This window comes from Methylophilus aquaticus, assembly GCF_030769565.1.
Lineage (GTDB): Bacteria > Pseudomonadota > Gammaproteobacteria > Burkholderiales > Methylophilaceae > Methylophilus > Methylophilus aquaticus.
Window position 1 is genome coordinate 1 of record NZ_JAVCAP010000016.1, and the last position, 57,671, is coordinate 57,671.

The following is a 57,671-nucleotide window of genomic DNA, read 5'->3' on the forward strand; positions in this document are numbered from 1 at the left end:
CGTGGGTTCTTCGGGTACGTTTCATTGCTTTCTTTCTCTGCTTTCTGCCGCCTATCGGCTGCAAGGTTAAGCAAGAATATCACTTAAAACACTGTCCAGTTTTCCGGGTCCACCTCTAACTGGGTATCGATGACTAAACTAATCAAACCTTGACTTGTTGACTGCGCCACACTGGAAATGAGCTGTATTTCTGTGCATCAATGTTACTGACGAAAAAGACTTGCGCCAAACGTGAGTCTTTTAACGTTTGACCAAAAAAGTTATTTGCCGCATGAAAATGGCGGCCTTCATACAAAATTAACGTGTTATAGACATTATTAATACGCACAATTTCATCAAACATACTGTGATAAGCCGTATTCATTTTTACAGTACCCTCGGCAAAACGCTTATCGTTTTGTTTTAAAGCTTTTTCATAAGCGTCCGGATCAAAGCTTTTGTTTGGTTTGAACAATGAGGTGCCGGAATCCAAAGGCGCATCCGGGCTTAAATACAACACTGCTGCAAACACTGCATTGCCGTCGGTATGAATCACACCGCGACCATAGTCTTCACTCACGCTTTGAAAGTTAGTCGAAATAGCCCAGCGCATGCGCTCATGTTCAGAGTTATGAAACAGAGAAATAATTTTGGAACTGACTTTTTCAAATAAAGGCTTGTTAATCACGGATAAATCTTTGGTCCTCGCACCAGGAAAAACGTACGGAACATCTTTTAATTGGTGTCGGTATTGGTATTTTTGATTCAAGGCAAACGTGCGCACCGCATCTGGATCTTCGTAGAAGTTTTCAACAATGGTCACGGGATATAAATTCATCATGGATAAGCAGTAATAGTTAAATGAGGACAAACACATCAAGAATACTAAAAAAAACGGCAACCGAAGTTGCCGTTTTTTCTGTTTTTAATTTATTGCAGGTTAACCTGCCACTAAATTAGAAGAACAGGATAGCACCCAATGAAATGGTTTTTGCTTTCAGATCTGTATCAGCTGCAGCACGAACGTTTGTTTCGTCTTTAGCTTGTGAGTATTCAGCAACCAAGTTCAAGTGTTTGGTCAATGGGTGGTAAGCACCAACTACCCACATGTTGTTTTTGATTTCGCTGAATGAATCAACGCCATTGCCGTCCAGTGTTGACTCACCGTAAGAGGCTGCCAATTTAGTACCTGCACCTGGAACAGTGTAAGAACCTTGAACATACCATTGGTCAGAGTCACGACGTTTGCCGGTAGAGTCGAAACCGTTCAACAGTTGCACAGTTTGGCCGATACCTTTGCCTTTACCGTAGTAACCAACTAAACCGAAATCAGCAATTTTCAGTGCTGTACCGATATCAAATGCAGTTGCGCGCTCATCAGTATTGGTTAAAGTGTTAGCTGTTGCAGCTACTAACGCTGTACCTGCTGTGTTAATGCCTGCAGCTGTTGCATTTGTCAAACCTTCAACTTTTTGTGTGATTGCAGAAACCCACACTTTACCAGCAACATCACCTGTCCACTCGTAAGAAGCTTTACCTTCAAATGCTGGAGCAGAACCTGAACGCTCTGTAGAGCCAACGCTGCCAGTACCTGTAGAAGCCAATGCGTTCCAGCCTTGTGTTACACCAGCTGTGAATTGGAAGCCATTCCAGTTTGGTGAAGTGTAAGCAACTTGTGCTTTCCAGTCAGCATACATAAAACCGCGACCGATACGACCCAAAGTTGTTGTGTTGCCAGCCAAAGAACCAGCAGCAGAACCAACGCCCAACAGAGTTTGGTCATTCAAGATAGCGTCTGAAGCGTAGATGCCCAGATCTTTACCCAGTTTGATAGAACCCCATGAAGCATCACCGAAAGTCAGGAATGCTTGACGGTTTTCTTGTTGTGAGCCTTGTACACCTGCGTTTTTAGTAGAAGCACCTGGGTTGATGCTGATTGTGAAACCAACATCCAGATCGTTCTGACGTGTTTTACCAGATACGCTCAGATAGTTAGGCAGCAAACCAGTAGTGATGTTGCTTACGCTGTCACCATTGCCACGTTCACCTGCAGTTGCGTCATCGCCGCTGAAGCTAGTGTGTGTGTAGTAAGCGTTAACCACGCCACCGATGTCCAGAGTCCAGTCACCAGCCGGGATTGTGATACCAGCTTGTGCGCTAGAAGCGGCAGCAAACAGAGCTGCTGCAACTGCTACGTTTAATTTTGTGTTCATACGAATCTCCAAAAATGTTGTTTTCACAACTTGTGTAAGGATATTGCTTTGTAAGCGAGCCTTTAAAAAGGCCACTATTAAGAACTCCCTCAGAATCGCTCAGAGCATTTCCAAGAAGGTCAGTGCAATTCTGACAAAATGGCTTAAGGTGGCGCAAGTGAATACGTCAAATTGCTTAGGCCAACTTAAAATTGTTGTAAATCTACAACAGGTTATTGCTGTTTGTTGGAGTAAAGTTTAAATCTGTACCGTTTTTTGTGTTTTTTTATACTTTGTGGCCAATGTGGCTTCTGTTAGCATAAGTCTTACTTTTGGCACTTTTATTGACAAGCGTGATCAATATAAATAGAGACTTTATGCACGAACAAAAAAGAGACAATAAATAGTTAACAAAAGAATCAATCGCCTGTCATTCCCGCTTTTGCGGGGATGATGAAGTGATACGTTTTTAGGATTTACTATGATTCGTGCAAAAGTTTCGAATAGTTATTTAGGAGAATGATGATGGTATCCGACATTCAATTACGCTCACGCTTTATGGACACGTTAGATTGGTTGTGCCAAGTGATGATCAGGCATTCAAATGGTTTTGATGTGGCATTGGTGCGCATTGCGTATGGCGACGACAACAGTTTAGGCGAAGCTTACGGCGCACCAGAAGCATTGAGACAATTATCTTTGTTAACACATGATTTGCAAAAGGCATTTAGAAAATCTGACCTGGTGGGGCGTGACGGGACAGATTTTTGGATTTTATTTCCTTATACCCGAATGACCGAAAATATTTATGAAAAGTTGCTGGATGTTTTACAAGCATCCAGCCATGAGAATCTGAATATTGTGAATAGAGAAGTGACTATTTTTGAATTGCCACTGATTTACCGGGATAATCAATTGCCGGAACAAGCATTGGAGTTGTTGCATTATTTGAAACTGCATCAGCCACAGCTTGCCAGCCATGTGTTTAGATTGGCATCTACGATTTAAATGGGTGATTTAAATCAGTGGTGGAGTTGACTTCAGGTTTTTAAGCAGTGTTCTTACCGGCGCAGGAATGGCCGCTGTGATGGCGTCGTCAATCGATAGCCAGCACGTCGTTGCTATTTCAGGCTGACGCACTCCGGTGAGCTGTAATGGTTGTGGCGTAATCTCGAGCTTGAAATGGGTAAAGGTATGCCATAACACGGGCAATGTTTCTAAAGGCTCTGTCGCGAGACGATATTTTTCATAAGCAGCCTGACAGGGTATTTCTTCCTGCTGCACTTCAGGCAAACTCCATAAGCCGCCCCAGATGCCATGGTTCGGGCGCTTCTCGAGCAAGATCTCACCGGCATCCATAATCATCATCATCGTGATACGTTTTTCCGGCATTGCCTTGCGTGGTTTGGGCGAGGGTAGCTTGGATACCCTTTGCTGCTGATAAGCCTGACAGTCGTTTTGTAGCGGGCAAGATAGACAACGTGGTTTGCTACGGGTGCACAGGGTTGCACCAAAATCCATCAGGCCCTGAATATAGGCTGGTAGATTCAGTTGAGGCAGCAAACTTTCGGCAAGGCTCCAGCATTGCTTTTCAATCAGTGGCAGGCCTGGCCAGCCTTCGATGCCAAACACACGTGCAAGTACCCGCTTTACATTGCCATCCAGAATGGTTTGACGCTGATTGAAAGAAAATACACTGATGGCGGCTGCCGTAGAACGGCCTATGCCTTTGAGTGACTGGATACTTTGAAAGTCTTGCGGAAACTGGCCAGAAAATTCACGCATGATGGTTTGTGCGGCATGATGCAGATTACGTGCGCGGGAGTAATAGCCCAACCCGCTCCAATACTGCATCACTTCGTCCTGACTCGCCGCTGCCAGGCTGGCAATGGTGGGAAAGCGTTCCATAAATCGGCCATAATAGCCAATGACAGCGCTGACTTGTGTCTGTTGCAACATGATTTCCGACACCCACACGGCATAAGGATCTTTACTTTGTTGCCATGGCAGATCATGGCGGCCATGCGTACGCTGCCAGGTGATAATTTTTTCAGCAAACGCACTCACTAGAAATTCAACAGCTTTTTAAGCGCCTTTTGTTTCAGTTGGTCGGCAGGTTTGGTTTCTTCTGCCGGTTTTTCTTCTGTTGGGTTTGCGTCGCTGGGTTTTTCAGTGCCAGTGTTTGTGCTTTCACTGGATGACTTTTTGTTTAACAGGCCTTTGAGGGCATCAGTTTTATTGCTGCCATTGATCAGTGACTTGACCGCATCTGCTTTGTCACCCCCCAATTGATTGGTTAAAGCATCTAAAGCTGCTGATTTAGCCAATGCTTGTCCGAGTGCGGCCATATCAATACTAAATTTAGGCGCAGCAAAGGCGCCTGTAACCTTGATGGGAATGCCCACACTACCGAGATCGCCTGCTTCTTTGCCACCTTGACCCTTGAGCGAATTGACTAATGTAGGTTTTGCAAGGTAATTGATTTGTTCTTTGCCGATATCGATATCGCCTTTGCTTTCACCCTTGGTCAGGCGAAAAATGGGTGCCTTCATCGCCAGATCGTCATTGCGCGCCACACCGTTTTTAATGTTGAAGCTGGCGGTGAGTTCGCTAAAGTCAGTTTGTTTGGTGTTGTCAGTTGCGGTGGTGGTTTGACCCTTAAGCACATTCAGTTTGCTTTTGGCATCGCGAATGGTCCCGGCAATATCAATCCCTTTTACAGTGCCATCCGCCATGCGTAAATCAGCCGTGCCGGACAGCGACTTTTTTAAAGCAGTCACCGTGGCTCCCTGTGCCGCAACATCCAGGCTCACATTGCCCGTCCCAGACAGCATGTCATTATTAATGGTTTCTGCAAGCAGTGAACCTACGGATATGTTTTGCAGGGTTTGCTGAATATTGATGGCCGGTGTTGCGCGCGCATCCAGTTTGACTGCGCCACGTACCGTTCCCTGATAGACATCTACATTCAGTGGATTCAGGCTGGCTACTCCGTCTTGTGCTTTCAACCCGATATTCAAGTTTTTGGCCTCGGTTTTGCCATATTTGAGTTGACCGATGCGGATGCTGCCCTGTGCATTGAATGCCTTGAGTGCAGACAAATCAAGAGGCTGCTCCGGATTGGCATTCGCTGATTTTTCAGGCGTTTTCTCATTGCTTGCGGTTGAACTGTTAGCCGTTTGTTGTGGCATATAGCGATTAAGATCCAGCTTGTCGATATTCACATCAAAGGTGTACAACGGTTTGCTGAATTGGCTGATGGCCAGATTGCCCTGAATGCGCGAGTCATCCAGCTTGACATCCAACCCTTGCAGGGCAAGCTTTTGACCATCTGCTTTGATGCCCACATTAAGTCCGGTCAAGGTATATGGGGTGTAGAGAATTTTCCCGATATTGATGCTGCCATCAAGAAACAGGGTTTTCAATACGCTAAAATCTGCTGGTTTATCGGTTTTGCTCGTACCGGATGCTGTTTTTTGTGCAGTGACCTCGGCCTTTTTACTGCCAGTGTTCCCCAGCAGGGCATTCAGGTTGAGTGTATCTGCGTGTATTTTGAAGCCAATATGCGGCGTTTTGAAACCGGCAACATTCACATCCCCGTTCAGTTTTGTCTCTGCCAGCAGCAGATTAAACACGGTTTTCACCTGCTCCTGCTTGATATTGGCGTTAAGCGCCAATTTAAACTCGCCATCCATTGCGCCTTTGGGCACTGCCGGATCCTGAATGTGAAACTGGCCTGCCAGCGCCGGGATATCGAACACCATGTCAGCCAGATTGGCTTTTACGGGAGATGCAAAGTGGCCTTCAACTTTGCGCGTACCTGCATTCACCTGTACATCGGCAGTAATGCCTTTGCTCTCGGCGGCTTGCTGATTGCCTTTGAGCTCAGCCAGTGCCACTTCCAGTTTCAAATCGCCCTGGGCATCTTGCTGTTTTAGCGCCAGCAACACTTTTTCGCTGGAAATCAGCTTGGGGTTGACTGCCATGGCCGGCGCTTGCAAGCTCACCTCACGTGTGATGCCGTTAAAATCACCTTGCATTGCCAGCTTGAGCTCCGTCACACTCAGCGCCGCTTGCGCAGCATCGACATCCACAGCACCTTGTGCGGTCACCACCACATCTTTGCCATCCAGCAACGCCCCTTTAATCTGCGCATCCAGGCCTTTTACCACAAAGTGTTTGGCCTCAGGGTCGGCCATGATATTGGCTTTAATCACGGCATCGGCATTGACCTGTGGCTGGTTGGCGGTCACATGAAAGTCCGCAGCGATATCGAATGGTGTTTTCAGGGCGACCTGGCCGGTCGTGACATTCAAATGCTCGACGCCATATTTTGCGCCGGACCCTTCATTGATATAGCTGGCTTGTGTATTGGTGATTTTGATACCCTGCACATCAAAATTAATTGGCTGGGAGGGGTCGTCTTCTTCCTTGCTCAGCAAGTCATCAAAGTTAAAACTGCCATCCGCATGCTGGATGATATTGATTTGTGCGCCATTGAGATACACGGTATCAACGACGATTTCTTTTTTTAGCAAAGGCAGTATAGCCAATGCCACCTTTGCACTTTTGATGGCAGCAAATTGCTGGCGCGCATGATGTTCAGACAGGCTTATTTCGCCGAGATCTGCGCCAATCTTTGGCCAGAAACTGAGTTTGATGTCACCCTTGATCTCTAAAGTACGCTGTTTTTTATCCTTGACCAGCTGAATGACGGTGGATTTGTAATCATTCGGATTAAACGTAACGGCCAAATAGACGACGAGCAAAATCAATACAGCTAACAGGCCGCCAAAGCCGATCATTATTTTTTTCAGAATGGAAGACTTCATTACAATCCCTTATTTTGATTGCACATTTACGACGATTAATGGGCAAAAAAGACCAAAATCAAGGTGCCAAATATAATCCGGTACCATGCAAATACTGCAAATGAATGCTGGCCGACAAACTTGATCAGTGCACGGATCACCACCAGTGCAGATAAAAATGCGGTGACAAACCCGGCCATAAAAATCAGTGCATCATCGAGTGATAACAAATCGCGGGCCTTGAGCAAATCGTAACCGGTGGCAGCGAACATGATAGGCAAGGCCAAAAAGAACGAAAATTCAGTAGCCGTCTGACGGTTGAGGCCAAAACACATGCCACCCAGAATGGTTGCGCCAGAACGCGAGACACCGGGAATCAGCGCCAGCGATTGCGCAAAACCGATCTGCAGAGACTGCTTGAGGCTGATGTTATCAATGCTGGCCACTTTACCCTGTGGCACATATTTTTCAATGATCAGAATCAGTACGCCGCCCACAATCAGTGCAATGCCCACCGTAAAGGAGGAAAACAGAAATTCTTTGATTTGGTGATGGAAAGCAAGGCCCAGAATGGCTGCAGGTAGAAAAGCCACCATCAGGTTACGCACCAGATGCTGCGCATTGGGGTCGGTCTGAATGCGTTGCACAGTTTGTAACAAGCGTTGCCTGAACTCGACGCATACCGCCAGAATTGCGCCTAGCTGTATCATGATTTCAAACACATCGCGTTTTTCTTTATCGAGAAAATCCAGCCACTCGCCTGCAATAATCAAGTGCCCGGTGCTACTGACGGGAATAAATTCGGTCGCGCCTTCGACCAGGCCCATAATGACGGCCTTCAGCATAAGTATCATATCCATGGCTGTATTCTAGCAGACCACGGCAAAGATGATGATTCATGATTTACATAAAAAAACAGGACCCTGCTTGCACAAGGTACCTGTCTGGATTAAAACAGCATTACTTCAAATCAAAGCGGTCAGCATTCATCACTTTGACCCATGCTTTTACAAAGTCGTGTACAAACTTTTGCTTGGCATCGTCCTGCGCATAGACTTCAGCGTAGGAACGGAGCACGGAGTTGGAGCCAAACACCAGATCAACGCGGGTCGCTGTCCATTTCACCGCACCTGATGTGCGATCACGCACTTCGTACAGGTTTTTTCCTGTGGGCTGCCATGTATAGCGCATATCGGTCAGGTTGACGAAAAAGTCATTGCTGAGCACGCCGGGTTTGTCAGTAAACACGCCATGTCTGGTACCGCCATAATTGGTGTCCAGCACACGCATCCCGCCAATTAACACCATCATTTCTGGCGCAGTCAGGCCCATCAGCTGGGTTCGATCCAGCAACATTTCTTCTGGTGTGGGTACATAATCCGCTTTCAGCCAGTTGCGGTAGCCGTCGTGCAGTGGTTCCAGCACGGCAAATGAATCTTCGTCAGTCAATTCAGCACTGGCATCGCCACGACCTGGCGCAAACGGTACGCTGATCGCAACACCTGCCGCTTTGGCCGCCTGTTCCACGGCTGCTGATCCGCCCAGTACAATCAGATCGGCTATGCTGACTGGCTTGGCAAACCCTGCCTGGATATTTTCAAGCGCGGCAAGTACCTTTTGCAGTCTGGCGGGTTCGTTGCCTACCCAGTCTTTTTGCGGCGCCAGACGAATGCGCGCACCATTGGCCCCGCCGCGATAATCAGAGGCACGGAATGTACGGGCACTGTCCCAAGCCGTCGCTACCAGTTCACCGGTGGTCAGTCCGCTGGCCAGAATCTGCGACTTGAGCGTAGCAACATCGGCATCATTCAAATCGGCATTACCTGCGGGGACCGGGTCTTGCCAAATCAAGTTTTCTTTTGGTACATCCGGCCCCAGATAGCGTGCTTTGGGTCCCAGGTCACGATGTGTCAGCTTGAACCAGGCACGGGCAAATACTTCAGAGAAATAAGCCTGGTCCTGATAAAAACGCTCCGAAATTTTGCGGTACTCCGGATCCTTGATCATCGCCATATCGGCATCGGTCATGATCGGGTTGTAGCGTATGCTCGGATCTTCTACATCTACCGGCTTATCTTCTTCTTTGATATGCACAGGTTCCCATTGCCACGCGCCTGCGGGGCTCTTTCTCAATTCCCATTCGTGCTTAAACAGCATTTCAAAGTAGCCGTTATCCCATTGGGTCGGATGTGTTGTCCACGCACCTTCTATGCCGCTGGTCACGGTATCGCGACCTACGCCACGGCTGGTGTGGTTGTTCCAGCCCATGCCTTGTTCGTGCACATCTGCGCTTTCCGGGTCGGCGCCCAGGTTGCTGGCACTGCCATTGCCATGAGCTTTGCCTACAGTATGCCCCCCCGCAGTTAAGGCGACGGTTTCTTCGTCGTTCATCGCCATCCTGGCAAAGGTTTCGCGGATATCTCTGGCTGTACGTAATGGATCAGGATTGCCATCCACGCCTTCTGGGTTCACGTAAATCAGCCCCATCATCACAGCGGCCAATGGGTTTGCCAGTGCGCGGTCACCACTATAACGGCTGCCCTCAGCGCCCGTTTTGGCTAACCATTCTTTTTCATTGCCCCAGTAAATATCTTTTTCCGGGTGCCAGATATCAGCGCGTCCTCCCGCAAAGCCGAATACTTTCAGCCCCATCGACTCATAGGCCATGGTCCCGGCCAGCACAATCAAATCTGCCCATGATAATTGATTGCCGTATTTCCTCTTGATCGGCCAGAGCAGGCGGCGGGCTTTATCAAGGTTGACGTTATCCGGCCAACTGTTCAAAGGCGCAAAACGCTGGTTACCGGTCCCGGCACCGCCGCGGCCATCCGCCACGCGATAGGTCCCGGCGGCGTGCCATGCCATGCGGATCATCAGGCCGCCATAATGGCCCCAGTCAGCTGGCCACCAAGCCTGGCTATCGGCCATCAGTGCTTTCAGATCATTTTTGACCGCTTGTAAATCCAGCTTTTTAAATTCATCTGCATAATTGAAATGCTCGCCCAGCGGATTGGTTTTGCTGTCGTGCTGATGCAAGATATCCAGATTTAATGCATTTGGCCACCAGTGGGTATTTGAAGCGCTTACAGTGCTATTTGCGCCATGTGCAAAAGGGCATTTACCCGCGGTATTTGTCTGATTGTCCATCATAAATCTCCTGTTTTGATTTCAATCCATTAAAGACTGAATTGGTTGTAATTGCATCAATTAATTTCCGCAATAATTATTTCATCACAAGTGAAAGAAATAATTCAAGCATTTGCATCACGATTTAGTGACTAGCGGCGTAAGCCGCCAATAGTTCTAAACATACGTGTGACGCATGTTGCATCCATAACTGCATGGTTTCTCCTTTGTTTATTGTTACTGGTGATGACTTGAAGCTGATTTTAAATAGACTCTTTGCATTTGTATAATTGTAAGTTTTGATTTTGTTGATTAATAAAATTAATCAATTTAAACTTAAGTTCTGGATGGAAGATTGGAGAAACACCCGCATGACACTGATAGAACTGAAGTTTGTATTGGCCGTGGCACAAGAACGTAACTTCCGGCGTGCTGCCGAAAAATGCTTTGTGACCCAGCCCGCACTGAGTTTGGGCATTAAAAAGCTTGAAGAAGAGCTTGGAGTGACTCTTTTTGAGCGTAACCGTAACGAAGTCACTCCAACAGAAATTGGCCAGCAAATTATTGTACAAGCCAACACCGTGTTGGAGCAGGCAGCCAAAATCAAGGCGCTTGCAAAGCAAGGCAATGATCCCCTGAATGGGCCGTTCAAGTTGGGTATGATTCACTCCGTAGGGCCTTATCTGTTACCAGAAATGATTCCACCGTTGGTGGTTACTGCACCGCTTATGCCTCTTGAGGTGGAAGAAAATATTACGACCACTTTGGAGCAGCAGCTTAAAAACGGGGTGATTGATGCAGCGGTGGTGGCGCTTCCGTTTGATATTGCGGGCATCGAAACCATGCCGCTGTATGACGAGGATTTTAATGTGGTGGTTCCGGTACATCATCCGTGGGCGACACGCACAGCGATTGACCCTGAAGAGCTCGGTCATGAAAAGGTATTGTTATTGAATGCTGGCCACTGCTTTAGCAATCAGGTCACACAAGCTTGTCCGGAGCTGAGCCGCAAAGGAGAAGTGTTGCAGGGTAATTCACTGGAAACCATCCGTAACATGGTAGCTTCGAATTTGGGGATTACTGTGTTACCCGCAATGGCCACTGCCACCCGTTACCAAAATGCACTGATTCGTGTGATCCCTTTTACAAGGCCTGCACCTAGCCGACGTATTGCACTGGCATGGCGTAAAAGCTTTGTCAGGCTGGCTGCCATTGAGGTGTTGGGTAAAGTGATTGCTGATATTGGCAAACAGATTGTTCAGACTGAATATCCAGGGAGTGACATCCAACAGCAGGCAAGCGGTCTGCAAACAATCAAAGCGTTGCGTTAGTAGGCGATGGCTACTCTAAAACCTGCCACCTCTTGGTCCGGCACCCCTAAAAGGCTGTTGATGCGGATTTCTTGTTGAGCTGCAAGGCCTTCATCTTTGTTTAGGGCGGTGGGTAGGTATTCCTGAGGTTTGAGTATACGTCGCAATACTGGCTCATCGCTGGTATTGGTCAGGGTAAGCTCAATCAAAGGATAAGCCTGCGCCACTTGTGCATGATTCATCAATACGCTTGAAAACACCAACACGCCATCGCGCTCACGGTGCTCCTGTATATCGGCATCGTCAATGGTGAATTGCGCAATATCTTGTGGCAAGCTGAGCTCGCAATGGAGCACGCGACAAAAGCTCTGCAGCAAGGGTTTTGTTTGCGGATAATGCGCAATCAGGTGCGCGCGCGAGAAATACAGCAACTGAATTAATACTGCAAGTGTACACAGAACCATAAGCCCAAAATACGCGGACTGTTTGGTCGATGACGGGGCTGGCTGAGGCGGACGTTCATCAGAGAGTGAGACATTGCGCAAAAATTCCGGCACTGAGGGCTCTGCTATTGCGGTATCGGCGGCGATTGCCCCACTTGCCAGCAGATCGTCCACATGCAATGCAGGATGCTGAGTCAATGTAATTTCTTGCAGTGGTGCATCTTGCGTCTCAACGATCTCTTGACGCGCATCTATAGCGTCTGTAAGTGTTTCATGCTCAGGCTGTGTGAGTTGCTTATCTGCGCTATCGGCCGCAGGGATAAATGCATCATACTGCTGAGGCTCTGGTGAGAAAATCCCATCTGACTCGGATGTATCCAGTACATGTGCAGGTGATGTATAAATTTCATTCGGTTCTGCAGAGGCTGTTTCGGAGATAGATGCCGGGATTTTTGAGGTGGTAACCGATGGATTAACTTCTGAATAAACATCAATAAGCGGTGATTGTGGTGTGCCCGCATCTTCTGAATTCAGTAGGTGTGCTGCAGCATCAAACACATGCTCACATTCGCCGCAGCGTACTTTGCCCCGATAGGCATGCAGCTCGGCTTCTGTGACTTCAAATTGTGTTTGGCAGGCTGGGCATGCCGTGATTAGAGACATTTCTTGGTTCCCGTCAGCAAGACCCATCCTTCTTGCTGGATGGGGGCATCCATTTCAAACCACTCGGCATAGTGTGTCAGCAACATGGTCTGCTGACTTTCCAATATGCCGGATAATGCAACTTTACCGCCATTTTTGCAAGATTGCGCAATCACTGGCGCCAATACCATCAGGGCGCTGGACAGGATATTGGCGACCACGATATCAAACTGGCCATGCAAATAATCCGCAGAATCGTAAAACACGGCATTCACCTGATTATTGGTCGCATTGTCGCGACTGGAAATCACTGCTTGCGGGTCGATATCGACACCCGTAGCTGTGGCTGCCCCCAGTTTTTTGGCGGCAATGGCCAGAATGCCTGAGCCGCAGCCATAATCCAGAACGTTGGCATTGCCTACTAAGTCGGCCGGTAACTGTGCCAGCCAACTTAAACACAAATGTGTGGTTGGGTGGCTGCCTGTGCCAAAAGCTAACCCAGGATCAAGCACAATATTGATGGCATCAGCATTGGGTGCCTGATGCCAGGAAGGTACAATCCAGAGCGTATCGGTGACCCGGATCGGATCAAACTGGGCCTGTGTTGCACGCACCCAGTCTTGCTCTTCAATCTGTTCGAGTTGATATTTCAGGCCATCCAGCTGTAATTCCGCCTGCACTGCTGCCAGTAAGGCAGGCACATCGGCATCGGATGCCAGCATGGCGGTGACAATATTTTGTTGCCAGATGCCCGGCGGCGGATCACCCGGTTCGCCGAAAATGGCCTGCTCGGCCAACGTGTCCGCGTGCGCGTCTTCGATACTGACAGAAAGCGCACCCAGGTCCATCAGGGCATCACTGAGCTGATCGGCCTGTTGCTCGGTCGATTGAATTTTAAGGAGTAGCCAATGCAACATTATTTCGAGCTGATACCCAGCTTTTGCTCCAGATAATGAATGCTGGTACCGCCTTGCTGGAAAGCGAGGTCAGCCATCAGGTCAGCATGTAATGCTGTGTTGGTTTTAATCCCTTCCACATACATCTCTGACAGCGCTACGCGCATTCTGGCAATTGCCTGCTCACGCGTTGCACCGTGGGTAATCAACTTACCGATCATCGAGTCATAATGCGGAGGCACGGTATACCCGCCATAGACATGGGTATCCATGCGCACGCCAGGCCCGCCAGGCATATGAAAGCGATTGATAAAGCCGGGTGAAGGCACAAAGGTGTAAGGATCTTCGGCGTTAATCCGGCACTCAATGGCATGGCCATTCAGGTGTATATCGCGTTGACGGAATGGCAGTTTTTCACCAGCTGCAATGAAAATCTGCTGTTGCACCAGATCAATACCGGTAATCATTTCAGTTACCGTGTGCTCGACCTGTAAACGGGTGTTCATTTCAATAAAATAGAACTCACCGTTTTCATACAGAAATTCAAACGTGCCAGCACCACGGTATTTGATCTTGCGGCAAGCCTCGGCACAACGTTCGCCAATTTTTTCACGCAATTTTTCAGGCATCAGTGGAGAAGGTGCTTCTTCAATAATCTTTTGATGACGGCGCTGCATAGAGCAATCGCGATCACCCAGATAGACCGCATTGCCATGTTGGTCTGCCAAAATCTGGATTTCGATATGGCGCGGATTTTCCAGGAATTTCTCCATGTAAACCATGGGGTTGCCAAAAGCAGCTTGCGCTTCGGCACGGGTCATGTTGACTGCGTTGATGAGTGCGGCTTCTGTATGCACCACGCGCATGCCGCGACCTCCCCCCCCCCCCGCTGCTTTAATAATGACCGGGTAACCTACGCGCTTGGCTGTTTTGATGATTTCTGCCGGATCTTCTGGCAACGCACCTTCAGAACCAGGCACGCATGGCACGCCAGCTTTTTTCATCGCATCCTTGGCCGAGACCTTGTCACCCATCAGGCGAATGGTTTCAGCGCGAGGGCCAATAAATACAAATCCGCTTTGTTCTACACGTTCAGCAAAGTCTGCATTTTCTGACAGAAATCCATAGCCCGGGTGAATGGCTTGGGCATCAGTGACTTCAGCTGCACTGATAACTGCTGGAACATTCAGATAGCTTTTAGCGGAGGGTGCAGGACCAATACATACAGACTCATCTGCCAGTTTGACGTATTTAGCTTCTTTGTCAGCTTCGGAGTGAACAGCAACCGTTTTAATCCCCAGCTCGCGACACGCACGTTGTACGCGCAAGGCTATTTCGCCGCGGTTGGCAATGAGTATTTTCTCAAACATATTCACTCCGCGTCTCAATAGCCGTGTGGCTTTCAGCCACAACGCAATTTAACTTCGTTGCTGCACTACCTAACGGTAGCTGGTCGCCGTGGTTGGCAATCAGAATTTTTTCAAACATAGTGTTTTAACCAATCAGGAACAAGGGTTCGCCGTATTCCACAGGCTGACCGTTTTCAACAAAAATCTTCTTAACCACACCAGCGTATTCGCTTTCGATTTCGTTGAGCAGCTTCATGGCTTCGATAATACATAATGTATCACCGACATTTACACTGCTACCTACATCGACAAACGATTTGGCATCAGGTGAAGAGGCTCTATAAAAGGTCCCAACCATCGGTGATTTAACAATTTGGCCTTCTGCTTCAGGGGCCGCTACCGGAGCAGGCGCTGCGGGTGCTGCAGCGCTAGCAGGTGCAGAGGCGGCTGCGACATATTGGGTTACAGGCATTGCACTGGGGGCCATTGCGCGACTGATGCGTACTTTTTCTTCGCCCTCAGTGAGCTCCAGTTCGGAAATGCCTGATTCTTCGACCAGATCAATCAATTTTTTGAGTTTGCGTAAATCCATAAAAACCTCGATTTAGTATATTTAGAGTATTAGTTTAATTGCTGGATGTAGCGATATGCGGCGTAATAACCCTCGGCCCCGAGACCGCAAATTACGGCCGTAGCCATATCACTGAAATACGAATGGTGTCTGAACGGCTCGCGCGTATGTACATTGGATAAGTGCACCTCAATAAAAGGGACCTTTACCGCGGCAATCGCATCACGAATCGCGACAGAAGTGTGGGTAAACGCGGCAGGATTAATGATGATGTAATCCATACGATTAACCGACAATGCATGAATTTTCTCGATAATCTCGGCTTCAGCATTGCTCTGGAATGTTTCAAGTCTGGTTTGATCCGCATGCGCCAATGCTTGCAGATGTTGATTGATATCCGCCAGTGTCTGGTTGCCATAATGCTGCGGCTCACGTGTGCCGAGCATATTTAAATTGGGTCCGTGAATCACCAGGATAGATTTGGTGCCCATTTCAAATGCCTCTTATGGAGAAAAATACAACTTTCATGACGTTGAAGTTTGCCGAAGTTATTGCATTTTGTCCAGAAGAATTCGCAGTTTAACGAAAATCGGAAGCCGCCAATACGGTTGAGATTTGGCTGCTTTGTGCTTGTATCATGCGGCGACCAGGCTTTGCTCTGGCTAAAAAAGCCGCCAAAGCAGAATGGCTAATTGAGTGCGTTTAGCAGCATTTTCTGGTTAATACGGCCAAAGAATGTATGCGTGATCTGACCTTGCGCAGAAATAATCACCGTGTAGGGAAGCACGCCCTTGTCATTGCCCAAGGCTTCCGCCAGCGACATGTCTTCTTCAGCAATCAACAACGGATATTTAACCGGCGTTGTCTGCATGAACTCATGGACGGCTGCTGCTTCATCTATGGCGAGTCCCAGTACAACGATCTCGGAATGTGCCTGGGCAAACGTTGAAATCTCTGGCATTTCCTCGCGACATGGCTCGCACCAGGTTGCCCAGAAATTGATAATCATTGGCTTGCCCTGATACTGCTTTAAGGGATAAAGCCTGCCTGCACTGTCATGCAAGCTGGTTGCCCATAACAGAGTGACGGCTTCTTTCCCGGGTAATTTGGAAGCAGATGGCGAGATTTCAGCCCAATTTAGATAAATCCAGCGGATGCCGCTGCCAAGGACTACCATCAACAGCAAGGTCATGACCAGGCGGGCAACACTACGCATTAGCGCCTCCTGTGTGCAGATTTTTCAAGCTTTCCAGAAAGCGTCCGGCAGGTTGATAGCCTTTGATGATCGGGGTCAGCTGCTGACCCTGCCCGTCGAAAAAGATGATCCCAGGCGGGCCAAACAATTGGAACCGCTTTAACAAAGCTACATCATTCGGGCTGTTTGCGGTTACATCCGCTTGTAACAACACCATGTGCTGCAAGCGTTGATGGACGGATGGCTCGTTAAATACAAACTGCTCATATTCTTTACATGACACACACCAGTCGGCATAAAAATCCAGCATCACTGGTTTGCCCTGCGCGGCTTTGATCGCAGCGTCCAGCTCGGCCACCGTGCGTACGCGCCTGAAATCCAGCGCAGGCACGCTGCCTGCTTGTGCGGCCATCAGGCCTTGCAGCGGCTGGAGGGGTGAGCGTGCGCCAGACCATGCGCCAATCAGTAATGCGACGCCATAGAGTAACAACATCAGGGCAAGCCCTTTAATCACGCGCTGAGCGGTGGCCGCGGCTTCTGGTAGCGGGTCAATCGCACGCATGTAAATAGCGGGCACAATACACAGCGCTGCCCACAGTAATAACTGCACGGCCACTGGCAGCAGCGGGCTGATCACCCACACCGCCACCGCCAGCATCAGTACCCCAAATAATGACCGTACGGTATTCATCCATGCGCCAGCTTTTGGCAGCACCGACCCGGCAGAAGCGCCTATCAGCAGTAGTGGCAAGCCCATCCCCAGCGAGAGTGAAAATAAAGCCATTGCGCCAAGCGCTACATCATTAGTCTGGCTGATATAGAGCAAGGCGCCTGCCAGGGGGGCGGCTACACAGGGGCTGATGATCAGAGCCGAGATGGCACCCATCAGAAAATCACTGAATAAGTGGCCACCTTTGAAGCGGTTGCTCCAGTTAAAGAACATGTTTTCTACTGCACTCGGCAGCTTGAGTTCATAAAAACCAAACATTGAGAAAGATAGCACTGCAAATACCAGTGCTCCGCCAATCAATGCCAGTGGTGTTTGCAAGGCGTTGCTCAGCAATTGACCTGAAAGGCCTGCGGCTACGCCTGCCAGGGTGTACGTCAGGCTCATACCCAGGGTATAGGCCAGTGACAAGGTAAGCGCTTTTGTCCGGGAAGTATGTGCATTTTTACCGACTATGATGCCAGACAAAATAGGAATCATCGGGAACACGCATGGCGTGAATGCCAGCAATAAACCGGCACCAAAAAAACCTGCTACGATTTGCCACCAGTGACCTGTACGCAATAATGTGGAAGACAATTCATCGTCAGAAGCAGTGGTATCCGCCAGTGGCAGCGCTGGTGGGAGGGTGGATTTTGCAAGCCCGGTATCTGCGGTCAGACGAAGCTGTGCGGTTTGTGGCGGGTAACACAAGCCCTTTTCACTGCAACCCTGATAGCGCACTTGCAGCACTGCAGGTGCCGCGCCAGTGAATGTGACAGTGGCTGTGGTGTCATGATGAAACACCTGTTGTTTGCCAAAGTTCGGGTCGTTTTTTTCATCGCCCTGCGGCAATGCCAGCGCGGCAATGTTGCCTGCCTCGTCTTCCGGGACTGTGACTTGAATCCGTTCGCGATACAAATAATGTCCCGGGGCCACCACAAACGTGACTTGTGCACGCGTGTCGTCCTGCAAGCTTGCCATGACTTGAAACGCTTTTTCAACGGGCAAAAAATCCTGTGATTCATCATCCACCAGTAATCGGCTAAAGCCTATATCTGCCAGCGATGACGTGCTGATGACCATTAACAGGGTCAAGGCTACCAGCCGCTGTATCCATCTATTCATTAAGTATTACTCCTTGGGGCCGGTTTCTGCCATCATCCATTGTAAATATTCTGGCAAACCCTCGTTAACATGGATAGCTACAATCTCGGGAAGTTCATAAGGATGCAGCGCCTTAAGCTTGGTCGCCAGTGCCGGGTAAACCTTACGGCTTGTTTTGATGGTCAGGCCGATTTCCTGTGCCTGCTCCACTTGGCCCTGCCAGCGATAAACAGAAGTGACCGGGCTTGAAATATTCACACATGCCGCCAACTTAGCATTAACCAGTGTTTGCGCGATGGTCTCTGCACATGCCATGTGCGGTACATGCGTAAACACGATTATAATTTCATCTTGTTGCGTCACAGTGGCGCACTCCACCACAGGACGACTGACATGCGTTTTCTCATCTTTGCTATTCTACTGGCTTTTCCGTTTCTGGAGATAGCCGTCCTGATTGAGCTTAGCCAGCGCTATGGCTGGTGGGTACTGGTCTATCTGCTGACCATTGCTTATCTCGGCCTGAAATTGATTCGCAACGAAAAAGACCTTATTGCCGCGCGCATGTTTCAGCAAATGGGCGCGGGTGGTAACCCACTGGCAGCCATGTTCTCAACCGCACGCAATATGTTTGCTGGCGTACTGTTGTTAATTCCTGGGGTCATCAGTGATGTGATTGCTGTGATTTTGCTGTTGCTGCCGGCAGGCGTCACGCCCGCTACGGGCGCACAAAGCGGGCCTTTTACCGGCCGCCCCAGTGCAAACGACGAAGTGATTGAAGGCGAATTTACCGAGGTGAGAGAGCATAGCGCCCGTGAGCCCGCGAATGGCAATGTCGTCCAATTGCCACCACGCAAAGATTCTTAATATTTTTATGAACGGACCGTTTTAGCCATGCACCGTGTACTGATTGAAAACAGCGGCCACACCTTTGATGTCCGCCCCAGCCAAACTGTGCTTGAAGCAGCGATTCAGGCAGGCATCAACTTGCCCTACGGCTGCCGCAATGGCGCCTGCGGCGCCTGCAAAGGCAAAATACTCACTGGCAAAGTCGTGCACGACGACTATCAGGGCAATGCGCTCAGTGACGCCGAACTGGCGACAGGCATGGCTTTGTTTTGTTGTGCGCGTCCGCTCGAGGACCTGGTGATTGAATGCCGTCAAATCGAGGCCATTCAGGGCATTAAACCACGCATTTTGCCGGTGCGGATACAAAGCAAGGAACAACTCACCGACGATGTCATGGTGCTGCAGCTACAATTGCCTGCGACTGAAAGCTTCAGCTTTATGGCCGGACAATATATTGAATTCCTGCTCAAGGATGGCCGCCGCCGCGCTTTTTCGATTGCCAATGCACCACACGAAAGTGGTTTTATCGAGTTACACATTCGCTTGATTGAAGGTGGGCACTTTACCGCACAAGTCTTTAATGAATTGCCGGTCAAAACCATACTGCGTATTGAAGCGCCGTTAGGCAGTTTTTATTTACGCGAACAAAGCGATAAACCCATCATCATGGTGGCTGGAGGTACGGGTTTTGCCCCGGTCAAAGGCATGATAGAGCATATGATTTTTAACCAGAGCCAACGTCCGGTGATGCTCTACCGTGGAGTACGTCATGTCAATGATTTGTATATGGATGCACTCTGCCAGCGCTGGACGCAATTTATGCCCAATATTCAATATATTCCAGTGATTTCAAACGGCAGTGATCAGGATGGCTGGCAAGGCAGGCGTGGCCTGGTGCATCAGGCTGTGCTGGACGATTACGCCGATTTAAGCGGGTTTGAAGTTTATGCCTGTGGCGCACCGGGGATGGTGGACACTGCCAAAGAAACGTTTACCAAGCAAGGCTTGCCTGACGAAGCATTTTACAGTGACGCGTTTACGTTTGCGCCTCAGTAAGTCAGCGTACACAAACAGAAAATGGGTTAAAACTGCTGTGTAGCCAGTCAGGAGTAACGCAGTTGCACCTGAAAAATCAATAAAAATTCAGTAATTATTTAAGGGAACATAATGGGATTATTTGATAACGTGGCTGGTGCCATGATGAACAAAATGATGGGCGAAAAAGCGCCCCTGGCGAAACTGGCCATGGAGCTGTTTCAGCAATACGGGGGCTTACCCGGTATTTTGCAAACGCTTAAACATGGCGGATTGGATGCACAAGTCGACTCATGGGTGGGCTCAGGCGCAAACCTCAAGGTAGATGCGCAACAAATCGGTGCCGCCTTAGGCAGTTCGGTGCTGGCTGGCATTGCAGGCAAGCTGGATATGACTACCGAACAATTAAGCCAGAAAATTGCCGAATATCTACCTGATGTGGTGAATCAGCTCACACCCAATGGGGTCGTGGAAAATAACCCGGCGTTAATCATGTCCCGTTTAATGGGCATGCTGAAGTAAATCAAACGCGTATCTACCCGCTTGATTGAATGGGTTTAGCGCCTTAACGCACGCAATATTGTGCGCGGTAGGCTTCAATTGCCGGAAAGTATTGCGCCAGCTTGTCGTTGCCTTGCAGATAGGCAAACAGATCTGCCAGTTTGGCAATGCTGACCACAGGCATCTGGTTGGTTTGCTCGACTTCCTGCACGGCTGATAACTCGCCCAGACCTTTTTCCTGTCGGTCCAGCGCAATACTGACTGCGCAAGGTATCGCGCCAGCATGGCGGATCAGCTCGACTGATTCGCGGATGGAAGTTCCTGCAGAAATCACATCATCTATAATCAGTACGCGGCCTTTCAATGCAGCACCTACCAGCGTGCCGCCCTCGCCGTGGTCTTTGGCTTCTTTGCGGTTATACGCGTAAGGGTAGTTTTTCCCCAGGCGCACAAAGGCAATGCTGATGGCGGTGACCAGAGGAATACCTTTATAGGCCGGGCCAAACAGCATGTCGAATTGCAAGCCAGACTGTAGAATGCTGTTGGCGTAGAATTCACCCAGTTTGAGCATGCTTTCGCCATCATCAAACAGGCCCGCATTGAAAAAATAAGGGCTCAAACGCCCCGCTTTGGTTTTAAATTCACCAAAGCGCAGTACCTGTTTCTGGATGGAAAAAGCAATAAAGTCGGCACTTAATGTGTGGTCAGTCATTTTTAAAAGCAGAAAGTATGTAAACAATGCGTATTATAACCTTGAACCTGAATGGCATACGGTCAGCCTGTAACAAAGGCTTTTTACCCTGGTTGGCCAAGAGCGGCGGTGACATTGTGTGCTTGCAGGAATTGAAAGCACAAGCCGGTGATATGCAGCCAGAAATGTTGCAACCCCTTGGCTACCACGGCTATTTTCACTATGCCGAGAAAAAAGGCTACAGCGGCGTAGGCATTTACAGCAAACAGCCTGCAGACAAGGTCATCATAGGCCTGGGCCATGCGCCAATTGATGCAGAAGGTCGTTACCTGGAATGCCAGTATGGCAACCTGAGCGTGGTGTCTTTATATCTGCCCAGTGGTTCCAGCGGTGAAGAGCGGCAGCAATTCAAGTTTCAGGTGATGGAAGTGTTTTTGCCGCATCTGGAACAATTGATTGCGAGTGGGCGCGAGGTTGTGATTTGTGGTGACTGGAATATTGCCCACCAGGAAATTGATCTCAAGAACTTCAAAGGTAACCGCAAGAACTCCGGTTTTTTGCCAGAAGAGCGTGCGTGGATGACGGATGTGCTGGAGCGTGTGGGTTGGGTGGATACCTATCGAGCCTTGTACCCGGATACCACGGATGACTGTTACACATGGTGGAGTAACCGTGGTCAGGCTTGGGCGAAGAATGTGGGCTGGCGGATTGATTATCAGCTGGCGACGCCAGTGTTGGGTGCAAAGGTGAAGGCGGCGAGTGTGTATAAGGCGGAGCGGTTTAGTGACCATGCACCGTTGATTGTGGATTATGTGGATTGAGTAAGGAAGGTTGTTCTTTTTAGATTGCTGGGATAGTGCGTTCCGGTATTTTAGCTGAGGTGTAGCAGGCTTTTGGCAAAGCACGCTCTTTGCGTGCGCTTCACCGATACTTAGCTGGCTCTCTAGGGCTGTCATTCCGGGGTTGGCCGGAATCCAGGCGGGGTCAACACTTCAACTTGGACGCAATCGAAGGGCGTGTACTTAACCTACTGCGAGTACTTGTAGATATCTCTTCTGAGGTCCATCTTTCTGTTTCGCCTCTCGGCGAGTAACTTTTCTTTGCTTGCACAAAGATAAAGTCACCAAAAGAAAGTGCACCCCAGCTTCCGCTTGTTTCCTGCGTTGCTCTGCTAAGGACTTTCGTCCGTTGCTTTGCCAGACTTAGGCATAAGCGCTCACGAAACTCATCCTAGCGGCCTGCACAAATCGCAGGCCGCCGCGGGATTCGGACAGCCGCTCGTTTGATCTTATTTTGCCTGCGCTACTCGGCGCGGCAGATGGGGACCCCTAACACCAGGTGAGCGCCACCCTTTGTGGATTAAAGAAAAGAATTTGAGTTTTTGAACGGTCCAAATTTCAACAGTGTGAGTTTGGCGAGATAAATCCCATCCCATCACGCTGAGTAGCGGAAACAAAGTAAGGAAGAAGGGAGCGACTGTCTGAGCTCCGCGGCAGCTTGCGTAGTGTAGTATGGGGGGTGTGGAATCTGGACAGTCACAACCGGGCGGAATTGGCCGACTCGCCGCGTAAACACTAGATTCTGTGGATAAACATAAAATCATTGATTTCTGGACAGTTGCGGTAAATATTCGGGATAAAAATACGGGGTAATAGAGATTAATTAAAATTTAATTAGGGTATAAATCCCCATTAAATAGCTTTTAATTAATTTTTAAACACGATTTAATACAGCTAATAAATAGTCATTGGCTACATCTTCAACGAGTCTTTGATCGCTCTCTGGATATCCGCCCAATTGACGCGCAGGTTTTAAGACTTATTTTTTAAGCACATCTAGCAAATAATCATTAAATGTATCGGCAATTGCAGAGGTTGCATCAGCGGATAACTCAACATTGCTGCCATCGGAAACAAAAGGTAAATAAGGTCTAGCTGGAATTTTAACTTTCCGTCCACGGCCAGCCATGCCACCAAATTGGTGTATCGCCGCGTATGCTTCTGATCCGCCACTGCCAGCTTGTATGGTTACACTTGAGTCTTCCACTGTGTAAAGCACACTTCTGGCCAAAGAGCCGTCAATTTGAAGTTTTTTACCAGGCCATTGACCTTTTTTCTCGCGACTATTTATTGTTGCTTCTGCAAGAGATTGCCATTCGCCAGCTGGGCCTGATTCATCTGCAAAATTGCGCTCTGTTATATCAACAACTTCGGCGCCAATACCATGTAGCAAAGCGGAAGGATGCTCAAGTGCATTGGTTAAAGCATTTAATACGTGTAACAAGTGCCTATTATCTAGATTGACTTCAAATTGCATTTGGTATTATCCTAAATGTAGGTGAATGATGTGAGGGTGCGGACTCCAGGGGAGTCGCCACATTAATTAATGTGATTCTCCCGTTCGAGTCGGGTAAGCATCATCGCCTATTCTTTAATATATCTTGGATTATCGCCAAGACTGTATTTCTCAAAGTTATCATTTATGTCATAAAAAACCGTTGATACAACAGCTTTGCCATGTTTATCTTGAATGGCCATCAATATTTTTTTGCCAGATTTACCTACGACTTTGTAAATAAGCGCATTGTCTTCGGTGTCGATACGAAAGTCTTGTGCATTACTGATTAATATCGGCAGAACCATGAAGTCATCTACAGTCAACTGCATATTAAAATCTGAATGACGTTGTGCTTTTTTACCAATTATAAGATTGTCCTGAAACTCTGCCACCGCGTTAAACTGGTCATTAATGTATTTTTGGGCTAGAGCTAGTGCTTTACCTTTAACAACAGTAGCGGTGATAGATTGATTTTGTGTAAAACCATAGTCAATTACGTTTTTTACAAAACCACGCCAAGCGTCCATTCTTGGTTTGCTCAGTAAAATATCCTGCACCTGATTTAAATAGTTAGGTGTGAGCTGCTTGGCTTGCCTCACCAATAACTTATCCATGATTGGTGAGGCAATTGGCGATGAATTAAAGCCTACATCTGGCCCTACCCATATAGATTTGCCGTTAGGCTGCTGGAGCATAAACCCTGTGCGCTGTGCAAATCTCACCTCACCAGTACGCTTATCCACACCCGCTTTGACTGTTTCAGTTTTCAAAATACCAGAGGTATCTGTGGGCGTGATGCCTTCGCGCTTTAGCGCCGCCCGAGACATAGCCACTGCACGACAGCGGCAATTGTAACCATTGGGCGGGTAGCCAACATTTGTAAACTCATCATCTATACTAAAAACAACGCCATCTAGTGCGCGATGCGTTGGGCGGGTGCGGCTATCCAAAATAGCCACATAGCGCCAATAGGGGTGAGTGGCTTTGGCTTCCATCATGGCTTTATAGCGGCCAGCCATGTAGGCCGATTGCATATTAGTCTCACGAATGGTCTTTAACCTACGCGGGCTACCGAGTTGCACCATTTGTGCATTTCCCGCAGGGTCAACGATGACTTGTTTACCCCACCACCCCTGTTGTTGAAGTATGGGTGTCAGGTTGTCAATAAACTGTTTTTGAGTACCGCCATTGACCAATTGATTTTTAAGCTCAGATTTAAGAGACTGCAAAATGTCTATCCGCGCTGCCTTGGCAACCGTAAAGCTACGCGCGTTTACTGAATCTAAAGTTTCGTGCCAATCCCATGACAAACGCATGCCTTTTTTCTCAAGGTATGCAATCGCATCAGCGGGTTTCATACCAAACATCAGCTTAATATCAGACTCATTCAGCTGCATTATTAACCCAGCATGTCTTTTTGTGCTTCAAGTTTTCCAAGCACCTCAGCCACAAACATAATTTGTGTCAGTCTGTCTTGCAAAGCTGATTCGTCAGCATTCGGCCAGCTTTCTGCGAGTTTTTCCAAAATCTGCGAATCATCCGCACCATTTTTAATGTCATTGATTAAACCAGCTAACCAAGCCGAGGCTATCTCCTGAAAATCCAAGCCCTTTAATGCCCTATCAAGTAGAGGTTGAAGCCCTGCATCTACTGCTTGTGCGCCCTGAGTTTTTGCCAATGCAGCCAAACGGCTAAGTGCGCCGGTGACAGGGTTAGCATTCAGGGCCGTAGCTGGTTTATTTTTATTATCGACAGGGTTAAGAGGTGTGGCCTCAGCAGGCTTGCCAAGCAGCGCCGCGCCTTCTTTGGCACGTGGGATTTGCATAACTTCGTGTGCATATTCGACCTCGATTTCCATGCCAAGCGCCACGCCTTTTTCAAGCACGGTCACCATCTTTTGTTGGTCTACACTCTCTTGCGTGAGATATTTGAATTTAGGCATGCGGCTTGGCTCAAACATGCCGTTGTACATATTGATTGGGGCCAGCAGCTGCTGGTTGATGGTCGGCTCCATGTTGCCAACATCGTGAAGCAGGATCTCGCGACGCACTTTGTCATAAACCATAATGCGCGCTTCAGTGGTGGTTTTACCGTCCAGGTCACCGCCTAAAATGGCTTTGCTTTGCTTTTCTTCCCAATAGTGGACTGCATCCAAAAAGTCATTAATTTTTCCCGCTGCTGTGGCCTGAATAAATTCAATACTCATATTGCCTGGCACAACACCGGCACCATCGTTACCGATAGAACGCACTGCGCGCAGCAGCTCATCGCGTGATTTTTTGTCGATACCAGCGGGATATTTACCCAAGCGCAACGGCAAGCCATACAACTCTAAAAAGCGCTGCATGTCTTGCACGTTGTAGGCTTTATAGGCGTAGGTCCAGGCCAATACGCGGAATAAGGCTGCGTTTTCAATATAGCCAGATTTGGCTTTATGGATATGCTTGATCCAGCCATACGGGCGCAACTCTTCCGGCATGCCTGTGCCGTTATATTTGAGTTCTCCGGTGTCTTGGTCAGTGACAAACATTTGCTGCGGCACGTAGTGGTAGCACTCTGGCAACCACACGTCACCTTTTTTCCACTCCATCTCGACCATGGAGAAGACCTTGCCAGTCGCATCGGCCAGGTCATACTGCATTTGCTCAAAGCCATTGTTTTCGCGCAGCATTTGCTCAAGTTCTGTTGTGCGTTTGAGTTCGCTATCATTGGCATCATCTGGTGCCTTAAGCTGCCAACCTAACGAGGTGATTGCACGCTTGCGTTTTGCCATATCACCAAAAATATGCGCGTCGTGCTCTTCAATCAGATTAAACAGTTTGCTTTGCTCGGTGATCTGGCCCTGGTCTGCCATTGCAAAAGCATTTGCCAGCCGTGCAGGCGGGATAGTGATCACGCTCATATAGTTGAGCGTGTGGCCCAGGCTTGAGCGTGGCCCGGTCTGCATGTCTGTTTCTGGTGTTGGGCGGCTGGCAGTTTGTTTTGCCAGTGCTGCGCGGCGGTGTCTGTTTTTTGCCATGTTTAATCGTCCTGGTAATCGTCGTCACTTGATCGACTTGTGCTGCGTCTATGGTGACGCGAGGAATCAGCTGAGGTGTAAGTCCACTCGCCACCGTATTCAAAGGCAATACTCTTGAGCATTTCCAGTGCATCGGGGCCATCGTCATGGTCTGCCTCTGGGTAAAACTGCAACTGCTCATTAAATGTTGTGTGATTTGCATGTGTCCTGATTTGCCCATTTGTGACATAGGGCTGCAGGCTCATAATGCGCAGGTCTTTATCTGTGTGCGGTGTTACCGCAACAGCAGGGAAAGCAATGCCAGCTAAAGCGGCACGCTTGATGATTTCTGTGTATAAAAATGCCTGAAACTGCACTGTTTCAATTGCCCATGCAATACAGTTGTACTCTTTGTGGCAATCAATCAAATCGCTAATAATCAAATCAGGCACCAGGCGCGAAACTCTAGCCTCAACCACATCAAGCACCATGGTTGAGCGGTTTAAGCCACCCACTAAACGTGCAGAAGGATCGCGGCCTGTCCCTTTCTTGCCAAGTGATGGATCGAGCGCACCAAAAAACAACCAGTCAGCCAAGCGGTTAACCCAAAAGTGCAGTGTTTTAAATGGTGCGCTTTCGTCGTTTCCAGCTTCGTTTTGCTGCTCCTGGTTAAATGCGGTGTGATTGACCGCACGCATGCACATCAGGCGATATAAAGGCCTTACCTCCGGCCAGCTAACCACGGCACCCTTGTTCATTGCCAGTTCATTGGCTTTATAAAATGCCATGGCTTCAATCTTTGCCATTGCACGGTCTTCATCCGTACTGCCGCTTTTGTAAATAGCCTCCCACTGCTCCCATAAATCCATGTGATCCGGCCACTTGGTGATCGCTTTGAACACTTTGCGGGTCCAGCCAGGCGCACGTGAGACACGATTGATAGCCGCATCGTAGTGCAGGCTCGTTCCAACCCAAAAAACGTCCATGCCTCCAGCTGGGCCAGCCAAACCAAGTACGGCTGACAATACAAACTTTTCCACTTTATCGCGCTGGGCTTTGTTGCGTACCTCTTCGTCATTCTCCAGGTCATCCAGAAAAATCAGGTCTGGACGGTGTGGCCCATGTTTCATACCACGGATTTTTTTACCTGTGCCGCCAATACGGATTTTGATATTGTTAGCGGTGACGATAGTTGTTGCCTGCCATACGCGGCCACGGCCTGTAGCTTCGGGAAAGTCCATCGCTAGACGGGGATTGGTATCCAGTTCGGCTTTAATACTTTCAAGCATCTCTGCAGATTGCTCTTCGGTATTCATGATGATGCCGATCATGTGCTTGCGTGCTTTTTTGGGCAGCTGCAATGCCTTAATCAAAGCATCAATATAAGTCGCCCGGCAAATACACCACAATGAACCGAGCTGTGTCTCATAAGTTGATTTAGCCTCACCACGTGGCGCTTCATCAACGTTTCTGGCATCCTCAAAACTATCAATGGCTTTGGGGAATGCCTCAAAAATATATTGATGAAACAAGCTAAAGTGCGGCGTTGGCACATAGTGCGGAAAATAGGTCTGGCAGAAAAACTGGTAATCGAACAAAGCACGCTCGCGGCGCTCTTTACTGGCAACTGGATCAACATCAAACGCCTCGCACTCCAGCTCGATTTGCTCGCGCAGGTCTTCGCCAAGCTGGGCGAGTTCGGCCTCGAACTCTTGCCAGCTTTTGATGGCTTTGATATTGAGATCGTCGATATCGGTCACTTGCAACGCTCGCCTTTAATCAATTTGATGCATTCATAAAACCAATCTTGTGCACTTTCCTGAAACTCAAGAAAAACCGTTTTAATGTTGAAGAGTACAAACAAAACTGGCAGCAATACAGGCATTAGCATCAGAAAAAATATGCCTGATGCTAATTGCCCATATCGTGTGTATTGCCATTTAAAAAACATATTGATGACGACTCAGTTGTACTCCGCCACAATCTCATCAATAACGTCATAAACGTCTTTGCCTGACTCATAATCCTCGCGAACAGAATCTTCGTCTTTAAAATCGACTTCACCTTTTTTCATAAGAAACCCTTTTTCAAATTCCCGTTAACCAAACCGGCTTTGTAAAACGCCGCCGATGCCTTCCAGGTGATCCTGAAACTGTGCAAGCGCGACGCGATCATGTTTTTGCAGATACTCAGCAATCGTTTTAAGCGTATCCAGCGCAACACTGAGTGCGCCCAGCTTGGGGTCAATGCGCGCAATGCATTTTGTAAATTTGGACATTGAATCGCTGATGCTGGCCACAAGCTGTATTTGTTGCTCTGGGCCAAGGTTGGAGTCTTCCAACTTTTGAGCGATCACCAAAGCCTTACGCACCATAATGTCCACCAGTTGCTTGGTCGCTTCGTCCGTAGACTGGTTGGTGATCTGGTGTGCCGCGCGGGCAGTATCCCAATCGTCCCCAGCTTCTTTTGCCTGGCGTTTCCACTCGCGGCCTGTGTCATAGCTCACGCCATTGGTGCTGCATGCAACCGTCAATGGCAGGCCATCCACCACAAATGCTTTGCGCACGTTGTTGCGGGTTTCTTGACTATGCGCCATCAGTGCGGAATCCGTTTAAGCAACTCAATCGCTGCATAGGTCAAACCCGCAGTGATTCCGCTGACAACCACACCTTGCTTGGCAGCAGCGACCTTTTGATCTTCACTTTTCTGCTCAAGTGTTTTAACGCGGCCACCCAGGCTGTCTATCTTGCCGTTGATGCGCTCTTCCATGTTTTCCATGGCTTGTTTTTGACTCTCTTCCATCCGCTGCATGTCATCGCGGATATTGTCAAAAGACCGCATGGTTTGCTGGTGCATAATGCGCAGCTCGCCCTTTAACTCTCCAAACCCCTCGGCAATGCGCCTCAAATCGTCTTCTGCTGGCGGCATAGTTACTCCTTTAAAATTGATTGTTGTTGTGTAAGCGCCGCCCGGCAATCTGCCAGAAGGGCTTTTACTTGGTTGCTTTCGTTGACGACTTCGTCAAACTCACTCCCGTAGCTGATAAGAAATTCAGCAGCTTCTCTAGATAGTTCGGCTCGCGTTTCTCCAGTAGCTTCGGGTCTATCGGAGGCGCTTCCACTGCCTGTACTTTGGCAGTTGGTTGTGGGGCCGGTAACGGGGACTGACAAGCGGACAGTGCCATTGCGCACGCCAGCAAGAGTGCTTTGTTTTTTAGCTTGGATTTCATTGAATACCCCTTGATAAAAGGTGAAAGTTTCCAGCGCTTGGGAAGCCAAACGGTTTTCAAGCACGCGCAGGTCGCGGTTTTTCTTTGCCAGCTCGACCTGGTTGCTCACGGTTTGCAAGGCTTTTTTGAGCACCCACTTGCTGCGCTCTGTTTCTGCCCCGGCTTCATATACCTGGTGCAACACAAAGCCAATTAAGGCACCGATTAACAGTGCTTTAAACCATGTTGGAATGACGTTCATTCGTTGCCACCCATGACGATTTTTGCACCCCAGCCGTAGTAACGCGGCTGGTACACATTAAGGATGCGATGCGGATAGTTTAGGTTTTCACGGCAGTGCAGCTGGGCGCGTTGGTGTTTGCCACACATGGCGTCGATCTCTTCACGGGTTGCCAGCCTGCGGGCAGTGGTAAGCAATGCTTCGCGCTGCCACCATCCCAGCCCACCGTTATAGGCGCGTAACATTGCCCAGGCGCGGTCATAGTCGTTTAAACCCCACACCCTGGCATAAAGCCAATTATCGTATTGCACCAGGGAACGCATTGCCCATATCGGGTTTTGTGGCAGACATTGATTTGCAGCCATTTTTTGTTGGCGTTAAATACTGGCTGGCCGATGGGTCTGAGCATGTAATCACTGCTATCGGTGAAGTTTTACCATCTGATGCTCTGCTCGAAAAACCAGAAAAAGAACCTACCCAAGATGAGTTGATTCAACAATTTACACTTGATATTCAAATACGCCTTGATGATTTTGCAAGGACTAGAAATTATGACAACTGTCTAAGTTGTTGCACCTATGCTGTGTCAGCCATAAGTAAATTTGCCACAGAGGCGCAATATATGATTGAAAGGCGTGATGCTAATTGGTCTATTGGCTATGAAATTCTTTCAGCTGTTCAGTCCGGCAGTCGATCAATCCCTTCAAAAGCTGAATTATTTAATGAGCTTGGGCCTCTTGAATGGCCTAATTAAAACAGGGCGGGTGAACTGACGGCGCCAACCGCCAGTTCACACCCGTCTCACCGTAGTCTGAGTACGGATCAACCAAAGACCCTGCGCCACTAGCGGCCAGGTCATTATAGGGTGACCGTATGAGCAGTTAGCAGATAATCCAAAGCATTGAGGATGATATTGGTGCCGAGGTAGCCCCGCACATAATTGCCAGGATGGATCATCACATACTGGACACCTGTCGAATATATACCCGCCGCAGGGTTGATGCGCGACTCGCCGGACGAGAGTAACCGGCAACGAACACTAAGACAGACAAAGCTCTGCTGCAACTTTGTCGCCGCATCCGTAAGCGGCTTTATATTATGTTTGAATGGCATTTAATTGCTATTTATTGCCATCCAGTAATCACTGTAATATGTCAGTTTATTCGCATCCAGTAATCAAGCGCGATTCATCCGAAAATCAAAGCCGCTGTACTAGTGTGCAGGCTGCTAGGGCGAGTTTCGCGACCGCTTACTTTGTTGAGCAACGCAAGGCAGTCGAAGGCCGTGATGGCTGGGTGCCCTCCTCTTTGGTTACTTTCTGTGGGGCAAGCAACAGAAAGTAACTCGCCGAGAGGCGAAAGAAAATGAGGATTAAACGTTGACCATTTGTTTAATAAGCAGAAGATTCATTGTCATTAATTCATCCTAAGAAAAGGCCAGTTACTACCTAACTTTCCCGCCAAGGGGCTACCTTAAACAACAGCAACATCCCCGGAATCGCCAGCAAAGTACACACATAAAAAAACTGCTGCCATCCTAATGCTTCCACCATCCCGCCCGTAAGTGCGTTGAATACTGAGCGCGGTACGGCGGATAGACTGGTAAACAATGCAAGTTGCGTTGCAGTATAGGCCGGGTTGGTTTCACGTGCCATGTAGGCGACATACGCGGCAGTCCCCAGGCCGACACCAAACGCTTCAAAGCCGATCACAACGGCAAGCATGCTGCGTTCTGCTGCGCCGATCTCAGTGAAAGGGCCGTTTGTTGCCAGCCAGGCAAAACCCAGGATGGATAATGCCTGCACGACACCAAATACCCATAAACCACGATTGATGCCGAGTTTGAGCATCCACAGGCCTCCCACAAATGCGCCTGCAATCTGCATCACCAGACCGCTGCCTTTGGCAATCGCGCCAATGTCGGTTTTGCTAAAGCCCATGTCCAGATAAAACGGGGTGGCCAGTGCAGTGGCCATGCTGTCACCCAGTTTATAAAGCAGGATGAATAGCAGCACCCACAAGGCATGTTGCCAGCCACTGCGTTGTATAAATTCCTTAAATGGCTCAATTACCGATTGCAACAGGGTTTTGGGTTTGCCAACGGCAACTGGCTCTTGAGACCAGAGCGTAAAGCCTATGCCAGGCAGCATGAATAATGCGACGACGAAAAAGACTTGTGACCAGGGCAGGTGGTCGGCCAGTATCAGTGCCAGTGAGCCCGGCACCAGTCCGGCAATCCGGTAGGCATTGACATGGATACTGTTGCCCAAGCCCAGTTCCTCGTCACTTAAAATTTCGCGACGGTAGGCATCAATGACGATGTCCTGACTGGCAGAAAACAAGGCTACTAATGTTGCGAGCAGTGCAACGGTGCCAATTTCTGATTGCGGATTAAATGCGCCCAGACCGATAATTGCTCCGAATAAGCCTATTTGTGTGGCCAGAATCCAGCTGCGACGGCGGCCAAAGCGTGCCAGCAGGGTATAGCGATCCATCAAGGGCGCCCATAAAAACTTCCAGGTATAGGGTAGTTGCATAAAGGCGAAGGCGGCGATGGTTTTTAAATTCAGCCCTTCACTCCGCAACCAGGCAGGCAATAATTGCAGGAGCAGGTACAGTGGTAAGCCAGAACTGAAGCCTAAGGCCACACACATCAGCATGCGACGGGTAAACAGGGTTTGTGCGATGGTCATGCCCGCATTGTAAACGCTTTTATAATGGGCTCGATAAGCAGGCAAAAAAAAGCCAACCCTTGCGGGTTGGCACACTCGGAGATTAATAATTAAGCTGGTTTAAATCAATACGCCTGTCCTAGAGGCTAAGTACCCACTGCACCAGTGTTTTAATGTCTTCATCTTTCACTTGCGGGCTGTTTGGTGGCATGGGCATATCCCCCCAGGCACCACTGCCGCCAGCCTTTACCTTCTGGATCAGCTTGGCTTCAGCCGTTTTGTCGCCTTTGTATTTGGCAGCCACATCTTTGTAAGCAGGGCCCAATACTTTTTTGTCTACGCTGTGGCAGAGCAGGCAACCACTTTTTTGCGCCAAGGCTTCGGCACCACCGCCTGCGATGGCTGAGGCCGTCGCAACCAGAAATGCAGTGGCTAACAGGGATTTACTTAATAATTGCATGGTTAATCCCTTCCCTTACAGGCTGAATACGTTCATTGCACCACCACCAGGAGCAGCATTGTATTTGGTCAGCTCTTTATAGCCACCTGCAGCGCCCAGGCCATCGGTATCATTGGTCAAGCCCAGGTTCATGGCAACGCCCGCCCAGCCGCCAATGCCAGACAACACGCCTACGTATTGTTTGCCTTTATGGCCGTAAGTGATCACGTTACCTACCACGCCGGAACCGACTTGGAATTTCCACAACTCTTTACCGGTTTTGGCATCCAGCGCTTTTACCCAGCGATCCAGCGTACCGTAGAACACCAGATCAGTTGCCGTGACCAGCGCACCACTCCAGGCAGAGAATTTCTCTTTGTTGTACCACTGGGCTTTGCCTTTGAGGCCATCCCAGGCCATAAACCCACCCATCACGCCGTCCGGACCGGCAAACATGGTCAAGGTGGCACCTACCCATGGTTGCCCTGCCACGTATTTGGATTCCACAGGCTCATAGGTCATGCACACGTGGTTCAAAGGCACGTAGAAGGTTTTGTTTTTAGGCGAATAAGCGGCCGGTTGTTCATCTTTTACACCGAGCGCAGAAGGACAAATGCCTTGTGCGTTGTAATCCTGATGGGTCGAGTATTTCGGGTCTTTTACCGGAATGCCCGTTTTCAGGTCAATTTTGCTGGCCCAGTTGACAAATGGATTCATTTTTTCAGCCACCAGCAAGGTGCCGTTGGTGCGGTCAAAGGTATAGCCGAAACCATTGCGGTCAAAGTGTGAGGCCAGTTGCTTACCATTGGCTTCCCACAGGATGATTTCGTTCATGCCATCGTAATCCCACTCGTCATGCGGGGTCATTTGATAGCCCCAGCGAGCAATGCCGCTGTCTAGGTCACGTGCAAAAATTGTCATCGACCACTTGTTGTCGCCCGGACGGACATCCGGGTTCCAGGTGCCTGGGTTACCTGTGCCGTAATACATCAGGTTCAGTTTCGGGTCATAGGAGTACCAGCCCCATGTTGGGCCGCCACCGTTTTGCCAGCCATCTTTTTGCTGTTGCGGTTTTAACCAGGTACGTACACCCAGATTGGCTTCAGGATATTTCAGTTGTGATTTATCCAAGTTTTTAAATGAGCCACCTTCTTTGTTGCCGCCGTTGACATCTTCATACACGGACAAGGCACTGTAATGCGGGTTTTCCTTGTTAAAGTCTTTGCCTATCATCACTTCGCTGTCAGAGCCAGTACTGTAAGCTTTCCAGATCAGGCTGCCGTCTTTAATGCTATAGGCAGAGATATGGCAACGTACGCCAAACTCGCCGCCGGAACAACCAGTGATGATTTTGTCTTTAAACACATGAGGTACGTTGGTATTGGCGGCACCCATTTTAGGGTCGTTGACTTTCACATCCCACAGTTTTGCGCCAGTTTTGGCATCGAGCGCAACCAGCACGCCATTGTTTTGCTGCAAGAAGATTTTGCCATCACCGTAGCCGAGACCTTTGTTCACGTTGTCACAACACAACACAGATTGCACATCTGGATCCTGTTTGGGAAAGTATGACCACAAAATTTTCTGATTGTCGTTGAGGTCCAGCGCGTACACATTGTTAGGAAACGCAGTGTGAATAAACATGGTGTTCCCGATCACCAGTGGCGCACCTTCGTGGCCGCGGTTCACGCCGGTGGCGAAAGACCATGCGTATTTCAAATTTTTCACATTACTTTTATTAATTTGCGACAGACGGCTATAACCCTGATTAGCATAGTCTTTACGTGCCATGGCCCATTGATTGTCATCTTTCATCAGGGCGTCCAGCTCTGCATCAGCCCATACGCTGGTGCTCAGGCTGCCCAGCAATAATGCGCCAACCGCAAGTTTGATTTTATGTTGCATAAATTACCTCCAAAATGGTATGAAGCTGAATTATCAATATGGTTACTGAAAGTAATCAAAAGCCTCTTTTGTTACTCACAGGATGAGGTGATTGCAATGCGTGTGCCAAGTTGTGCAAACACTTGGTGATTGAGAAAAACTAAATTAAAATCAATATGTTAATTGTCTTGGCTGCTTTTGATGTTGATCAATGTAGCCGAGGTGGCTGTTCAGTACTGTGTCAAACTGGTACAGTTGTTCAATCGGTGGTACAGGTGTTCAAGTCAGTCATGTCAAAATTTTCCCAGCCCTCTTCGCAACAGGCTTCTTTAGCCATGCGTGATGACCAGCGTGCGATTGCCGAGGCGATTGCACGATCGTGGCGACGCTGCATGGTTAAAGGGGTGGATGAACAGGCGCCAGCCCAGGATCAAATTATTACGGCACAAGAACTTGCACAGCGGCTGGAAAAAAACCGGCTCTTACTCACGCATGCCGAGCCTGAAATGTTGACACTGAGTGAGCAGATCGCACATACCCGTAGTCTGGTAATTTTGACCGATAACGACGGCGTGATTCTGCGCACCAAGAGCGATGGCATAGAAGAAAACACTATTCGTGCTTCATTACTTCCGGGGGCGTCGTGGAGCGAAGAGCACCGCGGAACCAATGCTATTGGCACAGCGCTGGTTGAGCGCAGCCCTATCAGTGTGCAGGGTGCCGAGCATTTTATGGCGTATCACCATAGCTTAAGCTGTTCGGCAGTCCCGATTTTTGCAGCCAATAACCAGTTGGTGGCGACTCTTGACGTTTCAAATGACTATAGTGCGCCGCAACAACACACGCTGGCATTAGTTAAAATGGCTGCACAGATGGTCGAAAACCGCCTGTTTCATGCAACGGCAACGGGTGAGATCGGCGTGCATTTTCATGCCAGACCAGAGTTTATCGGTACGCTTTGGGAGGGCTTGGCTTTGTTTGACGCACAAGGTCAGTTACAAGCGATTAACCGCAGCGGGCAGTTTCAGTTTGGCCTGCCGCTGGATGAAGATGTGCTCTCAGTAAGGCAGGTACAGTTTGAAGAGGTGTTTGACGAGTCATGGTCTGCTTTCAAGCAGCGTTGCTTGTCAACTGACCTGTTATTTCCGTTGCACTTGCGTAATGGTGCTCGTTTGTTTGCGCGCGTTTCCAGTAAAGCCACCCTCATTTCCTCCCGTCCGGCGGTTGCTGTGCCACGTGAATCAGCGGCAAGCCTAGCGTTGTTGGACAGTGGTGATCCACAATTAAAGCTAGCGATTGCGCAAGTTAAGCAGGTGCTCAATCGTGAGATTCCTATTTTAGTATTGGGTGAAACTGGCGCTGGTAAGGAACTGTTTTCGAGGGCTATCCACGATGCAAGTACGCGCCGTGACAAACCATTTATTGCCGTGAACTGTGCCGCCTTGCCAGAAGGACTGATAGAGGCTGAGCTGTTTGGCTACGAAGAAGGTGCTTATACCGGTGCCAAACGAAAAGGCAATGTCGGCAAAATTCAGCAGGCAGATGGGGGCACTCTGTTTCTGGATGAGATAGGCGATATGCCACTTTCGTTACAAGCACGGTTGTTGCGTGTGTTGCAAGAGCGGTGCATCACCCCGCTGGGTTCCAGCAAATCGGTGCCGGTCAACTTTATGCTGGTGAGTGCAACCAATCAGAAGCTCAAGGATAAAGTGGCTGTGGGTGAGTTTCGCAGTGATTTGTATTACCGGATTAATGGCCTGACAGTGCAATTACCAGCCTTGCGTCAACGCCAGGATTTGCAACCCCTGATCAGGATGATTTTGCAAGTGGAGCAAGCAGGAGAAGCGCACATCAGCGATGAAGTGATGGCGTTGTTTTCACGCCATCCATGGCCTGGTAATGTGCGGCAATTACACAATGTATTGCGGACGGCGGTTGCTTTGGCGGATGGTGCAGTGATCGGCTTGCAGCATCTGACGCAGGATTTTTTGGATGAACTTGAATGTGTGGCTGCTGTAATGGTTGAAACCATACCCGCAGGGCTGACATTAAAGGCGCAGTCCGATGAGGCCGTTCGCTTGGCCATGCAACAGCAGGCTGGCAATATCTCTGCAGTGGCGCGACAACTGGGGATGAGCCGTAATACCTTGTATCGACGACTGAAGGCGCTGAATCTGGGCTAGGCTTTTTCTTTGTCAAGCCTCTGCCCGCGTTGATTAAGCAGAGTTTTTCAGACGGTACATAGCCAGGTTACCCATCAGGTTGGGTAATACATGGACATCTTTACCTTCGGTAATCACCTTGCGCTCCATGACCTCGATATGGTGATTTTTACAAAAAATATCAAAGTCATGAATGGTGCACAAGTGCACGTTGGGTGTGTCATACCACTGGTAGGGCAGTGTTTTGGAAACCGGCATATTGCCTAAAGTGATTTGCATGCGGTTACGCCAGTAGCCAAAATTGGGAAACGTCACAATCGCCTCGCGACCCACGCGCAGCATTTCCTGCACTATCGTCTCTGTATTGTGCATGGCTTGCAGCGTTTGCGACAAAATCACCGTATCAAAGGATTGATCTTCAAAGCCTGAAAGTCCTTCTTCCAGGTTCATCTGGATCACATCCACGCCATTTTTAAGGGCGGTCAGCCAGTTGGCATCATCTTTTTCAATGCCATAGCCTGTTGTTTGCAGTGTTTGATGCAAGTGTGTGAGCAAGGTGCCATCACCACAACCCAGATCCAGTACTTTGGCCTTGGTTGAGACCCAGTTTGTAATTAATGCAAAATCTGCACGAATGTTTGTATTATTGGCATTATTCATCATACTTTAATCTGCTCCAGATAAGCACGCATGATGGCATGGTAGTGCGGGTCTGGCATCAGGAAGGCATCGTGGCCGTGCTCTGCCGTTACTTCTGCGTATTTTACCGGCAAGGCGTTGTCGAGCAGGGCTTGCACGATTTCACGCGAACGCGCGGGTGAAAAACGCCAGTCACTGGTGAATGAAATCACCATAAATTTGGCTTTGGCACCTTTGAGCGCCTGGCTCAGCTCACCGTTATGGGCTTTGGCCGGGTCGAAATAATCCAGTGCGCGTGTCATGCGCAAATACGTATTGGCATCAAATTCGCCGGCAAACTTGTCGCCCTGATAGCGCAAGTATGATTCCATTTCAAACTCAACATCAAAGCCATATTTGAGTTCGCCGTGCCGAAGTTTACGCCCAAATTTTTCGCCCATGACATCATCTGATAAATAGGTGATATGCCCCAGCATACGCGCAATACGCAAGCCACGGCGCGGAACCGTGCCGTGGTTGTAATAGTCACCCTCAAAAAATTCAGGATCGGTAATAATCGCCTGCCGCGCGACTTCGTTAAATGCCATGTTCTGCGCGGTCAGGTTGGGTGCCGAAGCGATAATAAAGGCATGGCGCACACGTTCAGGGTAGGCAATATTCCATTGCAGCGCCTGCATGCCGCCCAGGCTGCCACCAATCACTGCAGCCAGCTGCTGTATGCCCAGGCTGTCGAGCAAGCGCGCTTGCGATTCCACCCAGTCTTCTACCGTGACAATCGGGAAAGTGGCGCTGTAGGGTTTGTCTGTCAGCGGGTTGACGCTAGATGGCCCGGAGCTGCCATGACAGCCACCAAGGTTGTTTAGGCCAATCACAAAGAATTTATTGGTATCCAGCGGTTTACCCGGGCCAATCAGGTTATCCCACCAGCCGGGGTATTTGTCTTCAGGACTGTAACGCCCTGCCACATGGTGATTGCCGGACAAGGCATGGCAAATCAGCACAGCATTGGTTTTGGCTGCGTTGAGTTTGCCATAGGTTTCATAGCTTAGATGGTATTGCGGTAACACGTCACCGCTTTGCAAGGTGAGCGGTGTGGTGAAGTGCGCGACTTGCGCTTTAACAATACCCACAGAGTTCGATTCGGACATGGCGCGATTATACTATGCAGGCCGCGAAAACGGTGATGCAGGCGTGTGATTCAATGAAAACCGTGCATCTCCGGACCCAGCACTAATGTGCGGAAAGGTGCTGAACCCCCAGCAAGGCAGGCAAGTCTGCGACTGATGCGATGGTGGCGTCCGGGTCAACTGCTGAAAGCCGAGTATAGGTTTCACGATATTTGCCAGTTTTCACCAGCACGCCATGTAAACCCGCATCCTGCGCGCCGCCTACATCGGCATCAATATCGTCCCCAATCATCAGCACTTCCGAAGGTTTGAGACGCAAAGCATCTACTGCCATATTAAAAAAGTGACGCGAGGGTTTGCCCATCAGCATTGCCTTGGTATTGCTGGCATATTCGAGGCCTGTGACAAAAGCACCAATATCCATCTGCAAGCCGGTTTCGGTCTGCCAAAAACGGTTTTTATGGATGGCAATCAGTTGCGCACCATTGACCAAACAATGAAACACTTCATTCAGTAAAGGGTAAGACCAGGCATCGCCAATATCGCCGATCACCACATAAGTGGCAGCCGTTTCAGACTGGTCAAAGCCTGAAAAATCCTTTTTTACATCTTCGGCCAACAGCAGTTTGCATACCGGGTTAGCCTGCTGTTTCAGATACTGAATGGTCGCTTGCGGTGCACTCATGACCTCTTCAGGCACCGCATTGAAGCCTAATGCATTAAGCTTTTGTTGCAATGCATGCAAGGAAAGTGTGCTGGTGTTGGTGACAAAGCGTACCGCCATACCCGCCTTGCGAATCGCTTCAACCGCTGCTATTGCGCCTGCAACTGGCTGCTGGCCAATATAAAGCACACCGTCCAGGTCAAATAACACCGCTTTTATTGTATTGAAATTAAACATGGCTGGCCCTTGGCAAGATGCTGATACTTTTGTCTCAGCAAAAATCGTGCGCAGTGCATCAATTTCAATAAGTGCACAAAAAGTGTCGGCGCGTTTTTTGACCATCGACATGGTCTCTTTTAAGCAAGGCCGACACGCCTGTAGATGTGTGCGGCTAATTAACTACTTTTTGAATGGATACCAGAACTGCCGCCAATAGCCATTAGGCACAGGGTGGCCGCCTATGCCATAGCCAGTGGGCCATTGATTGGGTGGCATATAGTAAGTGCCAAACAGTTTATCGAACAGCGGAAAGTGAATTGAAAAATTGACGTCAATCGCCTCTTTTTCGATACCGTGGTGCCAGTGGTGAAAGCGAGGTGTCACCATCAATGGTTTCAACCACTCCACATTAAAACGCACATTGGCATGCACAAAGGTTGCATTCAGATACACCAGTAAAATATAGATATGTAGCGCACCCTCGGCAAAGCCGAGTACATACATGGGAATCACAGTCATGCTGCGCAAACCGATAATTTCAACAATATGCATGCGAGAGCCAGCTAGCCAGTCCATTTTTTTAGCGGAATGATGTACTGCATGAAAGCCCCATAAAAACGGGATTTGATGAAAGGCACGGTGAAACCAGTATTGCACAAAATCAGTGAGGAACATGATTTCAATCACTTGCAACCATAGTGGTTGACTTGCAACAGTTTGGCGCAGCGCACTCCAGTCACTGGTATGTTGCAAAATTGCCATAGAAGGCGCGAGCGTGAAAAAAGTCAGTGTTTGTACAAACACGCTACTGATCAAAAAATAAAACAAATCTTCGCGCCATTCATCACGAAACAGCGCTTGTTGTGTCAAGCGGCCAAAAAGCTTCTCCAACGGGATAAACAATATGCCTGTCAGTAATATGTTAAGGACAAACCAATCAAGGCTGATGGTCAGCCCCGACAAACTGGCTTGTCGCGCATTGAGGGTTTGTGCAATGGTGATTGTCAGTAATACCAGTCCAATGGCGGTGAACCCCAGTATGCGGTTGCGGCGCAATACCAGATTGGTGCAGGCCAACACAAACCCCAAGACGACCAGACCCTGCACAATCAGGGTAAATTGAGGCAATGCGTATAAAGCAGCCAAAACCTGAGTAGAAAACAGCCCTGAAAAACGATCACCCAGCAATAGACCAATACTGGCGATACTGAGAATCAAGGCAGCAACACCGCTCAACCAGCCGCTACCAAAGTGCCTGGCCTCTTCTGGTGCCTCCAGATCATTGCGAATGGCCAATCGTAACTGTCGAATCATCATGTCCCCTGTTTTTTGTATTAGATTTTATTACAGTAGCTATTTTTGCGCAGTTGTTAACGCCTGGCAAGCGTAGGCGCTGGTTGATCCTGATCGACCTGGCTTAGTTGACTTGGCTCATATGTTGATCTGGCTCGCTGACTTGGCTCAGGGTGACGCGTTGTATACCCGCCAAATCAGTGGCGTGACTGATATTCACCAGCCCGGCTGCTTGCAGCAATCCAGCGACATCGGCTGCCTGTTGATAGCCATGTTCCAGCATCAGCCAGCCGCCGGGCTGCAAGTGTGCACTGGCTTCTGCAATAATTATGCGAAGATCACTCAGGCCATCCGGCCCTGCGGCGAGCGCGCTGAGTGGCTCAAAGCGCAAGTCTCCGCTTTGCAAATGCGGGTCGTCCGCTTCTATGTAGGGCGGGTTGCTCACAATCAGATCGTACCGCTGCTCGTCTATTGCTGAAAACCAGTGGCTTGCAATAAAGCGGACATTGTCGATGCCCAAGCTTTCTGCATTGTGTTGCGCAACGGCCAGAGCCGCGGGGGAGGCATCTACGGCCGTCACCATACAGTCCGGTCCATGTTTGGCAATTGCAAGTGCTATCGCCCCGCTGCCTGTGCCTAAATCCAGTATCTGCAAGGGTTTCCCGCGTGCATGGCAGTTGATTTTTTCCAATGCGGCTTCGACCAGCGTTTCGGTATCCGGACGTGGGATCAAGGTGTCAGGAGTGACTTTAAGGCGCAATCCAAAAAACTCGCGGTGCCCCAAAATATGGGCGACAGGCTCGCCTTGCAGTCGACGTGCAAGCAGCGCATTGAAGGCTGCTTGCTTTTGCTCACTCAACAACTCCAGTGCATGCCCCAACAGCCAGGCATGATTCACTTGCAAGACTTCCATCAGCAATATGCGGGCTTCAATGCTGGCCTCGGCAACCGGCATGGCTTGTGACAATTGCATTTTGGCGGCATCCAGGCAAGAGCGAATGGTCGGTAACATTTATCTGCCCCCAGCCGCTTTGCGAATCGCCAGTGCCGTGGCGTTACCCTGCTTGGCCGGATGGCGCACCGCGTGACGAATGACCCATTTCAGGTCTTTATCTGCATCTGTCAGCCAGCGCTCACATACTTCAAACGCCAGTGTCGAGTGATCTTTGGCGATATCGCCCAGATGATTGGCCACACTCCGGCGTACATACAGGCTGGGGTCATTCTTCAGGGCCTCCAGAATCGGTAATACCGGTGAAGGGTCAGCAATCAGTTGTGGAATCCGTGCGCCCCACGGCAGTCGCGGACGAGAACCTTCGGAGCATAGCCTGCGCACATGCGGATCCGGGTCATTTAGCCATTGTTGAAGCTGGTTAAGGGTACGCTCAAAGTCGTGCGTCAAAAAAGGACGAATCGAAAACTCTGCCGTAAAACGGCGCGTCAGCTCGTATTGGGCACGCATGGCGACGTCAAAAGGGTCTTCACCTGAATTGTGCTGAGCATCCCGCCCGTAATCTGCAATAAAGCGCGTATGGGGCAGGTAGAAAAAAACACTTAATCCCAAACGGTCGGTATGCACATTCGGCGGTGTGAGTGTCTGCAGCAGAATGTCCGCCGCCTCTGAAAACTTTGCAGGCAGGGTGGCTTTTAACGCTGCAGCGATATGGGCTGAGCGGTCCATAATGCCGAGCGGGGCAATGTTGGTAAGCGCTAACCGCTTGAACGCTTGTGCATCAAATACAGGGTGTACCAGCGCGATATTGTGCGCCAGACAGTCTATGGTTTCGCTATCCAGCAGAAACTTGATGGGGTTGTCTTTCTGGATGCTGCGCGGTGCGCTGGGTATCTTAAAAGATGTCATGATCATTGTATTTATGCATGGTAAGCATCCGCTCAAATTTCAGGCATCTGATTGTTAGGGCATGCCCGTGTGCGGTATGCCGTATATGATTGTTAGGTTAGCGATATAGCGGACTGAAAAGAGTCCAGCCTAAGCTCGATCTAGTGTTCCATTTCAAAAGGACAAATATCTTGATGCGCCTTGCATAGCTTTTTATCATCAGGGAAGAATACATAGTTCTCTAACTGTTTGTAGTTTTTGCCAGTAAAGCCCCAGCGCGTATAAGATGCATGTCCAGCGGTACCGCTAGTCGTCACAACTTGGCGCAGACCATGATTTTTGTTTTTATTCATTGCAACAGTGTATGCAGATGTTGCCAGTAGAGCTGTATAGGAACCATCTAATTTTGCTACAACCCAAATAGGTCCTGTACTTGCTCCCCAGCCACATGCTTCTGAGGTAGTTACAACATAGTCAGAAGCCTTATCACTATCTGTGAGGTTAATGAGCTGTCCTTTGAGTTTACAGTTAGAAAATTCAAAGTTTTTTTGTGCGCGAATGGAGGTTTCTACTGATTTTGGCACAGATGCTAATGAATCTTCAATGCTTATCTCTTCAGCAAAAGCTTTGTTCAAAAATAGTATCAGGGTGATAGTAAAATAAAACAATTTCATTAGTTATCTTCACCCAAACTCGCCAGCAAGTCTGCCTGATACTCGTTTGCCAGTGCGTTAATCAGCTCATCCATGTCGCCTTCGGTAATGGCTTCAATTTTATACAGGGTTAAATTGATGCGGTGGTCGGTGATCCGACCCTGCGGGTAATTGTAGGTGCGGATGCGCTCGCTGCGGTCACCGGAACCAATCAGGTTGCGGCGTTCCGAGGCGATTTTGCTGTTTTGCTCGTCCACCTGTTTGGCCTTGATACGGGCGGCCAGCACCATCATGGCCTGGGCCTTGTTGGCGTGCTGGCTGCGGCCATCCTGACATTCGACCACAATACCGGTCGGTGCGTGGGTAATCCGCACGGCAGAGTCGGTCTTGTTAATATGCTGACCACCCGCACCGCTGGCACGGAAGGTATCGATACGAATATCTGCCGGGTTGATTTCGACATCACCGACTTCGGCAACCTCGGGCAAAATGGCGACGGTACAGGCGGAAGTGTGAATGCGCCCCTGAGTTTCGGTATCCGGTACGCGCTGTACGCGGTGACCGCCCGATTCAAATTTCATTTTTGAATAAGCGCCATAGCCTTCAATTTTGGCGATGATTTCCTTGTAGCCTCCGACCTCTCCTTCATTGGCGGAGACCACTTCTACCTTCCAGCCTTGGCGATCAGCAAAGCGCGAATACATGCGGAACAAATCACCGGCAAACAGCCCGGATTCATCACCGCCCGTACCGGCCCGGATTTCGAGGAAGATGTTTTTGTCATCGTTAGGGTCTTTGGGCAGCAGCAGTTTTTGCAGGGCCAGTTCCACTTCTTCCAGGCGTTTTTTGCCGTTATCGATTTCTTCTTGCGCGAACTCTTTCATGTCCGGGTCGGAGAGCATGTTGTGTGCTTCTTTGAGATCGGACTCGGTTTGCGCGTAAATATGGTATTGCTCGACGATGGGGGTGATTTCCGTATGTTCCTGCATGATTTTACGGTAATTATCCATATTGTCAGTCACGCCTTCACTGCTGAGCAGGCGGTTAAGCTCTTCGAGGCGCTCGCTTAAATTGGCGAGCTTTTGCAACATGCTTGGTTTCATTGTATTTACCTAAAGAGTGTATCGGCAGCCGTAAAGGGCGGCCGGACACGGGTATTTTATTCTTTGAGTTGAAAAAGTTGTTTGACCAGGTGTTCCATATGCGCATGGGCATCACCATGGCTGTGGTTAAGGGCATGACTAGGCGCATGCAAAAATTTGTTGGTGAGCGCGTTACTAAGCTGTTCGAGGGCTTTTTCCGGTGTCTCGCCTTTTTGCAGCAGCTTGAGTGCTTTTTCCAGCTCAGTCTGGCGCATGGTATCGACCTGATCGCGCAAGGCTTTGATGGTGGGCACTGCCTGGCGGGTGTTCAGCCAGTGCATGAAATGCTCGACCCGCGTGTTGACGATCTGCTCTGCATTGATGGCCGCTTCTTGCCGGTTACCCAGACCTTCGGACACCACTTGTGCGAGGTCATCCACGCTGTATAAAAAGACATCGTCCAGGTTGGCCACCTCTGGCTCAATATCGCGTGGCACAGCCAGATCGACCATAAATACCGGGCGATGTTTGCGCGCTTTGACTGCCCGTTCAACCATGCCCAGGCCGACAATCGGTAGCTGGCTGGCAGTGCTGGTAATCACGATATCAAACTCATGAAAGCGCGCAGGCAGGTCATTTAATAAAATGGCCTGCACATCCAGGCCTTGCCCGCGAATTTTGTCTGCCAGTTGTTCGCCGCGTTCCAGTGTGCGGTTGGCTACCGTGATTTTTTTTGGTTTTTGTGCGGCAAAGTGGTCGGCGCAGAGTTCTATCATTTCGCCTGCGCCAATAAATAACACTTTTTGTTTGGAGATGTCTCCAAAAATACGCTGCGCCAGTTTCACCGCTGCGGCCGCCATCGAAATCGAGCTGCCGCCAATGTCGGTGTTGGTACGCACTTCTTTCGCCACTTCAAAGGTGCGCTGGAACAGTTTATGCAACAAGGTGCCTAGCGTCCCTGTGTCATGCGCAATTTTGACCGATTGTTTGAACTGCCCGAGAATTTGCGCTTCACCCAGCACCATGCTATCCAGTCCGCTGGCCACTCTGAAGGCATGTTTAACAGCCTCGTGGCTGCTCAGCGTGTAGGTGTAAGGCATCAAATGCTGCGGATTGAGTTTGTGATAATTGGCCAGCCAGTCCACCACCGCTTCAGGCCGGATGGTATGCACATAAATTTCGGTGCGATTGCAGGTCGATAAAATCGCCACCTCGGCCACTTGCTGGCGGCTTAAATCGGCCAGAGCCTGCGGCAGAATTTCGTTATTGAACGCAACGTTCTCGCGGATATCAATAGGGGCGGTGGTGTGATTGACACCGATGGTATACAGTTGCATGGCGCTATTTTACCCACGTGTGGCGACAATTGGTAAAACAAACAAGCGCTTGCAAGCGGATCATGGTTGGTTTCGATGGTGATCTAAACAAAAAGTGCTGACATTTTCTTATATTAGCCAAGTACAATCAAGAAACCTGTGGAAACTGTGCAAAATGGCGTTAAAATATTGGTTTTGCTAATTTTTTAAATCAAACTGTGTTTTAAACGCAGACAAGATTGTAACCCCAGTTTTTATTCAAACCTTAAAACGGATTTCAGCATGGACAAAACTTACCGCATTGCCCCCAGTATTCTTTCTGCCAACTTTGCCAAATTGGGTCAGGAAATTGAAGATGTCATCAAATCTGGCACCGACATCGTGCACTTTGACGTGATGGACAATCACTTTGTGCCTAACCTGACCATTGGTCCGTTGGTGTGTGACGCGATTCGTGAGCTGTCACACAATGTGGGCGCATTGATTGATGTGCATTTGATGGTGGAACCTGTAGACCGCATCATCCCTGACTTTGCCAAAGCGGGCGCTGACATCATCACCTTTCACCCGGAAGCTTCACGCCATATTGATCGCAGTCTGGCGATGATTCGTGATCTGGGCTGTAAATCCGGCCTGGTATTTAACCCGGCAACCCCTTTAAGCTATCTGGATTACGTGATGGATAAAGTGGATATGATTCTGCTCATGTCTGTAAACCCCGGTTTTGGTGGCCAGAAATTTATTCCATCCACCCTGGGCAAGCTGAAAGAAGCGCGTGCCCGCATTGATGCCTATACCGCAGAAACCGGCCGTCAAATCTGGCTGGAAGTCGATGGTGGCGTGAATGCCAGCAATATCGCTGAAATTGCCAAAGCCGGTGCCGATACTTTTGTCGCGGGTAGCGCGATTTTTGGTGCACCACAAGACACAGACCCTAACCGTTACGACACCGTGGTCAAGGCCATGCGTGCATCGTTGGCAAGCGTTTAATTTGCAAGTTATGCGCGCGGTTTAAAATGCGGTTTCAAGTCAAGTTAGTCATGTTTGACCTCGACGGTACCTTGCTTGATACCGCGCCGCAGATTGCCGAGGCGGCTAACCGGATGCTGGTGGCGCTGGGAAAACCCATGTTGCCACAGGCGCAGATCAGCACTTATATTGGCGAAGGCGTACAAAACCTGATTAAGCGTTGCCTGACCGGGAACCCGCAGGTGGAGCCAGATGCCGCACTGTTTGCACAGGCGCAACCTTTGTATCACGGATTTTACACGGCAAATGCCACTGAAAGCCTGGCCTATCCTGGGGTGTTGCGTGCATTGCAAAGTTTGCAACAGCAAGGCTATCAAATGGCTTGTGTGACCAATAAGCCGGAAAAGTTCACGCTGCCCTTGTTAAAGCATGCGGGGCTGGCCGATTTTTTTGCAATGGTGATTTCGGGTGACAGTTTGCCCAAAAAGAAACCGGACCCGTTGCCGCTATTGCATGTTTGCAAAACACTGGCCATATTGCCAGCGCAGGCCGTCATGGTGGGCGACTCGGATACTGATATCGCTGCGGCACAAGCTGCGGGATGCTTTGTGGTGACTGTGCCTTATGGGTATAATCAAGGCCGCACGATTGATGCTGCCAAGGTGGATGCCACCGTGCAACAGTTAACGGAATTAACCACTTTGCTGGAGTATCCGTTAAACATGCAAACCGGATAGTTCGCGCGCAACTTAAACTTTAAACAGAAAATTAACTACACCAAACCTATCATGATGTTTTGTGCTCATCACACTTCCAGTTGGCCGGTTTTAAGCTGGCGTCGTTCGTGGCGGGGCTGATTCAGCCTCCCGTTGTGCGCTATGCGCACCCTCGTTCTGGTGACGCGCTCACCAGAAAAATACCGAACCTACACACTGGAAAGTTTGCATCATGTTAAGCACTTTAAGTAAAACCGAATTTGACGCGCTGGCGGCGCAAGGTTACAACCGTATCCCGCTGGTGCTCGATACCTATGCCGATCTGGATACACCGTTATCGCTGTATCTCAAACTGGCCAATCAACCCTATTCTTACCTGCTGGAAAGCGTGCAAGGCGGCGAACGCTTTGGCCGCTATTCGATTATTGGTCTGCCCGCGACGACCCGTATCGTGGTGCGCGACCAGCAATTGCAGGTGATTCAGGGCGAAACCATCATTGAGTCTTCTCATACTGACCAGAATCCGCTGGATTTTGTGAAAGCCTACCAGGGCCGCTTCAAGACCCCACCGTATGCTGGTTTGCCACGTTTTACCGGTGGCTTGGCTGGATATTTTGGCTATGAAACCATCCAGTATATTGAAAAGCGCCTGTGCAAGCAGCCCAAACCGGATGTGATTGGTGTGCCGGATATCCTGTTGATGGTCTCCGAAGAGATTGCTGTGGTCGATAACCTCTCTGGCAAGCTGTATTTTATTGTCTATGCCGATCCGACACAGGCCAATGCCTATGAAACAGCCTGCGCGCGCATGCATGCGCTGCTGGCAAAGCTGCGCACCAGTGTCAGTATTCCGGAATCTTTACCCACGCCCAAAACTCAGGCGGTGTCAGAGTTTGGCGAAGAAAACTTCAAGGCAGCAGTGAAAAAAGCGCAGCAGTACATTCTGGAAGGCGACATCATGCAGGTAGTGCTCAGCCAGCGGATGTCGCAAGACTTTGATGCGCCGCCACTGAGCCTGTATCGCGCCCTGCGCAGCCTCAACCCGTCGCCTTATATGTTCTATTACGACATGGGCGATCACCATGTCGTTGGCGCCTCCCCCGAAATTCTGGTGCGCCTGGAAGACACCACCGTGACGTCACGCCCGATTGCAGGCACGCGCCCACGCGGCAAAAATCGCGAGCATGACCTGGCGCTGGAAGCCGAATTGCTGGCTGATCCCAAAGAACGTGCCGAACATGTGCAGTTGATGGATCTGGGCCGCAACGATGTGGGCCGTGTGGCACTCACCGGCACGGTCAAGGTGACCGACAACATGACGATTGAGCGTTACTCGCATGTGATGCATATTGTCAGCAATGTCGAAGGCCAGCTTAAACCGGGCCTGGATGCGATTGATGTGCTGAAAGCCACCTTCCCGGCGGGCACTGTGTCTGGCGCCCCTAAAGTGCGTGCCATGGAAATCATCGAAGAGCTGGAACCTTCCAAGCGCGGTATTTACGCGGGCGCGGTGGGCTATCTGGGCTTTAATGGCGATATGGATGTGGCGATTGCCATTCGTACCGCAGTGATTAAAGATAAAAAACTCTACGTACAGGCCGGTGCAGGTATTGTCGCTGACTCGGTGCCGCAAAGCGAATGGGAAGAAACCCAGAACAAAGCCAAGGCCGTGATTCGTGCTGCGGAACTGGTGCAAGCGGGCTTGGACAGCTTGGCCAGCAATCAAGTCACAACGGAAAAAGGAGCCTGAAATGTTGTTAATGATCGATAACTACGACTCTTTTACCTACAACCTCGTACAGTATTTTGGCGAGCTGGGACAAGACGTGCATGTGCATCGTAATGATGAAATCACGCTGGAACAGATTGCGGCGATGCAGCCGGAAAGAATCGTGATTTCACCCGGGCCGTGTACACCTAATGAAGCGGGTATTTCGGTGCCACTGATCCATGCCTTTGCGGGCAAGATTCCCTTGCTAGGGGTTTGTCTGGGGCACCAGAGCATTGGGCAGGCCTTTGGCGGCAAGATCATCAAAGCCAAAACGCTGATGCATGGTAAAACTTCCTTGATTCACCATACCAATACCGGTGTATTCAAAGGCTTGCCTAACCCCTACACGGCGACACGCTACCATTCGCTGGTAATTGAGCGTGAAACCATCCCTGACTGCCTGGAAATCACGGCATGGACCGAGGATGGCGAGATCATGGGGGTCAAGCATAAAACGCTGGCGATTGAAGGCGTGCAATTCCATCCAGAGTCGATCCTGACCGAATATGGGCATGAGTTGCTGGATAACTTTCTGAAGGGCTATTGATCGTGAGCATCACGCCTAAAATTGCCTTGCAGCGGCTGATTGACCATACCGATTTCAGCCACGATGAAATGCTGCAGATCATGCAGCAGATCATGGCTGGCGAATTCACCGCGATACAGATTGCCGGGTTTCTTTCTGCCTTGCGCGTCAAGGGTGAAACGGTGACTGAAATTGCGGCGGCTGCACAAGTCATGCGCGAGCTTTCCAGCAAGGTAGCAGTGACTGACTCGCGCCATTTAATTGACACTTGCGGTACAGGCGGAGCACCTAACAAGGCGTTTAATGTCTCCACCGCTTCTGCCTTTGTGGCGGCAGGTGCCGGTGCACGCATTGCCAAGCACGGGGGCCGTGCGGCTTCCTCTAAAAGTGGTTCGGCCGATGTACTCGAGGCGCTGGGTGTCAATATTGGCCTGACGCCAGAGCAAGTCGCGCATTGCGTCAATGTAGCCGGGATTGGCTTTATGTTTGCGCCTAACCACCATGCAGCCATGAAATATGCTGCACCGGTGCGCCGCGAACTTGGTGTGCGTACTCTGTTTAATTTGCTTGGCCCTATGACCAACCCGGCGGGCGCCAGACGGCAGGTGATGGGGGTGTTTCATCGAGATCTGGTACCCTTGCTGGCACACACCCTGCAACAGCTGGGAAGTGAGCACGTGATGGTGGTGCACAGTGCCGACGAGATGGATGAAATTTCCTTTTCAGCCGATACGTATGTTGCCGAGTTAAAAGGGGGGGAGGTCAAGGAGTACATCTTGAATCCGACCCAGTTTGGCATGACCTTGCATGATATCAATAGTATTCGTGTTGAAAGCGCGCAGCATTCGAGCGAGATTATTCTGGGCGTATTCTCGGGTGAAAAAGGCCCGGCACGCGACATTGTCCTGCTCAACGCCGGGGCGGCCATTTATGTGTCCGGCCTGGCCACTGATTTGACTTCTGGCATCACGCAGGCGGCGCATGCCATAGACTCTGGTGCGGCACTCGATAAATTGCAGCAACTCAAAACGCTGAGCCAGGCTGCATGAAACACATGGCTTTGTGGCTGATCGCTGCCTGGTTGAGCGCCTGCTCGCAGTCGCCGCAACCGGACGCTGCCAGCCAAGCGCCGCAGTCGGCCATCGAGGTAAAATCTCAGGTTCAGACACTGAACCTGACATCCCTTTCTGCCGGTGGTCTCAGCAAGGGCAACACCGCGCTGGAGCAGGCTTTTGCGCAAAAGCAAAGCCATGTCTGGCTACAAGGCAGTGGCGAAGTGGTCAAGCTGCTGGCCGATGACAGCACAGGCGCGCGCCACCAGCGTTTTCTGCTGCGTGTTTCACCCGCGCAAACCCTGTTATTTGCGCACAATATTGATCTGGCTCCCCGCGCCGAGCTCAATATTGGCGATCAGGTGCTGTTTAAAGGCGAGTATATTTACAACCCAAAAGGCGGCATCATGCACTGGACCCACCATGACCCGCAGGGCAGGCAAGGTGGCTGGATTAAAGTAAACGGACAAACATATGAGTGATATTTTAAATAAAATTCTGGCAACCAAACGTGAAGAGGTAGCCAGGGCGCAGGCCATCAAGTCGCTGGATGCCATGCGTGAAGCAGCCTTGAACGAGCCGGATTGTCGCGACTTTATCGGCAATATCGTCAAAAAAGTGGATGCCGATAAACCGGCGGTCATCGCTGAAATTAAAAAAGCCAGCCCGTCCAAAGGCATTATCCGCGCAGACTTTAATCCCGCTGCCATCGCCAAAAGCTATGAAAAAGGCGGGGCAGCTTGTCTGTCTGTGCTGACCGATGCACAATACTTCCAGGGCTCAGCCGAGTATTTAAAACAAGCGCGCGCAGCCTGCAAACTGCCAGTGTTGCGTAAAGACTTTATGATAGATCCGTATCAGATTTACGAAGCGCGTGCCATGGGCGCAGATTGCATCTTGCTGATTGTGGCTGCGCTGGAACTGGCGCAAATGCGTGAGCTTGAACTGACTGCACATAATCTGGGCATGGCGGTACTGGTAGAAGTACACGACGCAGATGAGCTGGAGCTGGCCTTGCAACTGGAAACACCTCTGCTGGGCATCAATAACCGCAATTTGCGTACGTTTGACGTCACCTTGCAAACAACGCTGGACTTGCTCGAAAAAACGCCGGAAGACCGCTTTGTCGTCACTGAATCGGGCATCTTCACGCCAGAAGATGTCGCACTGATGCGCAGCCATCATGTGAACGGCTTTTTGGTGGGCGAAGCGTTTATGCGTCAGGAAGATCCTGGCGCCGAATTGGCCAGAGTGTTTGCGTAAACAATTGCATTAGAAAAAAGCTTCCCCACACGAAGACACAGAGCACCGCGCAAAGCCAGAGGCTATCATGTGTTTTAGTCTTCTGATGTTCTCTGTCTTTTGGGGTGAAAAAAGGAAACCATCATGAGCGATCAATTTTTAGCCATCCGTCCACGTCGCATGCGTAAAGACGACTTTTCGCGCCGTTTGATGCGTGAGAACGTGCTCACCGTGAATGACCTGATTTATCCGGTATTTGTGCTGGAAGGCGAAGCTAAGGTGGAAGAAGTCAGCTCCATGCCCGGCGTGCAGCGTCAGAGCATAGATGTGCTGCTGAAAACGGCAGAAGAGTGCGTGAAATTGGGCATTCCTGCCCTGGCTTTATTTCCAGTCGTACCGCAAGCCTATAAAAGCCTGGATGCCAAGGAAGCTTACAATCCCGAGGGCTTGGTGCCCCGTACGGTGCGCGCGCTTAAAAAAGCCTTCCCTGAACTGGGCATCATCACCGATGTTGCTCTCGACCCCTACACTACCCATGGTCAGGACGGCCTGATCGATGATACCGGCTATGTGCTGAATGATGAAACTGTTGAGGTGTTGGTCAAGCAGGCCCTATGTCATGCTGAAGCAGGTGCAGATGTGGTGGCGCCTTCCGACATGATGGATGGTCGCATTGGCGCCATTCGCGATGCGCTCGAAGAGCACCGTTATATCTACACCCGCATTCTGGCTTATTCTGCCAAGTACGCCTCTGCTTTTTATGGGCCGTTTAGAGATGCTGTCGGCTCTTCTGCCAATCTGGGCAAAGGCAATAAATACAACTATCAGATGGACCCTGCCAACTCAGACGAAGCCCTGAAAGAAGTCGCACTTGATATTGAAGAAGGTGCGGATATGGTGATGGTGAAACCAGGCATGCCTTATCTGGATATTGTGCGTCGCGTGAAGGAAGAGTTTGGTGTGCCGACCTATGCGTATCATGTGAGTGGGGAGTATGCCATGCTCAAAGCGGCCGCCCAAAATGGCTGGCTGGATGAAAAAGCCTGTGTGCTGGAAGCGATGTTGGGGTTTAAGCGGGCAGGGGCGGATGGGGTGCTGACTTATTATGCGATGGATATCGCGAGATGGTTGAAATAACCCCCTCTCCTATAAAAAAGGTTATTTATAAAATCACCTACCCGAATGGGAAGATATATATTGGTAAAGACCTGACAAATACATTGACATATTTTGGCAGTGTTAATGATTTGCTCGTCAAAAAAGATTTTTCAGAAGAACAGTTAAAGAGTTTTACTATCACTAAAGAAATTCTTTTTGAGTCTGAAAGCACTGAAGAAATAAACAGAATTGAGGCTAAGCTGATTGTGCAATATGGTGCAAATAATCCAGAAAAGGGTTATAACCAATGGCCTAAGTTTTTGGGTTGAGTTTTTTCGCCCCTAGGCGAGTTACTTTCTGGTGCTTGTCCCCCAGAAAGTAACCAAAGAGGACGACACCCAGCCATCACGGCCTTCGGCTCCCTTGCGTTGCTCAACAAAGTAAGCGGTCGCGAAACTCGCCCTAGCAGCCTGCACACTACGCAAGCTGCCGCGGAGCTCAGACAGTCGCTCCCTTCTTCCTTACTTTGTTTCCGCTACTCAGCGTGATGGGATGGGATTTATCTCGCCAAACTCACACCGTGAAAGTTGGAGCGGTTGAAAAACAAAATTCTTTTATTAAACCTACTGAGGTTTGCAGTCAGGGTAGTCTTTGGGGCCCTATCTGCCGCGCTGAGCAACGCAGGAAATAAGCGGAAGCTGGGGTGCACTTTCTTTTGGTGACTTTATCTTTGTGCAAGCAAAGAAAAGTTACTCGCCTAGGGGCGAAAGAGAATGTTCCAACTTAACGCAGGCTCAAATCAGTCTACTGAAGGTAACTCCCAAAAAGTTAGCCACCTCGCCCACTCAATACAAAAGCCGTCAATCAAAGAGGGTAATCAAAACCGCTCATTTGCTGCCAAATATCGCCATTGCCCCGGCGGTAATTTACCCAGATTGATACTGCCGATTCTAATGCGCTTCAAGCCCACGACATGCAAACCGACCAGTTCACACATGCGACGGATCTGCCGTTTGCGTCCTTCGCGCAATACAAAACGTAATTGGTCTTCGTTCTGCCAGGAAACTTTGGCCGGTTTGAGGGTGACGCCATCCAGCGATAAGCCGTGATTCAGTAATGCCAAGCCATTTGCACTGAGTTCCCCTTCTACCCGCACTAAGTATTCTTTCTCAACTGTAGAGTCATCCCCAATCAGTTTGCGCGCCACGCGGCCATCTTGCGTGAGTATGAGCAAGCCGGTGGAGTCAATGTCCAGTCGTCCCGCGGGAGCCAGGCCACGCAAGTGACCGCGCTTGAAGCTGATGCCGCTGCTGTCTTCAGGCCATTGATTGTCAGGGTTGAACAGTACGACCGCGGGTTCATAGCCATCTTCGGCCTGTCCGCTGACATATCCTAGAGGCTTGTGCAATAAAACAGTGACAGTTTCCGCCTGATGTTCTTTAGCATAAGTGCTGATAATAATTTCCGCATCGGGATCAATCCGTGTGCCCAGCGTTTCGATAATGTCGCCGTTGACTTTCACCCAGCCATTGACGATCCAGTCATCGGCTTCACGGCGTGAGCAAATCCCGCGTTCTGCCATCACTTTCGAGAGTCTGGGTCGCGTATCGCTGTCGATAGCAGCCTGTGTGGCTGGTGTTGCGCGGACAATGCGGTTGTTCGCGTAAGGTTTTTCGGTGCGGGCGGGTGAGCGGTCATGACCACTCGCTCTGCGCGGAGAGGGTCCGTTACCATATTGCGAGGCTGGCTTTCCCGATGATTTTGAACCCGAGCGGGCAGGACGCGCAGCATCCTCGGCTGTCGGCTTTACCGATCTGGCTGGCCTGACCGGCTTGGGCGCGGGTGCCTGTGTGCGATCGCGCAATTCCGGTGACTTTTGGCGTACCGGTTTTTTACGTGCAACGGGTTTGCCCTGATCGGCAGGGGTGCCTTGATCAGCAGCAGGTTTGTTCAGTTTAATGGTGGTCAAAATAGGCTTCCCGGGTAAGGGCAAAGGGTCTATTGTAAATTATCCAGCCTTGGCCGGGAGAAAATTCAAGCTGCCTGGTTGCTTGCGTGCGCGTTCAGGCATAAAGCGCAAGATGGATTCTGCGCGTGTAAGATTGGGCTGCCTGGTGGTAAATTGCTGTTTCCAGGCACGATGCGGATTGCGGATAATCCCGGCCAGCCAGGCTGCCTGAATCGGGTTGAGTTGGTTGGGAGGTACCCCAAAGTAGTACTGGGCAGCAGCATGTGCGCCGCACAGGCTGGGGCCCCAGTCCAGCGTATTGAGGTACAGGGTGAGGATTTGTGTTTTATCCAGTGCTTCTTCCAGTTGCACGGCATAGAGCAGCTCTTCAATTTTGCGTTTCCAGCTGCGCTCGCCTCGGGTGAAAAAATATTTAGCCAGTTGCTGGGTGATGGTACTGCCACCCACCGGTTTATCCGCACTTTCTTTGCCCAGAATTTGCAGCATTTGCGTGATCGCATAGCCAGGGTGGTGCCTGAATTCGGCATCCTCGGCAATAATGGTTGCCATCGGAAGCCACCGCCCCAGTTTGTCATAGGGAAGCCATTGCATTTTTTCCGGATGTTTGTGTTCATCCAGCAGCGGGCAATCATACCGTACAGGCTGTGCGGTCGCTGCAGAAATATCGAGGCCGCCCACTTTCAACTGGCGTAATACCGGCTGTGCACTCCACTTCGGTTTCGGCCAGCGCAAAGTGCCTGTGGCGGACAAAGTCCCCTCGACATTGGCACGCGCGATGGCCAGGGAGTGTGCATGTAAAGGCCGCAACAATTCGGAAAGCGGCGTTTGCGGCAGGCGCCATGTCATGCGTAGTCGGCGCATGCTGGCCCAGCCGCTAAAGCTGATCTGGAATGTGTGCATGTCATCACCGGCGCGTAAATAGCCTTTAAACTGATGTTGACGCATCTGGATCCAGACATCTACCTGTGGAATCATCAGTGGCCTGTCGCTGATCGACTGGGCATGCAGCCAGCATTGACGGCAGTGCACGCGCAAGCCGTCAGCATCATAAAGTTGAATATCGCCGTGGTGCACACTGAAGGCCTTGCGATCAAGCAACCAGCGACCCGGCGTCGACGTGGCCAGCATCAGCATGGGGACCACACGCACTTGTATGCCACCTCCTGGCGTCGGCAGCCTGACGCGCCAGGCCTCGCTATCCAGCGGTTGCCAAATCCAGCCGAACAACGCGATAACACCCAACAGGCTGCTTGCCAGCAGCATGACCAGTATGCGTTTAAGCCAAAGCACCATTGTTAATACACCGTTTATACCAGCAGGCGCTCTACGACTTTGCCCTGCTGCAAATGGCGCTCGATAATTTCATCAATGTCACTGTGGTCAATAAATGTATACCAGACCGCCTGGGGATACACCACCATCACTGGGCCCACGCCGCAACGGTCCAGACAACCTGCGCGATTGATACGTACCTTGCCGGCACCAGCGAGGCCCAATTGTTTGACCTTGCCTTTCATGTAATCGAAAGCGGCCTCAGCCCCTTTTTGCATGCAACAATCGTCACCGTTTTCTCGCTGGTTCAGGCAAAAAAACACGTGATGTTCGAAATGGGTTTGGCTCATGGTAAGGCCTCATGAATGATGTAATGTGAAAGTCTATTTTAGTGCATGCAGCGCACAGCACGCTGCGAAACTTGCACTACTGTGTTTGCAAGCTGTCTTCCTGTGTAAACGCCCAGGTGCGGGTAATACTGAGGATGTCAGTATCTTTACGCATCTCTGGGGTAAAGACCGGAAAAGGCGCTGCCAGTTGCACAATGCGTCTGGCTGATTCATCGAGCAATTTGTGGCCCGAACTGTGCTGAATACGCACTTCTTCAATACTGCCATCCGCCTTGATCGAGACCGTCATTTGCAGTTGCCCATACAGTTTTTGCGCTTTGGCCGCCTGCGGGTAATTAAGGTTACCCACACGTTCAACCTGTTGACGCCATTGCTCAACATAACTGGCAAACCGATATTCCTTGGTACGTGCGCCGATAAATTGACGCTTGGGACGCATTTCATAGATTTCCTGCTGTTGTGCAATCAATGCTTCCAGTTTAGCCATTTCCTGCATGGCTGCGCTTTGCGCGTGAGCCGTCGATGGCTGTTCG

At 49.8% G+C, this 57,671-nt stretch carries 56 protein-coding genes (1 of these 56 running past the window's edge); 17 read left to right on the forward strand and 39 right to left on the reverse strand.

Translation table 11 applies throughout. The annotated features are described in order from the left end of the window. Positions 1 to 142: 142 nt before the first annotated feature. Together Q9291_RS08515 and Q9291_RS08520 are read right to left on the reverse strand one after the other, a co-directional pair. A complete protein-coding gene (locus tag Q9291_RS08515; RefSeq protein ID WP_306389614.1) occupies positions 143 to 820 on the reverse strand; it encodes a DUF6445 family protein in 678 nt (225 codons plus the stop codon). Positions 821 to 935: 115 nt separating this feature from the next. Then, on the reverse strand, positions 936 to 2,192 hold the full coding sequence (locus Q9291_RS08520) for a porin (RefSeq protein WP_306389681.1): 1,257 nt from the start codon (positions 2,190 to 2,192) through the stop codon (positions 936 to 938). Positions 2,193 to 2,690: 498 nt separating this feature from the next. Between Q9291_RS08520 and Q9291_RS08525 the strand changes: the two genes are divergently transcribed. After that, on the forward strand, positions 2,691 to 3,179 hold the full coding sequence (locus Q9291_RS08525) for a hypothetical protein (protein WP_306389615.1): 489 nt from the start codon (positions 2,691 to 2,693) through the stop codon (positions 3,177 to 3,179). 9 nt (positions 3,180 to 3,188) lie between these two features. On the opposite strand, the gene mutY is transcribed toward Q9291_RS08525, so the two are convergent. From mutY to katG, 4 genes are all read right to left on the reverse strand, one after another. Further along, complete coding sequence (gene mutY, locus Q9291_RS08530) at positions 3,189 to 4,238, reverse strand: A/G-specific adenine glycosylase (RefSeq protein WP_306389616.1); 1,050 nt, start codon at positions 4,236 to 4,238, stop codon at positions 3,189 to 3,191. Continuing rightward, complete coding sequence (locus Q9291_RS08535; RefSeq protein ID WP_306389617.1) at positions 4,238 to 7,003, reverse strand: AsmA family protein; 2,766 nt, start codon at positions 7,001 to 7,003, stop codon at positions 4,238 to 4,240. Before Q9291_RS08535 ends, mutY begins: the two co-directional genes overlap by 1 nt. A gap of 35 nt (positions 7,004 to 7,038) precedes the next feature. Beyond that, on the reverse strand, positions 7,039 to 7,842 hold the full coding sequence (locus tag Q9291_RS08540; RefSeq protein ID WP_306389618.1) for an undecaprenyl-diphosphate phosphatase: 804 nt from the start codon (positions 7,840 to 7,842) through the stop codon (positions 7,039 to 7,041). 100 nt (positions 7,843 to 7,942) lie between these two features. Further along, positions 7,943 to 10,129 carry a catalase/peroxidase HPI gene (katG, locus tag Q9291_RS08545; RefSeq protein ID WP_306389682.1) on the reverse strand — a complete coding sequence of 729 codons (2,187 nt, stop codon included), beginning with the start codon at positions 10,127 to 10,129 and terminating at the stop codon, positions 7,943 to 7,945. A 350-nt stretch (positions 10,130 to 10,479) separates the two neighbouring features. On the opposite strand from katG, the gene Q9291_RS08550 reads away from it, so the two are divergent. After that, positions 10,480 to 11,439 (forward strand): hydrogen peroxide-inducible genes activator, encoded by a 960-nt coding sequence (locus Q9291_RS08550; protein ID WP_306389619.1) that lies wholly within the window; start codon positions 10,480 to 10,482, stop codon positions 11,437 to 11,439. Here Q9291_RS08550 and Q9291_RS08555 read toward each other — a convergent pair. The 8 genes from Q9291_RS08555 to cutA all read right to left on the reverse strand — a co-directional run bounded on the left by Q9291_RS08555 (position 11,436) and on the right by cutA (position 18,708). After that, a complete protein-coding gene (locus Q9291_RS08555; protein ID WP_306389620.1) occupies positions 11,436 to 12,524 on the reverse strand; it encodes a DUF3426 domain-containing protein in 1,089 nt (362 codons plus the stop codon). The two genes, Q9291_RS08550 and Q9291_RS08555, sit on opposite strands and share 4 nt — an antisense overlap. Further along, positions 12,515 to 13,417 carry a 50S ribosomal protein L11 methyltransferase gene (prmA, locus tag Q9291_RS08560; RefSeq protein ID WP_306389683.1) on the reverse strand — a complete coding sequence of 301 codons (903 nt, stop codon included), beginning with the start codon at positions 13,415 to 13,417 and terminating at the stop codon, positions 12,515 to 12,517. Before prmA ends, Q9291_RS08555 begins: the two co-directional genes overlap by 10 nt. Before the next feature lie 2 nt (positions 13,418 to 13,419). Next, complete coding sequence (gene accC / locus Q9291_RS08565; protein ID WP_306389621.1) at positions 13,420 to 14,769, reverse strand: acetyl-CoA carboxylase biotin carboxylase subunit; 1,350 nt, start codon at positions 14,767 to 14,769, stop codon at positions 13,420 to 13,422. A 124-nt stretch (positions 14,770 to 14,893) separates the two neighbouring features. After that, positions 14,894 to 15,340: an acetyl-CoA carboxylase biotin carboxyl carrier protein gene (gene accB / locus Q9291_RS08570; RefSeq protein WP_306389622.1), complete on the reverse strand. Its 447-nt coding sequence runs from the start codon at positions 15,338 to 15,340 to the stop codon at positions 14,894 to 14,896. 29 nt (positions 15,341 to 15,369) lie between these two features. Then, positions 15,370 to 15,810: a type II 3-dehydroquinate dehydratase gene (aroQ, locus tag Q9291_RS08575; protein WP_306389623.1), complete on the reverse strand. Its 441-nt coding sequence runs from the start codon at positions 15,808 to 15,810 to the stop codon at positions 15,370 to 15,372. A 197-nt stretch (positions 15,811 to 16,007) separates the two neighbouring features. Further along, on the reverse strand, positions 16,008 to 16,535 hold the full coding sequence (locus Q9291_RS08580; RefSeq protein WP_306389624.1) for a TlpA family protein disulfide reductase: 528 nt from the start codon (positions 16,533 to 16,535) through the stop codon (positions 16,008 to 16,010). Beyond that, on the reverse strand, positions 16,528 to 18,348 hold the full coding sequence (dsbD, locus tag Q9291_RS08585) for a protein-disulfide reductase DsbD (RefSeq protein ID WP_306389625.1): 1,821 nt from the start codon (positions 18,346 to 18,348) through the stop codon (positions 16,528 to 16,530). The genes Q9291_RS08580 and dsbD overlap by 8 nt, the downstream gene beginning before the upstream one ends. A 6-nt stretch (positions 18,349 to 18,354) precedes the next feature. Next, a complete protein-coding gene (cutA, locus tag Q9291_RS08590; protein WP_440971584.1) occupies positions 18,355 to 18,708 on the reverse strand; it encodes a divalent-cation tolerance protein CutA in 354 nt (117 codons plus the stop codon). A gap of 12 nt (positions 18,709 to 18,720) precedes the next feature. Here cutA and Q9291_RS08595 point away from each other — a divergent pair, with 12 nt between their 5' ends. From Q9291_RS08595 to Q9291_RS08605, 3 genes are all read left to right on the forward strand, one after another. Beyond that, the gene (locus Q9291_RS08595) at positions 18,721 to 19,191 is read left to right on the forward strand and encodes an FxsA family protein (RefSeq protein WP_306389627.1); all 471 of its coding nucleotides are present in this window, start codon (positions 18,721 to 18,723) and stop codon (positions 19,189 to 19,191) included. Between the two features lie 27 nt (positions 19,192 to 19,218). After that, positions 19,219 to 20,229 (forward strand): CDP-6-deoxy-delta-3,4-glucoseen reductase, encoded by a 1,011-nt coding sequence (locus tag Q9291_RS08600; RefSeq protein ID WP_306389628.1) that lies wholly within the window; start codon positions 19,219 to 19,221, stop codon positions 20,227 to 20,229. A 111-nt stretch (positions 20,230 to 20,340) separates the two neighbouring features. Further along, entirely contained in the window at positions 20,341 to 20,730 is a 390-nt protein-coding gene (locus tag Q9291_RS08605; RefSeq protein WP_306389629.1) for a YidB family protein, read from the forward strand. Between the two features lie 43 nt (positions 20,731 to 20,773). On the opposite strand, the gene pyrE is transcribed toward Q9291_RS08605, so the two are convergent. Continuing rightward, positions 20,774 to 21,421: an orotate phosphoribosyltransferase gene (pyrE, locus tag Q9291_RS08610; RefSeq protein ID WP_306389630.1), complete on the reverse strand. Its 648-nt coding sequence runs from the start codon at positions 21,419 to 21,421 to the stop codon at positions 20,774 to 20,776. A gap of 26 nt (positions 21,422 to 21,447) precedes the next feature. Between pyrE and Q9291_RS08615 the strand changes: the two genes are divergently transcribed. Beyond that, positions 21,448 to 22,221: an exodeoxyribonuclease III gene (locus Q9291_RS08615; RefSeq protein WP_306389631.1), complete on the forward strand. Its 774-nt coding sequence runs from the start codon at positions 21,448 to 21,450 to the stop codon at positions 22,219 to 22,221. Positions 22,222 to 23,218: 997 nt separating this feature from the next. Here Q9291_RS08615 and Q9291_RS08620 read toward each other — a convergent pair. From Q9291_RS08620 to Q9291_RS08655, 8 genes are all read right to left on the reverse strand, one after another. After that, positions 23,219 to 23,716: a phage virion morphogenesis protein gene (locus Q9291_RS08620; protein ID WP_306389632.1), complete on the reverse strand. Its 498-nt coding sequence runs from the start codon at positions 23,714 to 23,716 to the stop codon at positions 23,219 to 23,221. A gap of 107 nt (positions 23,717 to 23,823) precedes the next feature. Further along, complete coding sequence (locus Q9291_RS08625; RefSeq protein ID WP_306389633.1) at positions 23,824 to 25,134, reverse strand: phage head morphogenesis protein; 1,311 nt, start codon at positions 25,132 to 25,134, stop codon at positions 23,824 to 23,826. 2 nt (positions 25,135 to 25,136) lie between these two features. After that, on the reverse strand, positions 25,137 to 26,756 hold the full coding sequence (locus Q9291_RS08630) for a DUF935 domain-containing protein (RefSeq protein WP_306389634.1): 1,620 nt from the start codon (positions 26,754 to 26,756) through the stop codon (positions 25,137 to 25,139). 2 nt (positions 26,757 to 26,758) lie between these two features. Beyond that, positions 26,759 to 28,495: a phage terminase large subunit gene (gene terL / locus Q9291_RS08635; RefSeq protein ID WP_306389635.1), complete on the reverse strand. Its 1,737-nt coding sequence runs from the start codon at positions 28,493 to 28,495 to the stop codon at positions 26,759 to 26,761. Between the two features lie 338 nt (positions 28,496 to 28,833). Continuing rightward, a complete protein-coding gene (locus tag Q9291_RS08640; RefSeq protein WP_306389636.1) occupies positions 28,834 to 29,331 on the reverse strand; it encodes a DUF1804 family protein in 498 nt (165 codons plus the stop codon). Further along, entirely contained in the window at positions 29,331 to 29,663 is a 333-nt protein-coding gene (locus Q9291_RS08645) for a hypothetical protein (protein WP_306389637.1), read from the reverse strand. The genes Q9291_RS08640 and Q9291_RS08645 overlap by 1 nt, the downstream gene beginning before the upstream one ends. 2 nt (positions 29,664 to 29,665) lie before the next feature. Continuing rightward, positions 29,666 to 30,205: a lysis system spanin subunit gene (locus Q9291_RS08650; RefSeq protein ID WP_306389638.1), complete on the reverse strand. Its 540-nt coding sequence runs from the start codon at positions 30,203 to 30,205 to the stop codon at positions 29,666 to 29,668. After that, on the reverse strand, positions 30,202 to 30,495 hold the full coding sequence (locus tag Q9291_RS08655) for a hypothetical protein (RefSeq protein WP_306389639.1): 294 nt from the start codon (positions 30,493 to 30,495) through the stop codon (positions 30,202 to 30,204). The genes Q9291_RS08650 and Q9291_RS08655 overlap by 4 nt, the downstream gene beginning before the upstream one ends. A gap of 29 nt (positions 30,496 to 30,524) precedes the next feature. Between Q9291_RS08655 and Q9291_RS08660 the strand changes: the two genes are divergently transcribed. Beyond that, positions 30,525 to 30,938 (forward strand): hypothetical protein, encoded by a 414-nt coding sequence (locus Q9291_RS08660; protein ID WP_306389640.1) that lies wholly within the window; start codon positions 30,525 to 30,527, stop codon positions 30,936 to 30,938. Positions 30,939 to 31,631: 693 nt separating this feature from the next. Here Q9291_RS08660 and Q9291_RS08665 read toward each other — a convergent pair. The 3 genes from Q9291_RS08665 to Q9291_RS08675 all read right to left on the reverse strand — a co-directional run bounded on the left by Q9291_RS08665 (position 31,632) and on the right by Q9291_RS08675 (position 35,199). Continuing rightward, positions 31,632 to 32,876: an AmpG family muropeptide MFS transporter gene (locus Q9291_RS08665; protein ID WP_306389641.1), complete on the reverse strand. Its 1,245-nt coding sequence runs from the start codon at positions 32,874 to 32,876 to the stop codon at positions 31,632 to 31,634. Positions 32,877 to 32,994: 118 nt separating this feature from the next. Further along, complete coding sequence (locus Q9291_RS08670; protein WP_306389642.1) at positions 32,995 to 33,315, reverse strand: c-type cytochrome; 321 nt, start codon at positions 33,313 to 33,315, stop codon at positions 32,995 to 32,997. A 15-nt stretch (positions 33,316 to 33,330) separates the two neighbouring features. Then, entirely contained in the window at positions 33,331 to 35,199 is a 1,869-nt protein-coding gene (locus Q9291_RS08675) for a methanol/ethanol family PQQ-dependent dehydrogenase (protein WP_306389643.1), read from the reverse strand. Between the two features lie 269 nt (positions 35,200 to 35,468). Here Q9291_RS08675 and Q9291_RS08680 point away from each other — a divergent pair, with 269 nt between their 5' ends. Continuing rightward, complete coding sequence (locus Q9291_RS08680) at positions 35,469 to 37,361, forward strand: sigma-54-dependent Fis family transcriptional regulator (protein WP_306389644.1); 1,893 nt, start codon at positions 35,469 to 35,471, stop codon at positions 37,359 to 37,361. A gap of 33 nt (positions 37,362 to 37,394) precedes the next feature. Here Q9291_RS08680 and metW read toward each other — a convergent pair whose 3' ends face one another. The 9 genes from metW to hemA form a co-directional block, all read right to left on the reverse strand. Then, on the reverse strand, positions 37,395 to 38,000 hold the full coding sequence (metW, locus tag Q9291_RS08685; RefSeq protein ID WP_306389684.1) for a methionine biosynthesis protein MetW: 606 nt from the start codon (positions 37,998 to 38,000) through the stop codon (positions 37,395 to 37,397). Then, positions 38,000 to 39,127 (reverse strand): homoserine O-succinyltransferase MetX, encoded by a 1,128-nt coding sequence (gene metX, locus Q9291_RS08690; RefSeq protein WP_306389645.1) that lies wholly within the window; start codon positions 39,125 to 39,127, stop codon positions 38,000 to 38,002. The genes metW and metX overlap by 1 nt, the downstream gene beginning before the upstream one ends. Before the next feature lie 82 nt (positions 39,128 to 39,209). Continuing rightward, positions 39,210 to 40,007, reverse strand: coding sequence for a TIGR01458 family HAD-type hydrolase (locus Q9291_RS08695; RefSeq protein ID WP_306389646.1), 798 nt, complete (start codon positions 40,005 to 40,007; stop codon positions 39,210 to 39,212). Positions 40,008 to 40,169: 162 nt separating this feature from the next. Then, positions 40,170 to 41,306 carry a sterol desaturase family protein gene (locus Q9291_RS08700; RefSeq protein ID WP_306389647.1) on the reverse strand — a complete coding sequence of 379 codons (1,137 nt, stop codon included), beginning with the start codon at positions 41,304 to 41,306 and terminating at the stop codon, positions 40,170 to 40,172. 100 nt (positions 41,307 to 41,406) lie between these two features. After that, entirely contained in the window at positions 41,407 to 42,294 is an 888-nt protein-coding gene (gene prmC, locus Q9291_RS08705) for a peptide chain release factor N(5)-glutamine methyltransferase (protein ID WP_306389648.1), read from the reverse strand. Then, positions 42,295 to 43,143, reverse strand: coding sequence for a DNA alkylation repair protein (locus tag Q9291_RS08710; protein WP_306389649.1), 849 nt, complete (start codon positions 43,141 to 43,143; stop codon positions 42,295 to 42,297). It abuts the gene before it with no gap. A gap of 140 nt (positions 43,144 to 43,283) precedes the next feature. After that, positions 43,284 to 43,796, reverse strand: a complete 513-nt coding sequence (locus tag Q9291_RS08715) for a hypothetical protein (RefSeq protein WP_306389650.1) — start codon at positions 43,794 to 43,796, stop codon at positions 43,284 to 43,286. After that, positions 43,796 to 44,878, reverse strand: coding sequence for a peptide chain release factor 1 (prfA, locus tag Q9291_RS08720; RefSeq protein ID WP_306389651.1), 1,083 nt, complete (start codon positions 44,876 to 44,878; stop codon positions 43,796 to 43,798). Before prfA ends, Q9291_RS08715 begins: the two co-directional genes overlap by 1 nt. Before the next feature lie 56 nt (positions 44,879 to 44,934). Next, positions 44,935 to 46,194, reverse strand: coding sequence for a glutamyl-tRNA reductase (gene hemA / locus Q9291_RS08725; protein WP_306389652.1), 1,260 nt, complete (start codon positions 46,192 to 46,194; stop codon positions 44,935 to 44,937). A gap of 261 nt (positions 46,195 to 46,455) precedes the next feature. On the opposite strand from hemA, the gene rpe reads away from it, so the two are divergent. From rpe to Q9291_RS08770, 9 genes are all read left to right on the forward strand, one after another. Continuing rightward, on the forward strand, positions 46,456 to 47,163 hold the full coding sequence (rpe, locus tag Q9291_RS08730) for a ribulose-phosphate 3-epimerase (protein ID WP_306389653.1): 708 nt from the start codon (positions 46,456 to 46,458) through the stop codon (positions 47,161 to 47,163). Positions 47,164 to 47,189: 26 nt separating this feature from the next. Then, the gene (locus tag Q9291_RS08735; protein ID WP_306389654.1) at positions 47,190 to 47,879 is read left to right on the forward strand and encodes a phosphoglycolate phosphatase; all 690 of its coding nucleotides are present in this window, start codon (positions 47,190 to 47,192) and stop codon (positions 47,877 to 47,879) included. 211 nt (positions 47,880 to 48,090) lie between these two features. Beyond that, entirely contained in the window at positions 48,091 to 49,608 is a 1,518-nt protein-coding gene (gene trpE, locus Q9291_RS08740) for an anthranilate synthase component I (protein WP_306389655.1), read from the forward strand. Between the two features lies 1 nt (position 49,609). Continuing rightward, the gene (locus Q9291_RS08745; protein WP_306389656.1) at positions 49,610 to 50,176 is read left to right on the forward strand and encodes an aminodeoxychorismate/anthranilate synthase component II; all 567 of its coding nucleotides are present in this window, start codon (positions 49,610 to 49,612) and stop codon (positions 50,174 to 50,176) included. A 2-nt stretch (positions 50,177 to 50,178) separates the two neighbouring features. Continuing rightward, positions 50,179 to 51,204, forward strand: a complete 1,026-nt coding sequence (gene trpD / locus Q9291_RS08750) for an anthranilate phosphoribosyltransferase (protein WP_306389657.1) — start codon at positions 50,179 to 50,181, stop codon at positions 51,202 to 51,204. A gap of 5 nt (positions 51,205 to 51,209) precedes the next feature. Then, on the forward strand, positions 51,210 to 51,689 hold the full coding sequence (locus tag Q9291_RS08755) for a DUF3465 domain-containing protein (RefSeq protein ID WP_306389658.1): 480 nt from the start codon (positions 51,210 to 51,212) through the stop codon (positions 51,687 to 51,689). Continuing rightward, entirely contained in the window at positions 51,682 to 52,470 is a 789-nt protein-coding gene (trpC, locus tag Q9291_RS08760) for an indole-3-glycerol phosphate synthase TrpC (protein WP_306389659.1), read from the forward strand. The genes Q9291_RS08755 and trpC overlap by 8 nt, the downstream gene beginning before the upstream one ends. Before the next feature lie 123 nt (positions 52,471 to 52,593). Continuing rightward, positions 52,594 to 53,586: a porphobilinogen synthase gene (hemB, locus tag Q9291_RS08765; protein WP_306389660.1), complete on the forward strand. Its 993-nt coding sequence runs from the start codon at positions 52,594 to 52,596 to the stop codon at positions 53,584 to 53,586. Further along, on the forward strand, positions 53,574 to 53,876 hold the full coding sequence (locus Q9291_RS08770) for a GIY-YIG nuclease family protein (protein ID WP_306389661.1): 303 nt from the start codon (positions 53,574 to 53,576) through the stop codon (positions 53,874 to 53,876). The genes hemB and Q9291_RS08770 overlap by 13 nt, the downstream gene beginning before the upstream one ends. Positions 53,877 to 54,424: 548 nt before the next feature. On the opposite strand, the gene Q9291_RS08775 is transcribed toward Q9291_RS08770, so the two are convergent. From Q9291_RS08775 to Q9291_RS08790, 4 genes are all read right to left on the reverse strand, one after another. After that, positions 54,425 to 55,516, reverse strand: a complete 1,092-nt coding sequence (locus tag Q9291_RS08775) for a pseudouridine synthase (RefSeq protein ID WP_306389662.1) — start codon at positions 55,514 to 55,516, stop codon at positions 54,425 to 54,427. 39 nt (positions 55,517 to 55,555) lie between these two features. Continuing rightward, complete coding sequence (locus tag Q9291_RS08780) at positions 55,556 to 56,809, reverse strand: biosynthetic peptidoglycan transglycosylase (RefSeq protein WP_306389663.1); 1,254 nt, start codon at positions 56,807 to 56,809, stop codon at positions 55,556 to 55,558. Between the two features lie 14 nt (positions 56,810 to 56,823). Continuing rightward, entirely contained in the window at positions 56,824 to 57,138 is a 315-nt protein-coding gene (locus Q9291_RS08785; protein ID WP_306389664.1) for a (2Fe-2S) ferredoxin domain-containing protein, read from the reverse strand. Positions 57,139 to 57,214: 76 nt separating this feature from the next. After that, on the reverse strand, positions 57,215 to 57,671 hold the final stretch of the coding sequence (locus tag Q9291_RS08790; RefSeq protein ID WP_306389665.1) for an energy transducer TonB. 476 nt of this gene lie beyond the right edge of the window; only the last 457 of its 933 coding nucleotides appear in the window; its start codon lies off the right edge, out of view; the stop codon is at positions 57,215 to 57,217.

Excerpts from the sequence above, each read along its gene's own strand:
- Q9291_RS08515 (WP_306389614.1), bottom strand. The coding sequence starts at position 820 with ATGATGAATTTATATCCCGTGACCATTGTTGAAAACTTCTACGAAGAT.
- Q9291_RS08520 (WP_306389681.1), bottom strand. The coding sequence starts at position 2,192 with ATGAACACAAAATTAAACGTAGCAGTTGCAGCAGCTCTGTTTGCTGCC.
- Q9291_RS08525 (WP_306389615.1), top strand. The coding sequence starts at position 2,691 with ATGATGATGGTATCCGACATTCAATTACGCTCACGCTTTATGGACACG.
- Q9291_RS08535 (WP_306389617.1), bottom strand. The coding sequence starts at position 7,003 with ATGAAGTCTTCCATTCTGAAAAAAATAATGATCGGCTTTGGCGGCCTG.
- Q9291_RS08540 (WP_306389618.1), bottom strand. The coding sequence starts at position 7,842 with ATGGATATGATACTTATGCTGAAGGCCGTCATTATGGGCCTGGTCGAA.
- katG (WP_306389682.1), bottom strand. The coding sequence starts at position 10,129 with ATGGACAATCAGACAAATACCGCGGGTAAATGCCCTTTTGCACATGGC.
- Q9291_RS08550 (WP_306389619.1), top strand. The coding sequence starts at position 10,480 with ATGACACTGATAGAACTGAAGTTTGTATTGGCCGTGGCACAAGAACGT.
- Q9291_RS08555 (WP_306389620.1), bottom strand. The coding sequence starts at position 12,524 with ATGTCTCTAATCACGGCATGCCCAGCCTGCCAAACACAATTTGAAGTC.
- accC (WP_306389621.1), bottom strand. The coding sequence starts at position 14,769 with ATGTTTGAGAAAATACTCATTGCCAACCGCGGCGAAATAGCCTTGCGC.
- accB (WP_306389622.1), bottom strand. The coding sequence starts at position 15,340 with ATGGATTTACGCAAACTCAAAAAATTGATTGATCTGGTCGAAGAATCA.
- aroQ (WP_306389623.1), bottom strand. The coding sequence starts at position 15,810 with ATGGGCACCAAATCTATCCTGGTGATTCACGGACCCAATTTAAATATG.
- Q9291_RS08580 (WP_306389624.1), bottom strand. The coding sequence starts at position 16,535 with ATGCGTAGTGTTGCCCGCCTGGTCATGACCTTGCTGTTGATGGTAGTC.
- dsbD (WP_306389625.1), bottom strand. The coding sequence starts at position 18,348 with ATGAATAGATGGATACAGCGGCTGGTAGCCTTGACCCTGTTAATGGTC.
- Q9291_RS08595 (WP_306389627.1), top strand. The coding sequence starts at position 18,721 with ATGCGTTTTCTCATCTTTGCTATTCTACTGGCTTTTCCGTTTCTGGAG.
- Q9291_RS08600 (WP_306389628.1), top strand. The coding sequence starts at position 19,219 with ATGCACCGTGTACTGATTGAAAACAGCGGCCACACCTTTGATGTCCGC.
- Q9291_RS08605 (WP_306389629.1), top strand. The coding sequence starts at position 20,341 with ATGGGATTATTTGATAACGTGGCTGGTGCCATGATGAACAAAATGATG.
- pyrE (WP_306389630.1), bottom strand. The coding sequence starts at position 21,421 with ATGACTGACCACACATTAAGTGCCGACTTTATTGCTTTTTCCATCCAG.
- Q9291_RS08615 (WP_306389631.1), top strand. The coding sequence starts at position 21,448 with ATGCGTATTATAACCTTGAACCTGAATGGCATACGGTCAGCCTGTAAC.
- Q9291_RS08620 (WP_306389632.1), bottom strand. The coding sequence starts at position 23,716 with ATGCAATTTGAAGTCAATCTAGATAATAGGCACTTGTTACACGTATTA.
- Q9291_RS08625 (WP_306389633.1), bottom strand. The coding sequence starts at position 25,134 with ATGCAGCTGAATGAGTCTGATATTAAGCTGATGTTTGGTATGAAACCC.
- Q9291_RS08630 (WP_306389634.1), bottom strand. The coding sequence starts at position 26,756 with ATGGCAAAAAACAGACACCGCCGCGCAGCACTGGCAAAACAAACTGCC.
- Q9291_RS08640 (WP_306389636.1), bottom strand. The coding sequence starts at position 29,331 with ATGGCGCATAGTCAAGAAACCCGCAACAACGTGCGCAAAGCATTTGTG.
- Q9291_RS08645 (WP_306389637.1), bottom strand. The coding sequence starts at position 29,663 with ATGCCGCCAGCAGAAGACGATTTGAGGCGCATTGCCGAGGGGTTTGGA.
- Q9291_RS08650 (WP_306389638.1), bottom strand. The coding sequence starts at position 30,205 with ATGAACGTCATTCCAACATGGTTTAAAGCACTGTTAATCGGTGCCTTA.
- Q9291_RS08665 (WP_306389641.1), bottom strand. The coding sequence starts at position 32,876 with ATGACCATCGCACAAACCCTGTTTACCCGTCGCATGCTGATGTGTGTG.
- Q9291_RS08670 (WP_306389642.1), bottom strand. The coding sequence starts at position 33,315 with ATGCAATTATTAAGTAAATCCCTGTTAGCCACTGCATTTCTGGTTGCG.
- Q9291_RS08675 (WP_306389643.1), bottom strand. The coding sequence starts at position 35,199 with ATGCAACATAAAATCAAACTTGCGGTTGGCGCATTATTGCTGGGCAGC.
- Q9291_RS08680 (WP_306389644.1), top strand. The coding sequence starts at position 35,469 with ATGTCAAAATTTTCCCAGCCCTCTTCGCAACAGGCTTCTTTAGCCATG.
- metW (WP_306389684.1), bottom strand. The coding sequence starts at position 38,000 with ATGAATAATGCCAATAATACAAACATTCGTGCAGATTTTGCATTAATT.
- metX (WP_306389645.1), bottom strand. The coding sequence starts at position 39,127 with ATGTCCGAATCGAACTCTGTGGGTATTGTTAAAGCGCAAGTCGCGCAC.
- Q9291_RS08695 (WP_306389646.1), bottom strand. The coding sequence starts at position 40,007 with ATGTTTAATTTCAATACAATAAAAGCGGTGTTATTTGACCTGGACGGT.
- Q9291_RS08700 (WP_306389647.1), bottom strand. The coding sequence starts at position 41,306 with ATGATGATTCGACAGTTACGATTGGCCATTCGCAATGATCTGGAGGCA.
- prmC (WP_306389648.1), bottom strand. The coding sequence starts at position 42,294 with ATGTTACCGACCATTCGCTCTTGCCTGGATGCCGCCAAAATGCAATTG.
- Q9291_RS08710 (WP_306389649.1), bottom strand. The coding sequence starts at position 43,143 with ATGACATCTTTTAAGATACCCAGCGCACCGCGCAGCATCCAGAAAGAC.
- Q9291_RS08715 (WP_306389650.1), bottom strand. The coding sequence starts at position 43,796 with ATGAAATTGTTTTATTTTACTATCACCCTGATACTATTTTTGAACAAA.
- prfA (WP_306389651.1), bottom strand. The coding sequence starts at position 44,878 with ATGAAACCAAGCATGTTGCAAAAGCTCGCCAATTTAAGCGAGCGCCTC.
- hemA (WP_306389652.1), bottom strand. The coding sequence starts at position 46,194 with ATGCAACTGTATACCATCGGTGTCAATCACACCACCGCCCCTATTGAT.
- rpe (WP_306389653.1), top strand. The coding sequence starts at position 46,456 with ATGGACAAAACTTACCGCATTGCCCCCAGTATTCTTTCTGCCAACTTT.
- Q9291_RS08735 (WP_306389654.1), top strand. The coding sequence starts at position 47,190 with ATGCGGTTTCAAGTCAAGTTAGTCATGTTTGACCTCGACGGTACCTTG.
- trpE (WP_306389655.1), top strand. The coding sequence starts at position 48,091 with ATGTTAAGCACTTTAAGTAAAACCGAATTTGACGCGCTGGCGGCGCAA.
- Q9291_RS08745 (WP_306389656.1), top strand. The coding sequence starts at position 49,610 with ATGTTGTTAATGATCGATAACTACGACTCTTTTACCTACAACCTCGTA.
- Q9291_RS08755 (WP_306389658.1), top strand. The coding sequence starts at position 51,210 with ATGGCTTTGTGGCTGATCGCTGCCTGGTTGAGCGCCTGCTCGCAGTCG.
- trpC (WP_306389659.1), top strand. The coding sequence starts at position 51,682 with ATGAGTGATATTTTAAATAAAATTCTGGCAACCAAACGTGAAGAGGTA.
- hemB (WP_306389660.1), top strand. The coding sequence starts at position 52,594 with ATGAGCGATCAATTTTTAGCCATCCGTCCACGTCGCATGCGTAAAGAC.
- Q9291_RS08770 (WP_306389661.1), top strand. The coding sequence starts at position 53,574 with ATGGTTGAAATAACCCCCTCTCCTATAAAAAAGGTTATTTATAAAATC.
- Q9291_RS08780 (WP_306389663.1), bottom strand. The coding sequence starts at position 56,809 with ATGGTGCTTTGGCTTAAACGCATACTGGTCATGCTGCTGGCAAGCAGC.
- Q9291_RS08785 (WP_306389664.1), bottom strand. The coding sequence starts at position 57,138 with ATGAGCCAAACCCATTTCGAACATCACGTGTTTTTTTGCCTGAACCAG.